Below are 57671 nucleotides of genomic sequence, written 5' to 3'. Positions count from 1 at the left end.
AGCGATTTTGACCATTCGTTATCCGAGATACTCAAACAACATTGCATAGAGCTCATTGTTTTAATTGGCTATATGCGTATATTATCTGCTGAGTTTGTCGCGAATTGGGAACATAAAATAATCAACGTTCATCCTTCTTTATTGCCTGCTTATGCAGGATTAATGAACCTGGATGTGCACCAAGCCGTTTTAGATGGGGCTGAAATTGAAACTGGCTGCACCGTGCACTTTGTCACGGAACAGGTCGATGCTGGCCCAATTATTGTACAAAAGAAATGCCCTGTTTTGGCAGGCGATACTCCCGAGTTGTTGAAAACCAGAGTACAGGAACTGGAAGGAGAGGCTTTGATTGAAGCGATATACACCATTGCAACTTCCGACAAGGCTCCATGTAAATAATAGAGGTGAATATGTCAAATATACTTGTATCAATACTGATGGGCTCGAAATCGGATTGGGCCATTATGGAAGAAGCCAGCTTAACTCTGGAACAATTTAATATTCCTCATGAGGTACGTGCTTTATCCGCACACCGCACCCCCGATGCGTTATTCGATTATCTCAAATCAGCAGAACAACGTGGCGTAGAACTCTTTATCGCTGCAGCAGGTGGCGCAGCGCATTTGCCCGGTGTTGTTGCTGCGAAAACCATAGTACCTGTTTTAGGTGTCCCCATGCCCTCATCGACCTTCACGAATGGTCTTGATGCACTGTTATCCATAGTCCAAATGCCCGCAGGAATCCCCGTAGGCACTCTTGCAGTGGGGAAAGCAGGCGCTATCAATGCGGCAATTTTGGCAGTAACGATCCTGGGCAATAAGTATCCCGAGTATCGCGAGGCGATTAAAAAATATCGTGCCGCTCAAGCAGAAAAAGTATTGGACAATGCGGAAATTAAGGGCTAACTAGAGAATGGATTATAGAAAATTCATCTCTCCATCCAGTTTGTAGTCCGGTTGCTTGCAACCAGACTACACTAATTCAAACCATTGATTGAGCAAAGCAATCAATTCCGCAACCCCTTCTTTCTTCAAGGAAGAAAAAGATTGCACGGTGATTAAATGCTCCGCCAAGTCATAATGCTTGCGTACTTTTAATAGGGTGTTCTTTACATCGCTGCGGCTTAATTTATCCGACTTAGTCAGTAAAATATGTACCGGAAGCTCTCGCTCCAAAGCCCAATCGATCATCATCACGTCCAAATCCTTTAACGGATGACGGATGTCCATTAATAAGATCAACCCTTTTAAGCTTTTTCTGACTTCAAGATAATGTGCTAAATTTTTTTGCCAATCCATTTTCACTTGTAAGGCGACTTTGGCATAGCCATAGCCGGGTAAATCAACAAGACGACGCTCTGTATCGATCTCAAATAAGTTAATTAATTGGGTGCGGCCGGGTGTTTTACTGGTTCGTGCCAAATTTTTGATGCCGGTTAAACAGTTTAAGGCACTTGACTTGCCGGCATTGGAGCGGCCGGCAAAAGCAACTTCATATCCTGAGTCCTCGGGCAGATGGGATACGCGTGCAGCACTTTTTAAGAATATTGCTTTAGAATAAGGATTTTCTGACATATGAATTATAATATTTCGGATTTCAACCAAGGCAGTGTACCATTACTTCAAGAATTTATTATGAGAAATCGATGAAAAAATTTGTACTCACTTTTCTTCTCGGTGTACCACTCACCCTTTTTGCCCAAGAAAATGCTAACTCCGTTGCAAATAAAGCAGCTGTTTGTACCGCATGTCATGGTCCACAAGGCAATAGTCCCAATCCTGATTGGCCTAATATCGCAGGACAACATCCCAAATATTTTATAAAACAGCTTAAAGACATCAAAGAGGGTACCCTTCGCAATGTTCCTACCATGCAGGCTATTGTTGCGATGCTGAACGAGCAGGACATGGATGACTTGGCAGCATATTATGCTAAAATGCCTCTTGCTCAAGGCAGCACCCCTGAAAAATTTCTCACCCGTGGTGAGCAGATTTACCGTGGTGGAGATTTTACAAAAAGGATTACAGCATGTATTGCCTGTCATGGTCCTAAAGGGACAGGTAACTCCCAAGCGGGCTTTCCGGTGCTTTCGGGGCAACATGCTGCTTATACCGTTTTGCAACTCAATGCATTTAAAGACGGTAAGAGAAAAAATGATTTAAACCATATCATGCAAGATATTAGTAGTAGAATGAGCCAAGATGATATGGAAGCAGTAGCACATTATATTGAAGGGTTACATTAGGAAATTAAATTATGTTAAAAAAATTAATCGCTGTATTCTTGCTCTTGCCCGCAATGGCTCTAGCCGCTTCATTTGTTGAAGGTAAGGATTATCAAGTTGTGAGTAATCCCCAAGCCACCAATAAAAATAAAACCCCCATTATTGAAGAGTTTTTTAGTTATGGCTGTCCTTGGTGTTATAAAATAGAAGCACCTTTAGATGAATGGGTGAGTAAAATGGGTAATAACATCCAATTCGAACGCGTCCCTGTCGTCTTCAAGCCTACTTGGGAGCTTTATGCCAAGGCCTACTACACTGCAAAAACACTGGCACTTTCGGATAAAATGGATCCATTACTCTTTAAAGCCATACAAGTAGAGAAAAAACCGTTAGAATCAAAACAAGCGATGATCAATTTCTTTATTACTCAAGGGGTTGATAAGGAAATTGCAAAAAGTGCCTTTGAAAATTCGCCAACAATCGATATGCGTGTGCAAAATGGAATGAGCCTCATGGGCACTTATCAAATTAATGCGGTCCCCGCTTTTGTAGTGAATAATAAATATAAAACTGATTTACAAATGGCAGGGAGTCCGGAACGTTTACTGGAAATACTGAATTACCTCTCTCGCAAAGGGTAATCTGCCTTATGCATGCTGGCCGTAAGGGTGGCGATGCGGTAAATACCCCCTAACCCTCTCCCCCAAGGTGGGGTGTAGGTGAAATAATATTTAGATAACATTAAAAATCCCCTCCCCCACTCGTGGGAGAGGGTTAGGGTGAGGGGATATTTTGACCTATTTTCTTCACCTGATAGACATAGACCAACTCAAGACATGCTTTTCGGTCAGCATAGGCTCATGCAAATGAATGTCCTGATGGGTTTCGTAGTTAAAGAACATTGGTCATCGTACTTTTCGGATAAATCAGTTCTTTTGCGCTAGCTAAACCCAACATCTCCCCTAACACATTGGTTAGCACATTTAATGTTTGTTTTAATATTTTTGTAAGCGGACTTGAAACAAAGCCACTCAAAACAGGATTGTCCCGCTTATAAAACTCACTCCCTCTTTCCATAAGCTCCGATGCTGTTCTACAAAACGCAACTAACTCCTTCACATTTTTGTAATCAAATAATTGTTTAAAATGAGTTTTGAATTCTTCTTGTAGCTTCTCATCACCTTTACTTAACAACACACCTTGGTCTATAAAAAAACCGGCATAGTTTCTGGGATTAGTTAATTTTAAATACTCATGGAAATACGCTTCTAAGCTAGGCTTTACCTTATTCAGCTGCGTAGAAATATATATTTGCTCAAGGATCTGGGTAAACGGTTGCTCAATATTTGCTTTTTTGAGGGCAGAAACTTCTAAATAAGCAAGTCCCAATTCATCGGCGAATTGCTGTGCCTGTTCGGTGGGTATTTCTCGACGATGGGTGATATCTGCTTTACAACCCACGAGTAGTATAGGTACATTTTTTTTAGCTGACCGTAAACGCTCAATATATTCTTTGGTATTCTGTAACGATCCCTTTTGTGAGAGATCAAAGCAAATCAAGGCGCCATCCACCGTACGAAAATAGGAGTCTACTACTTTTTGTAATCTAGGAGCCCCCGATGCATCCCAGATCCGTAATTGTATTTTTTTATTAAAGGCATTTATCCATTGTATTTTTTGATCAACACCCATGGTGCTCATATATTCATCAAAAGGATGAAGGGTGCCCCCACAATAGGTATGCATCAAACTGGACTTCCCTACAGCATTATCTCCAAGAAGAATTACTTTGAAGTGCTCATCATATTCTCTTTTGTGCTCCATGCTAAATAACCTTAGATCAGCTTGAACAAAAATCATAACGAATTATTGGTGTTAATTTAAGTGTTCTTTGAACTTATAGTTATTAATTGGTGCACAGTGAAATCCGCTTTGCAGCGACGAAGATTTTTATCAGGCGCCTTTACCAGGGTTTTCCAAACTTAAGATCCCCGTATTGAAATCATAGGCAAAAATCTCGGCATAACGCCCCCAATCAATCATGGTGCGTAATACCCGATCGGCTTCTTTTTCACTTAAATAATCTTCAAGCTTACTCAAAAACCGTTCTTCGGAAACTCGATGACCTACTTTTTCATCTAAAATCCGTCGTATATAACGTGCAAGGGGCACTTTCTCCAATAATCTTTGTGCAAATAGTTGCTTACGTTCTTGAAGATCCGCTTCCGCAAATTGCTTTCCTAAGTCGCTTAATTGGATATCCCCCGCAGAAACTTTAGCAAAACCTAATATCTCCAAAGTTTCGAGTATGGGGAACAGATCATCAATATTCATCATTAATTCATCAGCGAGTTCTGGCAAATCAATCCGCTCTTCAAAAGAAGTCATTGTCTCAATCAAACCCGTTAATTCTGAAGGTTCTACATCAGGCAAGCGATATCCCAAACCGATTTGTCGTTCTCTTTGCGCACGTTTTGCCTTCTCTTTGGGGCCGGTTGTCATTAACGTGTAAATTTTATCAACCAAAGCCCGAAACTCAGGAGACTCAGGTTCACGCGGCTGCGGTAAAGTTACAGGGAGTTCCGCACGAATGTAGCCGGGATCATTACCGAAAATTACAATTCTATCGGCTAATGTAGCGGCTTCTTCAATATTATGTGTTACTAATAAAATTCCATTGGTATTGGTTTTCTTTTCTTTCCACAATTCCAATAAGTCCGATTTTAGGTTTTCTGCGGTGAGTACATCAAGGGCAGAAAAAGGCTCATCCATAAGTAAGACATCAGGATTAATGACAAGGGCTCGCGCAAAACCGACCCGTTGGCGCATCCCCCCAGAAAGCTCTTTAGGGAAAGCGGATTCAAAACCGTCAAGACCAATAATATCAATTGCTTCAATCGCGCGATGTCTTCGCTCTTCACGGTTTACACCTTGTGCCTCAAGCCCCAGTTCCACATTTTCTAATACGGTAAGCCATGGCATCAACGCAAAAGACTGAAAAACCATCGCAATACCATCAACTGGGCGGGTAACCGGTTTGCCTCGATATGTTACCGTTCCACTGGTAGGCGCTATAAGCCCGGCAATAATACGTAGCAAAGTAGATTTTCCTGAACCGGATTTACCTAATAAAGCAACGATTTCACCTTCTTGCAGTTTAAAATTAACATCCTCAAGCACCAGCAAATCTTGTTCTGCGGCTTTTTTAAATGACTTGCGCAAGCTTTCTATAGCAATAATGGTTTCAGACATAGGTATCTTTTTAATTAAAGTTAAAACGTTCTTCCGCCAACCGATAGAGCGGACGCCAAATCAAATGGTTAAAAGTAAGCACATACAAACACATCATCGCGGTACCTAAAGCAATCTTTGGGAAATCACCAGTTGCCGTACTGGCTTGAATGTATTCGCCCAGGCCTGTGGCTCTAAGGGTAGTATTCCCCCAACTCACAAATTCCGCGACGATACTGGCATTCCATGCACCTCCTGCTGCTGTAATGGCACCAGTAATATAAAAAGGAAAAATTCCAGGCAGCGCCAATCTTTTCCACCAAATCCATCCTTTCAAACCAAAATTATCTGCAGCGAGATAAAGCTCACGCGGAATAGTAGATGCTCCTGCAATCACATTGAATAAAATATACCATTGTGTTCCAAGAATCATGAGTGGCGTCACCCATATTTCTACATTTAAATGAAACGCGACAATAGCAATCACAAATAAAGGATAGAATAAATTCGCTGGAAACGCCGCAACAAATTGGATAACAGGCTGTATTTTTTGTGCAATTCTTGGTCTCAAGCCAATCCACACCCCTATTGGAATCCAGACGAGGGAGCTCAAGAAAATCAAACAAAGAACTCGAGTGCCTGTAGCAGCGCCGAGTAGAAATACATGTAAAATATCACTGACTTTCAATTCTGCAAGGATAAAGCGTAATAGGAACCATGCTCCCGAGCAAACACTGATTAAGACTAAAATACTCCAAAGCCGATCCAGACGTTTCTGTCTTTTAAAATCAACTTCTTTAATGGCTTTAGCCTCATTAATCCTAAGCCAGCGCGCATTGACAAAATAATCAGTAAAAATACTAATGACTTCAGCAAATTGCTTCATTAACCGACTACCGCGTATCCAATCTATCAACCAAGATTGATATTCCACTTCATCATGAGACTGTTCTGTTTTAAATTTTTCGGACCAAGCAATTAAGGGGCGGAAGAATATTTGATCATATAAGAAAATAACGACCACCATTGCCAAAATAGCATAGCCCACTGCATGGATATCCCGTTGCTGGATTGCTAGAGCAATATACGAGCCTACCCCGGGTAATCTGATGTCTTGATGAGCTACAGAAATTGCTTCCGATAAAACCACAAAGAACCAACTTGCAGACATAGAAACCATCATGTTCCATAACAAGCTCGACATCGAAAAAGGAACCTCCAGTTTCCAAAAACGCTGCCATGCTGAAAGTCGAAACATAGAAGACACTTCTTGTAAATCATGAGGCAATGTTTTTAATGACTGATAAAAACCAAAAGTCATATTCCATACTTGGGCACAAAAAATTGCGAAAATGGAGGCACATTCAGGTCCCAACAAACTGTTTGGAAATAGGCGGATAAACCCAGTCACGGTAATGGATAAGAAACTAAGCACCGGTATGGATTGCAAAATATCAATGGCAGGGATAATGATTTGTTCCGCACGGCGATTTTTGGCCGCCCAAAGTCCTACAGTAAACGTAAAAATGATTGAAAAAAACAATGCAATAAACATACGAAGAACGGTACGTAATGCATAAAAAGGCAGATTGGCAGGATCTAAAGAAATAGGTATCTGCTGTCCCAACTGATAAGGAGTAGCCATTTGTGAACCGGCCCACCCCAAAAAAAACAAGATGGAAAAAATAAGAATAAGGAGCAACAAATCCCAACGATTGATATATCGGCCAAATCTATCAGGATTAGCAAAGTAGAATCGACTTTCTCGCACCATGCCCCCCTTAATAACCTTGTCGACACCCAAAACACACTCTGCAACGTATGAATCACGCAGTAAAGGTCTGTTTACAATGCGCTAGATTGGGCGCAAATGGCGTGATATGCGCTGGCATACTATCCCTTGTCATCCCTCGCTATGCTCGGGATGACGGAGATTGGGCACTGCATTTTAATATTCTAAATCACGTCATTTGGGCTCAATCTAGCGAAGTTGCAACAGGCCCTATTTTTATAGAAAAAGCAGTGAAGTTCAAAAATAACATCAAGATAAGCTTGTATCTCAAATTGTGATACAGGTTTAATTGTATTGATGCGAGTTTCAGCTGCTTGTTTAAGGGGAATAAAATACCATAAAGACAACATAATCGATAGATTTAAGCAGTTGAATATGTACTTTTCTGCTTAATTAGGATGTTTTATCTGACTCAAGTTCAAAAAACCCAACGTTGCTCGATATAAATTTGAGAATAAAATAACTGCTTTAATTATTAAAATGCCTTAATATTCAATAGCCTATTTATTCCATTTGATTATTTATTGATTTAAATGATAAAAATCTGATTAATAATTGAACTTTTTGATATTTTTTGTGTCTAACATAGTGAGCATTTCCCCCGAATGCTTAGCTCCGCTTTACCCCCTCTTAAGCGGGGCAATGTTTGGATTAATTATCTAAACATCCAATTTGCCCCGGCCGCAGCCGGGGATTTTTTTATGTGCATTGAATAATGCTACACTATGGTGTAGTAAACGAAGTCTAGCCCTCCTTATTGTAAAAGGACCATACATATGAATAAAAAATTTGCCTTTATTTTATTATCCATTTTTTTCCAATTAAGTTATGCACAACCTGAACAGGCTGAATTATCGGTTTGGGTCAATGAAGCAATTGTTGCTACATATACCTACAGCTATCAAAATTACCTCGAAGATCAAAAGAAAATAGCCAAATATTTCACAGCTGATGGCTGGATCGCCTTCAGTAATGCTTTAAATGCGTCCAAATTGCCAGAAGCGGTGCAAAAAAATCAATATAGAGTGAGCTCGGTAGCAACAGAACCTCCTGTAATCACTCAAATTGATCCCACGCATTGGAAAGCAAACATGAGGCTGTTGGTGATCTACCAAAATCCTCAGTATCAGCAACGACAACATTTGAAAGTAGCCATTAATTTTATGGTCGCACCTTCAGGTCAAGGTGTTCGCGGATACAGCATTACCAACTTACAGTCTGTAGAAACGAAACCCGCTTGTAAATGCATTGTCGAAGAAGACAGTGAAACACCGAATAGCACACCATCTCCGAGTACGACAAATACACCATCAACAGGTACTCCACCTACCCCCAATAACGCCAAGCCATAAGACCTAGGTGCACAACAATTAATATGCCAATCAAAATCAATATAATATTTAATTTGGTTGGCATGGATACGTCTAAAGCAGATTGCTCTGGACGATTCGGATTATAATAAATATCAATTGCCTCATTCTCTTGAAAGGCTACGGCTGCTTTATATGCTACTCCACGAGAATATTTACTGTTCGGATTATTATGAGCTGTATCCAAAAACAAATATTCCCCTGTCAAATTATGATCGTTAATCTGATACGTGTATTCAATTTTAGGCCAAACGCTATGGCCGACTGTAGTCCATTCGCATGCGGTAATATATCCCTTAACTTTTAGCCATGATTGAGCCTGCACCAAAATTTGTCTATCACGCCAAAAATGTCTAAAGAGTATTAAAAGAAAGAGCAACCAACCTAAATCCAGCATCCAACGCCAAACATTTAGCCCAATCATTAAAGTAGTCCTAAGAAATATGCTGTATGCAATATACAGTATATATCGCAATAGGTATAATCACCCACATTAAGGTGATTGAAAAAGGACGTACAATGATTGCTAAAACCCCTCTTCATGCCACTCATCAAGCATGTGGCGCTAAAATGGTTGATTTTCATGGCTGGGAAATGCCATTGCATTATGGATCGCAGATTAATGAACATCACTATGTTCGAAAAGATGCCGGCATGTTTGATGTCTCGCATATGACGATTGTTGACATACTTGGCGCCGGTGGCCGCCAATTTTTACGTAAGCTGTTAACGAATGATGTGGATCAACTCGAGCACAATGGCAAGGCGCTTTATAGTTGCATGTGCAACGAACACGGTGGAGTTATTGATGATCTCATCGTTTATCAACGTGCTTCCGATAATTACCGAGTTGTCCTGAATTCGGCAACACGACAAAATGATTTGGCCTGGATTCGCAAAAAAAGCGAAGGGTTTGCGGTAGGCCTACAAGAACGCAGAGAATTGGCGATGATTGCCATCCAAGGACCTCAGGCAATAGAAAAAACCTTGAAAACGCTTAATCCTGCCCAAATTGATGCAGTCTCTACACTGACACATTTTGAATGTGTGGATGTGGAACAATGGTTTTTTGCACGCACTGGATATACTGGAGAAGATGGATTTGAAATCATCGCGCCTGAAGAGAGCATCGTCCAATTATGGAATAACTTAATGCAGGTGGGCGTACATCCCTGTGGCTTAGGCGCTCGAGATACGCTGCGGCTGGAGGCGGGCATGCTTCTTTACGGCCAGGATATGGACACGACCACTAGCCCCTTAGAATCAGGGCTTGCTTGGACCATTAAATGGGAACCTGCAGATCGTGATTTTATCGGAATGGGGGCCTTATTTTCGCAAAAACAAATAGGAATCAAGCGTAAAATGGTTGGACTTACCTTGTTAGATAAAGGGATTATGCGTCATGGACAAAAGGTAATCATTCCAGGCTGCGCAGATGGGATTATTACTAGCGGCAGCTATTCACCCACCCTGGAAAAATCCATTGCTTTAGCAAGAGTCCCTGTTGAAACAGGTGATGAAGTCATGGTTGATATTCGTGGCAAATTAGTTCCAGCAAAAGTAGGTAAACCCCGTTTTGTTAAATCAGGAAAGGCGCTTTAGACACGGTATCGATTCATTATGATTTCAAAATCTAAGTGAAAGACAGAGTTGAGCGTAGGTTGAGCGAAAAGCGCGTTGAAAAAGTGTAGCATAGATGGTTATGTGAACATTTCTCAGCGTGCTTTTCGCCCAAGATGGGCAAAATATGGCTTTTCAGCTGAATCGTTACCAAACATTTTGAATTAAGTGGTTATATAATTAAATAAGGATAATACGAATGAATGAATTGAAATTCACAAATACCCATGAATGGCTCAAAGAAGAGCAAAATGAAGTAACCATAGGCATCACGGATCATGCGCAACAATTATTGGGTGACATGGTTTTTGTAGAATTGCCTGAAGTAGGTGATGAAGTGAGCGCAGGTGAAGAGTTAGGTGTTGTCGAGTCAGTAAAAGCTGCCTCTGACTTCTATGCCCCCGTAAGTGGCGTCGTTACCGCGGTCAATGAATTAGTCGTCGAAAATCCAGCGCTTGTTAATTCCGACCCTTATACTGCTGGCTGGCTGGTCAAGCTGAAACCTAGTCATCCTGGTGAAATTGACAGTTTATTATCTGCTGAACAATATCAAAATGAGATTGCTGAGGAACACTAATCATGCCTTATATCCCACACACGTCCGAAGACAGCAAAGCGATGCTTGACGCCATTGGCGCGCAAGATACCCAAACTTTGTTTGATGAAATTCCATTGTCTTTGCAATATGCAGGATTTCAAAATATACCTGCTGGCATCAATGAAATGGATATGTTAAAAGAAGCTCAAGAACTGGCGAATAAAAACCGTAACGGAATCTGCTTTATAGGTGCAGGATGCTATGAGCATCACATACCTGCAGCAGTGTGGGATATTGCTTCGCGTGGTGAATTCTTAACCGCATACACACCTTACCAAGCCGAAGCCAGTCAAGGCACGCTGCAATTGTTATACGAATACCAAACCATGATCTGTGAACTAACAGGCATGGAGGTATCCAATGCATCGATGTATGATGGTGCTACCGCGCTTGCTGAGGCCATTTTAATGGCAGTACGTGTCAATAAACACAGCAAAACAAACCGCGTATTAATCACCGGCACAACTCATCCACTCTATCGTGAAACCATTGAAACCATTCTGCGGAATCAGCACATTGAAGTGATTACATTGCCTTTTGATGAAAAACAGGGCATTACCTCTCTTGCGGCTTTGGAACAATATGCAGGAGAAGATATTACGGCATTGGTTATTGCTCAACCTAATTTTTTTGGTTGCCTGGAAAAAGTAGATGAGCTGAGTGATTGGGCTCATCAAAACAAAACAATCAGTGTTGCTTGCGTCAATCCTGTATCACTTGCCTTAGTAAAACCACCAGGTGCCTGGGGCAAACATGGCGTAGACATTGCCTGTGGCGAGGGTCAACCTTTAGGGGCACCAATGGCATCAGGAGGCCCTTATTTTGGATTTTTAAGCACACGTATGGCTCATGTACGCCAAATGCCTGGGCGAATTATCGGATGTACTTTGGATAAAGATGGAAAAAGAGGGTTTACCCTAACCTTACAAGCACGCGAGCAACATATACGTCGTGCCAAAGCAACCTCAAACATTTGTACCAATCAGGGCTTATTGGTTACGGCAGCCACCATTCATATGAGTCTTTTGGGCGCAGAAGGATTACGCCAAGTTGCAAGCCAATGCCACCATAATACTCATGAATTAGTGGACGCCTTAACCGAAATTGATGGTGTAGAACAGGTGTTTACTGCACCTTATTTTCATGAAGCCTTGCTTAAACTCAATCAACCTGTAGAACAGGTATTAAAAGAATTAGCGAATGCGGGTATCACTGGAGGTTATAACTTAGGAGTTCATTACCCTCAATTAGCGAATACCCTTTTAATTTGTGCTACGGAAATGCGAACGCCAGAGGACATCGCGTTTTATGCAAAAACGTTGAAATCCATCATGTCTCAACGAGGTGACTCATGTTTGTAATTCAGTTGACCTATTTAGTTCCTCTTAGTGAAGTAGATAAATACCTGCAAGCACATAGAGAATTCCTTGATTACTATTATAAACAAGGTTTATTGCTGGTCTCGGGTCCTATGAAGCCACGCACTGGTGGAATCATCATCGCAGCTTCAAATGATCGAGCTTATCTCGAATCCATATTCAAAAAGGATCCCTATTATCTGGCGGAGATCGCTGAGTATCAATTTATTGAATTTACTCCGGTCAACCATCGCGCTGAACTTAAAGAATTTATTCAAAAAATGGAAGGCAAATTATGTTGATTTTTGAATTATCTAAAAAAGACCGTCAAGCAGCTGCCCAAGCGCCCAAAATTTCAACCAGCAAATACGCCATTCCCGCTGAATTGGAGCGAAGAACGCCCCCCAAAATGCCCGCTTGCTCCGAATTACAAGTGGTAAGGCATTTTACCCGTTTATCCCATAAAAATTTCTCAATCGACAGCAATTTTTATCCTCTGGGTTCATGTACCATGAAGTACAATCCGCGAGGAGTCCACAAAGCAGCATCCATGGCTAATTTTCTTAATCGTCATCCTTTGGCAACGGAAGAAAACAGCCAGGGTTTCCTGGAAGTATTGTATCGCTTGCAAGAGCATATTGCTGAAATTACAGGCATGGCAGGTGTTTCTTTGACTCCCATGGCCGGATCCCAAGGTGAGTTTGCTGGGGTTGCGATGATTAAAGCCTATCATCAATCTCGAGGTGACACCGCTCGTGATGAAATGCTAATTCCTGATGCAGCCCATGGTACAAACCCCGCCTCTGCCGTCATGTGTGGCTTTAAAATTGTTGAAATATCGACTGCTGCAGATGGCGATATCGATCTTGAAGAATTAAAAAGCAAACTAGGGCCAAGAACAGCAGGCATTATGCTAACCAATCCTTCGACTTTGGGCTTGTTTATGCGTCAAATTAAAGAAATAGCAGCCCTTGTTCACCAAGCGGGAGGGTTATTGTATTACGATGGAGCCAACCTCAATGCTATTTTAGGAAAAGTTAGACCGGGGGACATGGGTTTTGATGTCATGCACTTAAACTTACATAAAACATTTGCTACACCTCACGGCGGGGGTGGCCCCGGTGCTGGTCCTGTGGCTGTAGGCAAACGCTTACTCCCTTTCATGCCATTACCGGTAGTGAAAAAAACGAATTCCGAATATCAATGGGCAACCCATCAAGATTATCCACAAAGTATTGGCCGCTTATCCTGTTTTATGGGAAATGCCGGTATTTTGCTGCGCGCTTATTTTTATATGCGTGTTCTTGGCAAAGATGGGTTACTCCGAGTTTCAGAATATGCAACGTTGAACGCGAATTATCTGCTTAAAGAACTCACTAAAGCAGGTTTTACTGCAGCCTATCCAAGCCGGCGAGCTTCTCATGAATTTATTCTTACTTTAAGTCCAGAAAAGAAAATGTATGGTGTTACTGCAATGGATTTTGCCAAACGATTATTGGATTATGGGGTCCATGCACCAACCACCTATTTTCCACTGCTCATCCCAGAATGTCTGCTGATTGAGCCAACAGAAACAGAAAGTAAAGAGGAATTGGATCACTTTGTACAGATAATGAAAACCATTAGAGAAGAAGCGGCCACAAATCCTAATTTAGTCAAAGAGGCACCTCATACGCTGCCTGTCAAACGCTTGGATGATGTAAAAGCAGCTCGAGAGTTGGATTTAAATTATTTTGCACATCAGGAATCCAAAGAGAAGTAGATCTATTGCTCTGCCAGAGGCCCTTCTCCCATTTGTGGGGGAGGGATTCTTTTTTTAAGGTTAGAAAGGTTTTCACTACAGAACTTTTGGTTACACTCCTTACTCAAACAGTTCAGAAAGCCAATAACCATTTATAAAGCACCTAGAATAGCTCTTGTACATCAATCTTATAAGGTCTATAACTATAAAATAGAATGAACCATTTCGGCTCCATCTGCGACCCCGGATTTGTGTGCTCAATGATGGTTTTAAATTACAGCTATTAGAACTCTTAGGAAACTCGCTGCGGGGGATAAAGTGCAAGCAGAGGCGGTGCATCGACCGAGCAATTCGCTCCCTTCAGTAAAATTTCCGAGATCTTTTTAAGGAACAATATAAAGTGCCCCAGAAGAACCTTACAGTTCTCCACTTTCTTTTGCAGAACATAAAAGTCTGTATGGACTTAAACTACATAGAACAAGTTCTACCCTTGCCTATGCTTGAAATTGTACCGTCTAGCCCTATCTATTTTGTAGGGCTAATGAATCTAAAAAATAAATGCATTCCGGTTATTGACCTGGCAATTTGTACTGGCTTGATTCGCAATGAAATATACCCTTTAAATATACCCGTCCTACTTTGTTCCGATGGAATGCATCAAGTTGGTCTGATTGTTGATGAAGTGCTTGGGTTGAGTGATATCGACAACCAGCAAATCGAAGTACATGAAGAATTAACAAATAATAACTCACCTTTCTTGGGCGCTGTCACTTTAGAAACCGGGGTTTCACTATTGCTCGACATCAATTGGGTTTTAGCTCTAAAGTTAACGCAAGAAATCAACCTGTCAGATACCAATCATGAGTAATATAACATGGGTAACAATACATTAAATGACATAAAAAAACTTGAATCTGCATTTATCGAGTTAATCCATAAGCGCTATGGATTGGTAATCCATGTGAATCAAGCACAAGAGTTAACAAAAACCATTGCTGTCGCATGCAATAAATTCAATTATCAACCTCAAGAATACTTAGAACAATTAAATAACTGTGCCAGCAATTCCTCTTTATTAGCTGATTTAGTTGCGGCAATTACCATAGGAGAAAGTTATTTTTTTCGTGATAAAAATCAAATGCAGTTACTTGAGAATAAACTGTTACCTGATTTAATTAATCAAAAGTCCCAAGACTTCTCTTTAAAAATTTGGAGTGCTGGTTGTTCTTCGGGTGAAGAAATCTATACCCTGGCCATCTTGTTGGCCGAGCTCATACCCAATATTGACATATGGGACCTCTATTTATTAGGTACCGATATCAATACCACCTCACTTGAAAAAGCATCTGCAGCTACTTTCGGGCAATGGTCCATGCGTTCTATTCCAGAAAAATACTTACAACGCTATTTCGTGAAAAATGACCGGACTTACATTCTTTCACCCGAGATTCGCGATTTAGTACAATTTAAATACCTTAACTTATGCGATAACAGCTACCCCTCGATAATCAATGGAATATTTGAGGTGGATTTGATCTTATGCCGCAATGTGCTTATTTATTTTGATAATGAACTTGCTGGAAAAATTATGAAAAAGCTGAGTGCATGTATGCATAAAAACGCTTATCTTATATTAGGTGCATCAGATCCTATTGTCACCAATGGGACAAATCTTGTTTTTCATCATGATGGTGCAATCTATTTCTCGCTGGATAGCAGCAGTGAATCAAAGAAGGATATTGAATGATGAATAAAGAACAGCCGCACGCTTCCGCTTTGATGCCCAAAACTGAATTAGCAATAAAAATCCTGAAATCAAGGGCCTTGCAACTTGCAAAACAGGAAATTGATACCAGCAAAAATCAAGGTATTTCTTTTGTTCATTTCAAGCTTGGCCAAAAAGAAAGTTATGGCGTTTCATATCAATATGTTCAAGAAATTTTACATAATACCCCTATAGAGCAACCTCCTTTTGTACCTCATTTTATCTCCGGGGTGATTAATTGGCGTGGTACGCTGATTACAGTGGTTGATCTCAACAAATTTTTTCATCCTCAACATTCGGAACACAATCCGAAGCAGGACAATAAATTTATTATCATTATCCGAGCAAATGATATCACTCTTGGCTTGCTGACTTATCATGTTGAAGGCAGTGAGACTTATCAACAAGACCAATTAGCGGCCCCATTATCCGCCGTCAACATTGCTAATCCAGAATATATCCTGGGATTACACCAGGCGGCCACTGCAATCCTGAATGTGGAAAAGATGATATCCAGCTTAAACCAAGAAATTAAAATGCGTTTATACAAGACAGGAGAGTCTCATGGAAACTAATAGTAATAAACGAGGTTTTATTATTACTGTACGTGCTCGATTACTTATTGGTTTTATGACCCTGAGTTTGCCCTTATTGATATTAATGATGTTTTTGATACCCAAAGTAGATACGGTGGTCTATCTAAGTCAAAAAATTCGTAGTGAAAACTTACCCCAAATTCTTGATAGTCAAATATTCCAAGCCCAAGATCTTGTTGAACGTTGGGCAATGACCGGCAACCAGGAGGCCAGGGAACATTTTGCACTACTGTGGGATGAAATCAATAAGATTCGCAGTCAATGGGATCAAGCAATGCACTCCCTGGGTAACAAAAACTTACGCGATGCATGGGATAAATTACAAGAGTTATATATCCCTCTTTATGATATTCAATCATCCATAATCAATGCCCCTAGAGATCCCAATAATCAAAATAATGTAGAAAATAGCAGATATATGACAAGAACTGTTGAAAATGCAATGATTGACATTATATTGGGCTCCTATTCTCCAGAATCAGGTAAAAGAAATGGGGGGTTATATGTGCTTTTAGGGCAGGAAATAGAAAAAAATACCCATAAAATCAATGACAGCTTAAACTCTTTAAAGATGAGCGCTTATTGGCTATTTAGCCTTACTATTATCCTCACGATTTTAGTTCCTTACATAACACAGCGAGCCATTGCCAATCCTGTAGACAAGGCAATTAATATAGCAGAACGAATTGCTGCGGGCGAACGTGATGTAGTTATCCAAATTCATTCAGCAGATAAATTAGGCAAATTGCTTTTATCCCTCAAAACCATGCAAGAAGCAATTAGGAAAAATGAGGAAATCCTCCGCACCAAAGAGGAGGAGTCACGGGAATTATTTGAGAAACTTGTTAATTCATCGAAAAAATTTAGGCTACATAGCAGTAAAGTTGCAGCGGGCGATCTCAGAGAACGTCTTGAAATCGATAAAGAAGATATACTGCAGGATCTCGGTAAAGATTTAAATTTGATGACGGATGGTTTGGCATCAATTACAGCAAAAATTACTAAAGTCAGTAACGACATTGTCACTATGGTGGGAACCGTGCTCACTTCTGCAAATGAACAAGCAGAAGGAATTACCTCTCAAGCGTCGGCTATCAATGAAATCAGTGCTTCATTAGAAGAAATTGATAAGAGCTCAAAACAAACCATGTTGAAAGCACAAACCCTGCGGGAAGTAGCGAAGAACACCTATGAACAAGGGAAACTCGGAACTGAATCCGTCGAACAAAGCATTCATGGCATTAAAGCCTCAGAAGAAAAAATGAAGCTTATAGCACAAACCATTCTTGATTTAAGTAACCACACCCAACAAATTGGCGATATTACCTCGGTCGTCAACACCCTAGCACAACAATCAAAAATGCTGGCATTAAATGCATCGATTGAGGCATCAAAAGCCGGTGAAGCTGGAAAAGGTTTTGCAGCGGTAGCCACAGAAGTAAGAAATCTTGCCGAACAGTCAGAACAGTCAACAGTACAAGTCCAAAAAATTCTTGAGGATATTCGACGGACCACTGAAAAAGCAGTCACTGTAACCGAGGAAGGAACGAAGTCTCTTGATTCAGGAACAAAACTGATTGAGAAAGCAGGCCAAGTGATTAAAACTCTAAGTAAAATGCTTAATGAAGCATCCGTTTCTAGCCAACACATTGAGGTGGCTATCCGTCAAGAAGCAGTTGGAATTGAGCAAATTGTTGAGAGTATGAATGAAATAAATCGCACTACTTCAACTTTCTCAAGCGGAATAAAAGAGATGATGGCGTTTATTCATAATTTGGATAATATTGCCAAACATCTTAAAGACGATGTGAATATTTATAAAGTTTAGGAGGCACCAATGACTCCAGACGATCACCTATCCAAAGAGTTGTTTGAAACGTTTGGCACAGAGCTTGAATCATTATTGACCGTCATCACGGATAATTTAGAAAAAATGGAACGTGGTGGATCAATGGATGATGTAAGTCATCTTATGGAAGACGTTTCGCGAGCAGGGCGTAATATTAAGGTTTCCGCACTTTCTCTGGGGATTAATGACTTAGGGACCATGGCGGGATACGTAGAAAAGCTGTTTGCCCCGTCGCAAAAGGTATCACCAGAAGTCATTAATTTAACGTTTCGCACCATAAATGGGATGCGTGAGCTCCTTCATGATTTTATAGAAAAAAAACCGCGTTCAACTGCGCTTGACGAATTGTTACATCAGTTACAATACATTCTGATTTATGAAGAAAAAGAAGAATCGCCAAGCACAGAAGAACAACCTCCATTACCTGAAGAGAACCCGGTCACCGAAGCCATAACCCTTTCTAAACCATTGGATAATGAATTCATCAAAAAAATTGTTGAAACATTTAAAACAGAACTTCAGGAAAATTTAATCACCATTACTGATGGTTTGCTACAGCTTGAGAAGGGAACAAAATCAGAAGAAGAATTCCAGGACGTGCTGAATGAAATGTTTCGAGTTGCCCATAACATTAAGGGTTCTGCACGGGGTATAGGAGCTCAAGATGTCGGTGAGATTGCCCATCCTCTAGAAACATTATTTACAGCAATTCAGAAGAAAAGTATTAAAGTTTCCCCTGAACTCATTAATCTTTGCCTGCAATCGATCGATTACATGAATGAAGCAATGCAATGCTACAGCGAGCAAAGACCGCTTTCCTTCGATTTAAAAAAACACTTACTGCAACTGCAACACTACATGGAATTACCTACTGAAGACATATCTTCTGCTCGAGAATTGTATGCAAAAGATATAGAAGAGCCTGAAAAAGACCAACATACTCCAACGATACAGGCTAAAACAAGTGAATTTGAATCAATACGCGTCTCTTTGCAAAATTTAGATAGTGTTTCAGTTTATACGGAAGAAATTCAAACCATAAAAATCGCTATTGAAGAGTATTATTCCAAATTAAGTAAAATGAATTTCAAAATCGATGATCTACTCCTTTCATGGAAAAAAAATAGAGCTTATTTTAAAACAAATACTGATGGTATAAGTGGACCAATAGATTACCTATTCGCCACAAATTTCGTTGAATTATCCGACATCAATAATTCGATGCACTTAATGCAAAGAGAGTTGTCAGTATCGATTAACGAACTATCCCTGTTGTTAAATGCCCTGCAAGATGAAATCCGCACCTTACGTCTTATTCCAGTATCCACACAATTACGTTACCTACCACGTATAGTCCGTGACTTAGCTCAAGAACTCAACAAACAAGTCAATCTTGAAATAAGCAGTAATGATGTAAAAATTGATAAAATTATACTGGATGGTTTAAAAGATCCAATTATGCATCTTTTGCGCAACGCAATTGATCATGGGATAGAAAATGCTGAGGTCCGTAAAGCAGCAGGCAAGCCACCGCAAGGAAATATCCACATCAAGGTCAATCAGGAAGATAATCAGATAGTTTTTAAAATTATTGATGATGGAGCCGGCATTAATACCAATGATGTGATGCGTATTGCCCTGCAAAAGAATTTAATTACCCAAGCCGAGCTTGGAAATATGAAAAAAGAAGATATTTATGAACTCATTTTTCGACCCGGTTTCTCTACCCGTGAAATTGCAACAGATATTTCAGGTCGAGGTATAGGGCTGGATGCGGTGCGCTCTAATTTGCTCCGTTTAAAAGGCCAGGCGAGTGTTGAAAGTCAACCCAATAAAGGGACAATATTTTATCTCAAAGTTCCGCTCACATTGGCTACTGAGCGTGGATTGATTATCTCCTGTTGCAATCAAATTTTTGTCCTTCTTACCAGCTCGGTAGAAAGTGTGATGTTGTTAAGGAAAAATGAGATTATCAACGTCGAAGGAATCCCTTCTGTTCTTGTCAAAGAACAGCCCGTTTTGTTATGCTCTTTGTCTAAAGCACTGCATCTTAATGAAAAAAAACAAAATTTTAAAGAACATATCTCTGTTGTGACAATCAAAAATAATGGAGACCGAATCGCCTTGCTTGTCGATGAAATTGTTGGTGAAAGAGAAATTGTACTTAAACCATTACAGGAACCATTAACCAATATACCTTGTATAATCGGAGCTACCTTAACAGGCAGCAATCAAATTAATTTCGTATTAAACTCTGCAGAGATAATTAAACGAATGTTGCTATAGTGAATTACGGCCTATGATAAAAATTTTAATTGTTGATGACTCGCCAACAGAAGCTGCATTAATTCAACACATCATAGAATCTGAAAAAGATATGCAAGTCATTGGTATTGCAAAAAATGGCCAAGAAGCAATCGATCTCGTTGCAAAATTAAAACCTGATCTCATTACGATGGACATTCAGATGCCCATCATGGATGGCCTTCAGGCAACACGCATCATTATGGCCAAAAATCCAACACCAATTGTCGTGATAAGCTCTCTGGTTAATGATGAATCAATTCATGCCACCTTCCATATTCTTGAAGCAGGTGCATTGACTGCTTTAGCAAAACCAGTGAATGTATTTTCTTCCTCTTTCGAAGAAAGTAGAAAACATATTGTTGATATTTTACGCAGTTTTTCTGATATTCGGGTTATAAAAATACCATTGAAAAAACATCTTGAGGAAAGCAAAAGACATCAGATAGCACATGCTAAAGCAACCCATTACGAAATTATAGCAATGGGCGCATCGATTGGCGGACCTATGGCATTGAAAACCATTCTCGGGCAATTAGCCCCTAATTTCCCTTTACCTATAATGGTTGTTCAACATATGGGTACCGGTTTTATCCAAGGATTTGCACAATGGCTTGGAGAAAATATAAGTCTTAAAGTGAAAAATGCTGAAGATAATGAACCCCTACAAAAAGGAACGGTGTACATAGCTGCTGAACCCAAACATATGGAGGTTGAACGTGTTCATGAACAACTGATCTGTAGGTTAGTTGATGGCGCCCCGGTTTCTGGTTTTTGTCCTTCAATTACACGATTACTGCAATCAATTGCGAAGGTTTCGGGGAAAAAGGCTATTGGAATCCTATTAACGGGAATGAGTAATGACGGCGCAGAGGGTTTATTGGAATTAAAACAGGCGCATGGGCATACCTTGGTTCAAGACCAAGAAAGTTCTATAGTTTTTGGAATGGGAGCTGTTGCTCAGTCATTGAATGCTGTAGATCAGCTCATTGGGTTAGAGCATATTGCAAGTTATTTAACAAAAATTTGTACCACTGAAAATGAGTAGCACCTTATGGAAAAAGAAAGTCCGGTGATTTTGGTTGTGGATGACAGCGCCACCATGCGTTTAATTACCTGTAATGCACTAAACCAAACGGGATTTACTGTCATTCAGGCTGAGAATGGTGAAGCAGCATTATCATTACTAAAAACTTCGAAACCCGATGCGATTTTGCTGGATGTAGAAATGCCTGGCTTGAATGGGTTTGAAGTATGTGCTGAGATTCGCAAATTACCCGATTGGCGTTATCTTCCGATTATGATGGTTACCGGCTTGGAGGATTATGAATCGATTAATAAAGCGTTCCAGGCCGGTGCCACAGATTTTACCACCAAGCCCATTAATCCCACGCTCTTAGGCTATCGGGTGCGCTATATGGTGCGCACTAATTCGTACTTTCAAGAACTGCAAGTTGCCGAACAAAAAGTCCGAGTACTCAATAATGAGCTTATCGATAAGCTAGTCGAGATCCAGCAAAATGCAATTGCCGTAGCACGCTTTGTGCCCCAAGATTTTCTGAAGGTGCTGAATCGTAAAAATATTGCCGACATAAAACTTGGCGACTGCGTTGAAAAAGACATGACCGTTCTTTTTTTAGATATAAAATCATTTAGCTCTATGGCAGAGCGATTATCTTCTGTTGAAATTTTCAACCTTTTTAATACGCTAATGAGTTATTTAGATCCAGCCATTCTTAAAAATTCTGGTCTTATTGATAAATATATTGGTGATGCCATTATGGCATTATTCAATAATGCGGATGAAGCTGTTGCTGCCGCATTAGATATGTTGGAAGCCTTGCATACGTTTAATACCACACGAGCGCGCGATAATCTTCCCCTCATCCACGTGGGAATTGGAATAAATACAGGCAACTTGATTGTAGGTACCGTTGGTTTTGAGGAGCGTATGGATTGCAGTGTAATTAGTGATGCGGTCAATATTGCCTCTCGGCTTGAGACCTTAACGCGAAGTTTTAATATCGAACTCATCATTGGTGAAGAAACTTATGAGCAGTTAAAACAAAAAGAAAAATATAATTTACGTTTCTTAGGCTTCTCGAAAGTGAAAGGCAAAAGCCTGCCGATCAAAGTTTTTGAGGTGTTTAATCATAACGCACCCACCGAGGTGCAATTGAAAAATGATTCTGCCTCTATTTTTGCTACAGCTTTGGATCATTATGCGGCGAAGCAATTTGATCAAGCGGCAAAGCTTTTTGAACAAATCGTGACAAGTAATCCCAATGACTCACCTGCAAAATATTTTTTGCAGCAGTGCAAGGAGCATCGTGCTTAATCTTTAATGTTTAAAACAGCAACTGACTTGAAATAAAATGCAAGGCAGTTGCTATCCGAATTTCTTAGCTTTAGCCCTCTTTAATTTTATCAACAATATTTTGGTTAAGGTGGGTTACGATAAGCCCTACTAATTTAACAGCTTGGTCATAATCACGCTTATCAAACACCCCAGCTTGTTGATGCGCATAACGAATAGGTACACCGATATTAATACTGGGAACGCCTGAACCAGAACCTTGTACTTTTGATCCATCTTGTCCATAACCTACTTCTGATTCCAACTGTACCTGAATGTTATTATTTTTGGCTAAATCTAAAATCCAATTAAGCAGTTCTTGATGAGGAATCATGGACCGATCGTATACAAATAAAGTAGGCCCTTTACCCAATGCGATACGACCTTTACGTTTTGCAACCAGAGCAGGGTAATCATCGGCAATACCGACCTCAACATTAATGGTAATATCGGGATGCGTGCTTTGATACACTGTGCTCGCGCCACGTAAACCAACCTCCTCTTGTACTGTTGCAGCAGCATACAGTTGATTTTGGCGGTCCTTATTTTTTATGGAATCAAGAACATCGCCAATGAGGGCCAATCCGAGTCGATCATCAAGGGCCTTTGCTAAAAAGCGATTTTCACTTAACGGACTAAATTGACTGGCAGGAGTAACTTGCAATCCTGGCCGTACATTAAATTTTGTTTCGGCTTGTTCTTTACTTTCTGCGCCAATATCAAGAAACACTGCATTAGCTGCAGGCAGATTATTTTTTTTCGCTTCTTCGAGAAGATGGGTGGAGTCCATTCCAGAATAGGCCAAAATAGGACCATTAGGAGTCGATACCATCCAACGTTGTGCAAAGATGACTGAAGCAGGGATACCGCCCAAGGGGATGATCTTTAAAAAACCATCTGGAGTAATGGATTCAACCATGTATCCTACTTCATCCATATGCGCCATCAATAAGACGTTAGGCCCTTTCTGATCCTCTTTATATTGACCAATTAAATTGCCCATACCATCCACAGTAAGATTACTCATGGATTGCTGCCATTGTTGCTTTACTACATCACGAACAGACTTCTCAAAACCGGATGCACCTGCCAAATCAGTTAACTTCACCAAAGAATATTCATCTGCAACAGCGCCGGTAGTCGCACTAATTAGCATCAACCCTATGGTTAACCCATTTAATTTGTTCATAACAACGTCCTTATTTTATATAAAATTCAAAACATCAAATACCTCAGCTTAGGAACTATATACCATTCACTCGAGAGAACCAAAATGGACGAGAGAGGTGAATTATAAATCGCCTAATCCGCAATTATTGTAACCTGATTCCACTATAGTAACCGTATAATATTTAGGCTATTATTGAGCCTTGTTATCATCGGAACAATTTGTGTCATGTATACGGCCATCGTCATCCCTGCTCGTTACGCATCAACTCGCCTACCCGGAAAACCTCTGGCAATGATTCATGGCCAGACCATGCTCCAACGCGTAGTGCAATTATCCCGTGCTGCTGTCGAGGGACTAAACAATGTTTCTGTGGTAGTTGCCACTGATGATGCCCGCATTGTCCAACATTGCGATGAATTAGGCGTTGCCTCCGTAATGACCTCAGTTGATGCGCCCAGCGGAACTGATCGAGTCGCCCAAGCCATCAGCACCATGACCAACAAACCGGATTTTATTTTAAACATGCAGGGCGATGCCCCACTAACGCCCCCTGATTTCTTGCGCGCACTGATTGATGCATTTGCTTCCTCTCCTTGCGACGCAGTAACTCCTGTGACGCAGTTAACCTGGAAACAGCTCGATAATCTGCGCAAAAATAAACAAGCCACCCCCTTTAGTGGCACTACAGCCGTTTTCAATGAAAAAACAGGCAATGCCTATTGGTTTAGTAAAAATATTATTCCCGCCATCCGCAAAGAAGAGGTATTACGCCAAAAAAGTGATTTAAGCCCAGTATTCCGTCATATTGGCTTGTACGGCTATTCGTTAGATATGTTGGAACAATATATTACTTTGCCAGAAAGTCCATTCGAAAAAATGGAAGGATTAGAACAATTGCGCCTCTTGGAAAATGGCTATACCCTTCGTTGCATTCCAGTTGATTATAAAGGTCGCGCCAACATGTCAGGCATTGATAGCCCAGAAGATGTCGCTCGCGCTGAGGCATTGATTGCCCAATACGGTGAATTATTAGAGAGTAGGTAACGATGACAACACGATTACTCATTGCACGCCATGGTAATACCTTTGGCCCAGGGGACATTGTTCGACGAGTGGGAGTCACTGATTTGCCCTTAGTGGATAGTGGTCTGAATCAGGGACGCCTATTGGGTAGCTACCTGAAAAATAATCATCTAATTCCTGATGTCATCTTCACTTCCAAACTCAAGAGAGCCATACAAACTGCAGAACAAGCACAAAATACGATGGGAACCAATTTACCGATTAACACCTTGGCTATTTTCAACGAGATCGATTATGGACCCGATGAAAATCAACCCGAAGAAAACGTTGTTGGCCGTCTTGGCAAAGAAGTACTCCATGCCTGGGAATCAGGTGCGGTGGTGCCTGAGGGTTGGAAGGTAGACCCTGCCGCACTGATTAAGAATTGGATGGATTTTGCTACCCGGATACGTCAAGAATACCCGGGAAAAACATGTCTTGTAGTGACTAGCAATGGGATCGCCCGGTTTTCACCCTATTTAACGGGTGACTTTGCAACATTCAGTGCACAATACGGAATCAAAATCGCTACCGGAGCCTTGTCTGTCTTTGAACATAGCGAACCCACTCAGACATGGTGTTGTCGTGCTTGGAATGTGAAACCACCGCCGGATACTTTGTAGCCTGGTGAAATAAAGCGAAGTTCCTCAATTCAGGAAGATGATTAATGAAATTATGGATGATGGTATTTTCTCTATTGATGCACTCCTTTTGCTATGGAGCTTCTGCATATTGTTTGCCTAATCAAGCATGTTGGCCAAGCCAAAAACAATGGGACGCATTAAATAGACAAGTAAACGGTCATTTGCTGCAAGGACATTCTCCCTTATCTCCTTGTATTAAAAGCGCGAATAACATCGCATGTAGCGATATTCTCAATAAACTTAAAAATCCTTATTTTATTGAGTCGCAACCTGGTGCAACTCAATCCAATGGCTGGATCGATGCATGGCAATCGGCAGTGAGTCCTTATGTTGTTGCGGTTGAAAATGCACAAGAAATTGCTTCGGCAGTTAATTTTGCCCGTCAACATCGAATAAAGCTTGTGGTGAAAGGTACCGGTCATGATTATCTTGGTCGCTCCAACGCAGCCAATTCACTCTTGATCTGGACCCATAACATGCGCAAGGTCACCCTCCACGATCATTTTATTCCCCAGGGGTGTCCTACAACACAGATACCTAAACCTGCAGTCACCATAGCCGCAGGTTCACGCTGGTTAGAAGCATATAAAGAAGTCACGACCAATAATGGCCGTTACGTGCAAGGAGGAGGATGCACTACCGTCGGTGCTGCCGGTGGATTCATTCAAGGCGGAGGCTTTGGAAGTTTTTCCAAAAAATTTGGTACCGGGGCTGCAGGAGTTCTCGAGGCAGAAATCATTACTGCCGATGGCATGATACGCACTGCGAACGCCTGCCAAAACCAGGATCTTTTCTGGGCTTTGAAAGGAGGCGGAGGAGGTACTTTCGGCATTGTCAGTAAAATCACCTTACTCACTCATGAGCTCCCGAGCTCATTTGGAAAAGTTAAAGGGACAATTACAGCGAAATCAGATACAGCCTACCAAGAACTGATTCGTTACTTTATCCATTTTTATCGAGACCATCTCCATAATCAACATTGGGGAGAACAAGTGAGCTTCACTCCCGGTAATAAAATGACTTTCTCTCTAGTTTTTGAAGGTTTAAGCAAGTCCGAAGTGGACACACTGTGGCAGCCATTTCTTGATTGGTTAAGCAAAAAGCCAGAACAATACCAGGTTCGATGGAATAGTGCGACACGTCCTGCAAAACACTACTGGGATTTTGATTTTCTGATTGCCAATGCCCCTGAGGCCATTGTGGTAAATAAAGATAACAATACATCCCCCAGTGAGTTTTGGTGGGCCTCAAATCAATCTGAAGTATCCATGTACATCAATTATTATTTATCCATGTATCTTCCTGTCAAATTATTTGCTCAAGAAAACGCAGATCATTTGGCCCAAACCCTTTTTAAGGCATCCCGTTTCACTGAAGTGGTCCTTCATTTTAATAAAGGTTTGTCGGGGGCTTCATCCGAGGCTACCGCACGGCAAAAAGATACCGCAATGAACCCAGAAGTACTTGATGCGGTAGCTTTAGTCATTATTTCTGGAGGCCAACAAAATACCTATGCCAACATTGCCGGTCATAAGCCTGATTTAATTAAAGCAAAAAAAGAGATCCATCAAGCGAATAAGGCGATGGAATTATTCCATGCGTTAAGTCCGAACTCAGGGACTTATCCGAACGAAGCAGATTATTTTATTAAGAATTGGCAATCTGCTTTATGGGGAAGTAATTATCCGAAACTACTTCAGATAAAACACAAATACGATCCGCACAATGTATTTAGCTGTCATCATTGTGTGGGAAGTGAGTAAAGTTTGGTGCGTTTAGAGGCGATATTTTAAGATTACAGTGCCTCCATGCCTCCAGCAGCGAAGATCCCTTCTCCACTCGGGGAGAAGGGAAACTCAGTGTGATAGAGCTGCCGACCCATCAATTACACATCATCAAAATAATTTTTTAATGTGTACTGTACCTCTAAATTGAGTTCACCTGAATTCGGGTCAATCGCACTCACCGTATCTCCCAGATAGCCAATTGCCCAAAAGAAAAGGTTGGAGGTTTCCATATTGGCTTGCAAATAAGGCATTAGCGAATCTGTAAAAAAGGCTTTTCCTTTTGCAGTCTTCCAAGAGGCCTCACCCAGCACAACAGGATATCCCGCTTGATATAAAAATCCCCATGACCAATCAAAACGTAATTGACTGGGCATCCCAGGTGCTGTTTCCCATCCTGCAACCTCAGCAGGATAAACATGGGGTGAGAAAACCAAATGACCATTCTGAGCCGAATCATCACCCAGCAGCCAGGATAATGCAGCGTCATTTATACCTTGCTTGCTTAACTCACTCTTGAATTTGTTCTTATCAAAAACAGCAATGCCGTTTTTAGCCTGCATTTCATCAAGCAACGGTTTAAAATCCTCACCCCAATTTCCTTTAAAAAACACACGCTCTAAATTGCCACATAAAGAAGGATCTGGAGAATGGCTGTATCCATTGTCATTCACTACTTGTGATTTAGGGATACAAATTACAGGATTGTTTGAATCATCATTTCCTGAATCAGGGCCTTCGACAAACAACAGTAAATCGGGGTTATTTTTCTGTACTGCATTGGCAGCTGTGGCGATGACTTTAGTCCATGGAACTTGAGAGTCATGGGATTTAAACCAATTTAATCGATAAGGCTCATTAAAAATGTCAATGCCTATGACATTGTCTAAGTTTCGGTTTTTAATTTCTGTTGCTAATAGAGCAATGTCTTGCTCATATTGCTTCATCTCATATACAGTTCCATCGCGCATCGCATCACCATAACCATGACGATGGTGGATATCAATCATTACTTTGATATTTTTCTTTTTTAATTCGTGCAGAACAATCCAAAAAGCTTGCTTCGGACTCACTGCTTTTTCACACGCCAGACCATTACTTTGCCATGTCTTACAAAATATACCGTTGCCTGCATTTGGAGAAGACTTGTCCGCAAGCCATTTATTCAAATCAACCTCATGTTGCTCATCATAAAGCACCTCAGGTTGTATGGGTAATCGTAAGGTCTTAAAATTCACCGCGGTATTTTTATCTACGCCCGAACTTGGAAAGTTCCCTGGGTTACTGATTAAATCCATCATGCCATAAGCTCTTGGGTTGGAACTAAGGGTTGGGATGGCGTAAAAAGGATTGCTTTGCAAACCCTGCAGAATATTTGAGTCCTGAAATCCTGACCATGAGAGGCCATTGATATGAATAAGCTGGCCTTTGTCATTGTAAATTTTACTGTTTTGAGTTTGGTAGGAGTGCGCATCCAATGCAAGCATTAATAAAAACCAACATCCTAATACGCTTATTTTTTTCATTCACTATTCCTCCAAATTAATACATGGATAATTTTTAAATGAGCATCATTTAACTACTCATCAATCATTTCAGGTGAAACGTTGAATGGAGTTTACAAAATTCAACAAATGGGGGTTGTATTTGATTGGTGCAAAAACAAACATCATGACAGCCTGAGTGAAGCAGGTGTAACCCATGGTGTACTCAATCCATGGTCACACGTGCTAAAGAAGAAAAGTAGTTAGCCTACATGTGAAAAGCGACGATCATTTTCATAAATGGATCTTTTAACCAATTCATCCATCTCTGCGCTTGGTTCACACGATTGAAAAACCATTTTTAGCGGAGACACGTCTACCGTTGATTTACTCACATCATTTTGCAAATAACCATCAAGATTTCTATAAGTAAGATATTTATCTGTAGCAAACTCTTGGCATTGAGCCATCGTTTCATCTTGGCATATTGAAAATTTAATCAAATGTTCTGCATGGAATGGTTCTTGGCTTTTTGAAAACACATACTGTATATCATATAGAACACTATCAGCACCAGCACAAAAATAAGTACCTGATTGAAATTTATTATTTTCGAATACATCACTACGGATATAACGACCTTCTCCTGGTTGCAAACCAGCAAGGGATACTTTATGAGTTGCTATTTCTTTAGGATTGTCTGCAACAACGTAACCAGTTAAAACCAAACCCAATACTACAGAGGCTATTTTAATCATTCTGTTTTAACTCCTAATATGAAATAAATATTCCTTGAAATGGCTTATTTCCCCTAAGCCATTACAGAGAATTATAAAAATATGAAGTTGTCTAAAAAAAGAGGGAACTTTCATTAATTTCAGCCCAGCATTATACCCTATTTCATACGAATAGTGCAAAAATTTATAAATTAATTCTCATTTTGATCGAAAACCACTTAATAAATCGTCTAGAAACAAATAAGAACTACCGTCATCCCGCAATGGCTTTTAAACCCAATTCTTCTATTTTTTGATCTCTTTGCTTTTTTTATTTACCAATTTAAAGTTATTGATTACACTCTGCAACACTTAAAATAAAAATACATTTTTTAATGTCTAAAAATTTAAGCAAAAAATTCAGAGCGTCATTAATCAGTTATTTTAAGGATCCTGATGAGCAAAATAAAAAAGATCTAGCTGCATCTGCTTTTCTGCTCTTTGATCATGCCGCAAAGACCTGCAATAGCATCGAACCCGATAAATTTATGGGCTTGATCGATGACATGGTAAGAGTTGCGGTGCATGGAATTAAAATACATCCATACCTTGGAATCATGCTGGATTCATTTTCTCGTGAATTAAGCGATTCTGAATGTCGTAATGAACTACTCGCATTTCATGTTCTTACTCTGGCTTATAATCAATATTTGAAAAATAATTTAATTAACTCAGAACAAGAAGCTAGGGATAAATTAAAAATAGTTGAAGAAACAATTCAACAATTAAAAATGAATAATAATCCTTATGCCGCAGAATTAGAAAGTGCCCTAATCAAACTAACTGTTTTAACGGATAAGTTTTTTAAATTACGCCCCATCCAACAATTTCAAAAACATGCAAAATTTGAGCAAAACCTAAAGCTTGTTTGCTCTGGCCATCAAAAGGCCATAGAAAGCGATTTGCGAGTTAAATCGGCTTTTTATGGTTTCCTTGCAGTAATTTTGAGTTTCTTTAATTTTTTTGGACTTTCGCTTGCTGACGAATGCCAAAGGAAAAATAGATTTTTTCAAGAGATTTCTTTGGCTCCAAGGAATACCTTATCGGATTTCAAAATATCTTTTGATGAAATTGAAGAGATTCAGGAAGTCTCCGAAGCCAGATTATAGACAGCTTATAACGTGAATGAAGATCCCTCATCATCGATGTCTGGAAGCTGTTCCACTCCCTCAACTAGCGTCGAACTTGGGGCTGCGTGAAGATGGTGTTTTCCCTCAGGATTTTTAAAAATTTGAGCTTTAGGCTCAGTCTTAGAATTAGGTTGAATCGCTGCAAGTTCTTCAAAATTAGATTTGTTGACCAAACCATCGTTTTCAGAATAATGGACTTCTATCGGAATGAGCTTATCAACATCCTCTCTTTTGAAAAATCGTTCCAGGTTTTTAAACGCATTGGCTACAAAGCTGATAAAATCCCCAAGCGATGAAAGAGCAGACGCTCCTCCCTCCCGTCTTATTCCTCGTTGTCCTACCAGTTGAGCGTGTTCATCTTTATCGTTTGGATTTCGATAAATCGTGGGTAGATTGCCGATAATTTGTAATAGTGGGTTTTTCATGACTGCTGGAGCGACTAACTGAATCTTTTTGATTTTATTTTTAGCGATACCTTCTGGGGGATTTTCATTCAGTTCATGTATCATATTTAAAGCATTGCTAATAACCGCCCCACCTAAACTGTGACCGAGTAAAACGATTTCATCAACATTTGGATCGCGATAGGCTTTTTCTAACATGCTATAAAAATCAAATTGCATTTGTTTAATATTTAAGTCCTCCTTTCCGCGAGACTCATCAAACGCAGCACCCGACTGGTCATAACTGATGACTTTATAGCCTTTTCTGGCATATTGATTGGCGACTACATTAAATGTATTGACGCTGTCTTGTAATCCGTGCACGGCGAGTACTAATTTGCGTGGTTCTGTTTCTAAAGTAGAGTCAGACCATGTTTTTGTTTGTAAGGTTCTTATATCATTACCCGTGTTGTGCTGTTTTACGGCGTAATCTTTGATGGCTTTCTTAATTAAATCTTCAAATCGACTTGAAAAGCCCCTACTAAACTTATCTGATAAAAAATGTTTTGCTATCTCTTTAACCACATCATCAGGAGATGATTTAGTATCCTGATGATTTTTTATTATACCTCTTATTGCCACAAGATCGGCTTTCCGCTTCTTATTTGGGTTGGGGTTTAAATCTTCATACTGTTTACACGCGTATTCTATCACTTTGGCAATATTATAGTCTATTGTTTCTGTTCCATAACGTGCATAAGGCTCTAATGCAGTCAAAGCTTTTTGCATGGTTCTATTTATTTCGTTTTGTGCTTTCGCCCGTTCGTTTTTAGAAACTCCTTGAGCAACAATCTGATCGGCTAAGACAGCATGCCAATTGTTATTCGTTGCATAATTTTCTGCTCCAATCTCCTTTGCCTTGTCCACTAGAGAGGTAATTACAGCGTCCATTGTCTTTTCATCAATTTTTATAATTTTCTTTGAAATTAAGCTTGTTAATGCAAGCTTAAATGCCTCTTTTAACGCATCATCGGTTCTGGATTCTACTGCCACCGCATCTAATTTTTCGTGATACAAGAGAAGAGCAGCTTTATAGTATAGTAATGAGTAAAATCTGGGTTTTGCTGAGCCAATTCTTTATAAGCTTCTAGAGTTTGTGGTTTTTGAACCTCTGTCTGACTCTTTTTAGACTCGAGATAAACAGCAAATGCTTCATTAAGATATTCTAATTTAAGTTTTTTTCGATCAGATAAATCATCCTGCTGATGAAGGTGTTGCACATGTTCCCTAGATCCTAATTTCGTATAAATACTTTCATAGCTACTGCCCATTTTTACACCTCATTCAAAAATACGGCTGTATTTTTTTCTGATATCATTGCAAGAATCAATATTTATCATATTGTATAAATATTATACTATTAATTTATCAAATGAACAACATCCTGTACTCGGTGCACTTCCTTCATTTCACGAGGTAACCTCGCATTCTGCTGGGAATTATCACTGATTTTAAACCGCTACTGGTCAACTAGTTATCATAATGGCAAGTTAAATAATAACTATTTGATTTCATACTAAAAAACTCTTTGCTATTAAAAAAAAATGAGTTATAACTCTCTTACCTGAATCATGGATTGACAGGTATCTGGGATAGGTCAGCATGATGCTGAATATTTTTTTCATGGAGGAGAAAATGAACAGTAAAGTATTTTCGCAACGCTTCAATCGCGAGTTAGCTTCATTGGGCTTTCCTGAAGATTTAGCGGAGAAAATCAAAGCGGTAGCTAAAGTTTTTGGTGTTTCACGACATTTAGCAAATTCTTTAATTTTCGGCCATATACTTCCAGGGAACGAACAGCTCAACAAGATTGCAGAAATTTTAGAAGTTTGCCCACAATGGTTAGGTGGCGCAACTGACAGAAAAAAAACTTATCCAAGCCGCGAAGTTGCAGATAGTGTATAATAGTTAAAGTTGAGATAATTATTATATATTGTAAAATGCTGTATCTGATCCTGATATCGGGTATTGGGTACAGCAGTTTGTATCTCTATTTTTTACCTTAAAAGCTTTATTTCGCGGGTTATTACCATCATGGAATGCTTGAGTTTTTGTATTGCCAAAACAATTGATTTAGCACGAGTCGACAATCATTTTAAAAGTGCTTCAACTGAATTTACTTCGTTGAAGACCCGTGATGTCCTAAAATTAAGTGCAAACCACAACAAAGACCATACGATTTTTATTTTTAAAAATGGCACGGTTGTTTCCTGGGGGATCAAACGTTATCAAATTAATGATTATTTGAATACGATCAAACTCCTGGTTGATAAACCCGTAACTCTTTTAGTGCATGATGAATTTCATTATCAGTTCAGTGATAAAACCACCATAGAACCACATGATTTTTTCGATGTGGATTGTTTAACCATTGAAGATGACAGTGATGAGCTCAAACTCAGCCTTTCTTATGGGTTTTCTCAATCAGTAAAATTACAATATTTTGAAACCATAATTGATGCACTCATTGAAAAATATAATCCGATGATCCAAAGTCTTTCAATCACGGGTGAGATGGAAATTAGCCGCACCCAAATACAACAGATTATTGGAGAAATACTTGGTGCTAAAAGTGAAATGAATTTAATTAGTAATTTCCTTTATCATCCAAAATATTTTTGGCAACATCCAACTTTAGAAGAGCACTTTTCCATGTTGGAACGGTACCTGCACATCCAAAGACGAGTCAATGCAATTAATCATCGCTTGGACACTCTCAATGAAATCTTTGATATGTTTAATGGTTACTTGGACAATCGACATGGTCATAATTTAGAGATTATCATTATTGTATTGATCATTTTGGAAATTGTAGTTGCCGTTTTAAACTTACATTTTTAATAAATTTTCAATTTTAATGAGAGCAAATTAAGACAAAACAAGCTATTCTTTAGAAAAACAAGTTCTATTTATTAAATTATGCTTAGTAATACAAATCAACTCAATGAAGATCAACTCAATGATCTGGAACAATTAAAAACCGTCTGTAAAAAAAAGGATGGCAGCGTTCCTAATTTATATACTCATTTGCTCACTCAAAAACGCAATTTGCCTACGATTTTACTGCATTATGACAAACACCATTTAGTTGGATTTTTAAGTGTTTTTTTCTTTTATGAAGATGCAGTTGAAATCTCGCTGCTTGTTCATCCAGATTATCGACGTAAAGGCATTGCTAAAAAAATGCTTCACACCATTTTGCCTTTAGTGAAAGAACAAGGCTTTTCTAAACTGGTTTTTTCTAGTCCTTCCCATTTGAATCAACAATGGATTGCGGATCTCGGATTCATTTATATGCATAGCGAATATTACATGGAGCGACATGATTTAAATCCCTTACTGGATTATAAGAAAAATCTGACGTATCGCACTGCAACAGAGCAGGACATTCCTTTACTCTGTGTTCTGGATGAGGCATGTTTTTTTAAAACTCAGTCCGAATTAATTCCTCGTTTTGAACACATATTAAGTGATAGAACCTATCAAATAATATTGGCCTTTGAAGACAACCATCTTATAGGTAAAGCACATATACGCTGGCAAAAGCATGGGGCTACTCTTTCTGATATTGCAGTTTTGCCCGTTCGCCAAGGAAAGGGGTTAGGAACAGCATTGATTTCCCACTGCATTAATTATGCTTTAAGCGAAGGTAAGCCGGAGCTCAATCTCGATGTAGAAACACATAACCAAAAAGCCTTAAATCTCTATACCCGACTCGGTTTTCTCACACAAAACTCATGTGAATACTGGGAAGTCGATCTCTACACATTGCAAAAATTAGTTAAGCCAAAACACCCCCATTAATTTACATCATGTTTCCCCAGAAGCTTTTATCTGTCTGGGCAAACATTTTTCTGTAAAATAAAACCTCATCGTAGAGCTTGACAGAATTTAAACCCCACCTTTAGTATTGTCCGATCAGCTATTCTCATAGAAGTCGCTGTTTCAACGTACATAAAAAGCGTCATCCATTAAAATTAAAAGGATCATTGATGAAAAAAAGGGTTGTCATAACCGGTATGGAAATAACCTCTTCCATAGGAACAGGCTTAAGTAAATTTTGGGAGGCTGCAAAACAGGGACAATGCGGAATAAAACGCATCCAAGGTTATGATCCTTCTTCATATCCCACTCAAATAGCTGGTGAAATTACTGATTTTTCCCTAGAGCACCTTCCCGAACTGAATAAAAACAAACGTTATCCACGAGTTGCCCAATTCGCTCTTTATTGCACACATAATGCCATAGAACAGTCTGGACTTACCGCCCATGAGCTCAGTAAAGCAGGAACTTTCATGGGTACGGGCATGGGGGGCTATCCCGAATCAGAATCAAGTTATCAATTTTTCTTCGCTGATAATTGGAAAAAAATGCAACCCCTGACGGTGATCCGAGGAATGGCCAACTCTATTGCCAATTTTGTTGCCATCGCCTTTGGTCTTGGAGGTCCTAATTCAACCATTTCCAATGCCTGTATTTCATCAGCTGATGCTATAGGCGCCGCCTACCATCAAATTGCTCATGGGCGGATTTCCACGGCGATTTGTGGCGGTACTGAAGCACCAATTTGGGAATCAATGATGTCTGCCTGGTGCAAATTAAAGGTATTGTCTACGAACAATGAAAATCCAACAAAAGCCTGCCGCCCTTTTGATTTGCATCGAGAAGGGATGGTGATGGCTGAAGGAGCTGGAGTTTTAATTCTTGAAGAATTAAATCAAGCCAGAGCACGTGGAGCTACCATTTTGGCAGAAATAATTGGTTTTGGCTCCAGCTGTGATGCCTTTCATATTACCGCACCCTCTTCGGAAGGGCAGCAACGTGCGATTCAAGGGGCATTAGATGATGCAAAATTATCACCGCGCGATATTCAATATCTGAAAGCTCATGGGACTGGGACGCCATTAAATGATCGAGTTGAAACGCAAACGATTAAATCACTATTTGGTGAACAAGCCTATGAGATCCCAATCACCGCCCAAAAATCAATGATTGGACATGCGATTGGAGCTTCTGGAGTAATGGAAGTCATTTCCACATCACTTAGTCTGCAACATGATTTGTTGCTGCCTACGATTAACTTAGAAACTCCTGACCCTGATTGTGATTTGGATTATGTAGCTAATGAAGCACGTAAAAAGGCTATTGATATCGTCCTATCCAATCATTTCGCCTTTGGAGGGGCTAATATGGCTTTGATTCTTCGAAGATACATCAATTGAAGAGCAAATCTGGCTGCTTTTGGACACGGTATTTAACCTAACTTTTACTCATTGATGCATTGTAGTGTTGTAGGTTGGGCCAAGGCCCATCCTACATCTTTGGATAATTTCTGGTGCAAAAGCAATGGGCTAATTAATACATATAGCCTATGCTGAACATTAAGGCAGTAGTATATAAATGAGGCATACCTGGACCTTGGCTCAAAGTTGCTCCATCGCCCCCCAAATAATTTTTACCCCAATCGGCAAATTCAACTCCTGCACCTACTTGCCAATTTTGAGTTAACATTTTTTGGACACCCGCGCCAAGCGTGTAAGAAAAAGCGACTATACTGGAAGTAGTAAACCAATACGTCGGATAAAGAATAGGATCGATTGTTGTAGGCTGCCAGTCATGAGCATGGTTCCACCCCACACCAAAACTGCCACTAAGATAAGGCTGTAGCGTTTGAAAACCGTTACCAATAAGCTTGCCTTTAAACTCTGCTCGGAAATGACTTACTTTATACTGATAGGTATAAACATCGGGAACTCCATTCACCGTAACTGTACCCGAAAGAGAAGCATCACTGGCTGCTGCAACTCCAAGACCAAATTGAGCGATGACATTGCTTGCACCGATAAAATGCTGCAACCCAAAAAAGAGTCCGCCAGTGCCTAACCAATCCGATTTCGAATCGGCAAGATAACGGTTGTATTGGGGGGGCGGAAAAGGATAAAGATATTGATCTTTCCCCGGATTAGACCAAGCTGGTCCTCCGCTTGCAATAATAATAGACGACCACACCTGCGGTAAAACAGGGGCATAGAGGTCTTCAGTAGCAAAGACATTGATTGAAAGGAATGCAAAAAATCCTGAAACTATTATTTTTTTAAACATTACATATCCTTTTGATTTTTCATCATGAAATCCTGGGCATTCAGGGTAATTTTATACAGTATTTGGATCTACTTTTCTATACCTCGGTTGCGAGAATTGTAGCGTGAACAGAGGGACGGCGGCTATTGAGTTAGAAGAGTTAGACTATTATTAACTCTTTAAACCCTTTAGGCAGTCATTCATATTTCATTTGTTAATGGCTTGATTGTATGTGAAATTTTTATCAGTATGATTACATAAATTCCCAGGGAGCTATAAATATGAAAACCAAATTTGGCTTTTTTGGCACAAATATTGAGCTGCAAGAACTAAAGGGACCAGAGATAATCCCATCGTTTAAGGTGATTTTTGTTGGGGACGCTTGCGGCAAAACCTCGCTATTACAAACACTTACTTCAGGAAAATACCCCAGTTATGTTAGAGCTTCAATGGGCGCAAATTTTTATCATAAATTGTTTGAAGTCAGTAGAAGCAAAATAAATCTTCACATATGGGATATATCCGGCGCAGCACGTTATGGCAATTTATGCAGGGTTTATTTTAAAGAAGCAGACATAGCGATTATAGGTTTTGATCTAAGCCAAAAAGTAACCTTTGATGGTGCTATAAAATGGCTGGAAGAAATTGATCGGCATTTAGACAGGGATATGTTGGGAAAAATTATTCTAGTTGGGTTAAGAAGTGATGCAGTACCTGATCAAGAATTAGACATTAAAATACTGAACGGATTTATTAAGGCTAATAATTTATGTTACATGACGGCAAGCGCAAAAACAGGTCAAAATATAGAAGAGTTATTCTTGCAAGCGGTCACTTTAAAAATGGAGTCATTACGTCTCGAAGAAGAAGCATTAACATTCTCCAGTTAACGTTTATCATTAGACCAAAGGCTGAATTTTTTAGAATTATACCTTGTTGGGAATCATGGGCGACTCAATCAAAAACAGCTAACTAGAGGGTTAACTATCTATCAGCTAAATGGTTTTCATTCTTTCTTTTATGCAGATGTTGATCTACAAAAATGAAGCGGCCTAAAACATAGCAATGGAAGTTTCTTGAGTATATAATCAGCTATTTTATAAAAAAAGGCCAACAGATGAGTTATTCACTACGTGATATAGCAAACAAGGTACAAGGGGTAGTCATTGGTGATGACTCAATAAAAGTTTCTGTCTTATCACCTATTGATGAAATTAGCCCCGGAAGCATTGTGTTTGCTGATAGTAATGAAAATGTGAAGTTAGCAGAAGCCTCACCAGCAGCTGCCATATTAGTCAACGAACAGATTTCTGTTTCAAAAAAACCATTAATACAAGTAAAGCATCCATTTAAAGCCTTCATTTCTTTGATGCATCATTTTAATCCGCCTCAAAAAACGATCCCTAGCATTCATCCCACGGCAGTCATTGGTGAAGGAGTGCAATTGGGAAAGGATGTCTTTATAGGCCCTTATGTAGTGATTGAAGCAGGTAGTATTATCGGGGATCATAGTATTTTAAAAAGTCACATTCATATTGGCCGTGAAGTGACTGTAGGAAATAATACCACCATACACTCCCATGTCACCGTATACGATAAATGTCAAATTGGCTCCCGAGTCATTATTCATGCCTCTACGGTTATAGGCTCTGATGGGTTTGGTTATACCTTTGTTGATGGCAAACATCTCAAAGTTCCCCATGTTGGACGGGTCATTATTGAGGATGATGTAGAGATAGGTGCGAATACCGCAATTGATCGAGCCACAATGGGAGCAACGGTTATTGGTGAAGGGACTAAAATTGATAATCTGGTCCAAGTGGCACATTCTGTTAAATTAGGTAAACACAATATCCTTTGTGGTTTTACCGGTATCGCCGGAAGCACTACTTCAGGGAATCATGTAATTTTTGCTGCCAATGTTGGTGTGAGCGATCATGTACGCATTGATGATGGGGTAATTCTAGGGGCTCGTACAGGAGTACCTCCGAACAAACATCTGAAAGAAGGGAATATTTATTTAGGAAATCCTGCTCGTCCCAAAGATCTTGCCATTCAACATGAGTTGGGGGTTAATCGCATTCCCTTGATGCGCAAAAATATTAAAGCGCTTTCGGAACAAGTTGAATTATTGAAGAAACAACTTGCCAAAGAAGAGGCAGAGTAACTATGACATCACCCTTGATCCTCATTGATGGCTCATCCTATTTTTTTCGTGCATTTCATGCACTACCGCCTTTGACTAACTCAAAAGGGCAACCCACAGGAGCGATCTATGGGGTAGCCAATATGATTAAAAGGCTCATTAAAGATTATCAGCCGGAAGAATTAGCCGTAGTCTTTGATGCCAAGGGGAAAACATTCAGGGATGAATGGTATCCAGAATATAAGGCTCATAGGCCGCCCATGCCTCATGATTTAAGCATCCAATTTGAGCCCTTAATCCAGTTATTAGAAGCCATGGGTCTTCCCATACTGATTATTGATGGCGTTGAAGCAGATGATGTGATAGGAACCTTAGCAAAACAAGCCACAGAACAAGGAATCCCGGTTGTCATTTCTACTGGGGATAAAGATATGGCTCAACTGGTTAATGAACATATTACGCTCATCAATACGATGAGCAACACCACCATGGATATTGAAGGAGTCCAAACGAAATTTGGTATTAAACCAGAACAAGTAATTGATTATCTTACGCTAATAGGCGATACCGTCGATAATGTTCCTGGGGTAACCAAATGTGGGCCCAAGACAGCAGTCAAATGGCTTACTGAATATCAAAATCTAGATAACCTGATTCAAAACGCAGACGCAATTGGCGGTAAAATTGGCGAGAATTTACGCGCAAGTATTCCACAACTCCCCTTATCCAAAAAGTTAGTAACGATCAAAACTGATGTTGAGCTACCTCTAAATTGGGGTGAATTAAAACCTAATCCAGTGAATAAAGAGCAGCTTATTGAATTAACGCGCCTATTTGAATTCAAAAACTGGCTAAAAGAACTCTTAGGAGAAGAGGGAAGCTCCTCCTCGAACAAACCAGGTATCTCCAGTATACCCTATGAAATAATCACAACGAACCAACAACTCGATCATTTGCTCAATCAACTGGAACAATGCCAAGCATTTTGTATCGATACCGAAACAACCAGCATTGACATTATGTTGGCCGAGATCGTTGGCATTTCTTTAGCGATTGAAGAGGGAAAAGCGGTTTATATCCCGTTTACTCATACAGATGGAACAGCTCAATTAATTCGTGAAGAAGTATTAACCGCTTTAAAACCTGTTTTAGAAAATCCTCAAATAAAAAAAATTGGTCAGAACCTCAAATACGATTATGCGGTATTGAAAAATCATGGCATTACTTTACAAGGCATACGTTACGACACGATGTTAGAGTCTTACGTACTCAACAGTGGCGCCGGTCGTCATGATATGGATACATTAGCTTTAAAATATCTGGGACACAAAGCGATTAGTTATGAAGAAGTTGCTGGCAAAGGGGCAAAGCAGTTACGTTTTGATCAAGTTCCAGTGGATAAAGCAGCAGCCTACGCAGCGGAAGATGCAGACATTACCTTGCAGCTGCACAATAAACTGTTTCCTTCGATCCCGGAATCGGTGCAAAGTGTATTCAATGAAATAGAAATGCCCTTAGTCACGGTCCTTGCCGATATGGAACGATTGGGAGTGCTCATAGATTCAGCGACCTTGGAACAACATGGAACCCGTTTGAAAGAGCGGATCTATGCCTTAGAGCAAGAAGCATTGCAACTGGCAGGCAAACCTTTTAATTTGAACTCACCCAAACAATTACAAGAAATTCTCTTTGATTCCCATAAACTGCCTGTAATCGCAAAAACACCAACTGGACAACCTTCCACAGCAGAGTCTGTATTACAAGAGCTGGCTTATGATTATCGTCTTGCCGCGGTGATCCTGGAATACCGCAGCCTGACTAAGCTGGTTTCTACATACATTGACGCTTTGCCTAAAAAAATTAATCCGCAAACACATAGAGTACACACATCCTATAACCAGGCGGTTACTGCAACAGGTAGACTTTCCTCAAGTGAGCCTAACTTGCAAAACATTCCAATACGCAGTGAAGAAGGTCGTCTGATTCGTACCGCATTTATCGCTCCCGATAATTGCATTATCCTCGCAGCAGATTATTCTCAAATCGAATTGCGGATCATGGCTCATCTATCACAGGATGAGAATTTACTAAAAGCCTTTGCTCAAGGTTGGGATATCCATGCAGCAACAGCCAGCGAAATTTTTCAAACGCCACTCGAAGAAGTTAGCAGCGAACAACGTCGCAGAGCAAAAGCCGTCAATTTTGGCTTGATTTATGGAATGTCTGCTTTTGGCCTGGCAAAACAAATTGGGGTGGAACGGCAGGATGCCCAATATTACATTGATACTTATTTCCAGCGTTATCCTAAAGTTTTAGAATACATGAACCGAACCCGCCAACAGGCTCATCAGCTCGGTTATGTAGAGACCTTATTCGGCAGGCGTTTGTATCTACCTGAAATTAATACTCGCAATATGGTACGACAAAAAGCAGCTGAACGAACTGCAATTAATGCGCCGATGCAAGGTACTGCAGCAGACATTATTAAAAAAGCCATGATATCCATCGCTAAATGGCAAAATGAGCAAAAAAATCCATCTGCGAAAATGATTATGCAAGTCCATGATGAATTGGTTTTTGAAGTAAATAAAGAGGCAGTAGAGCCCTGCAAAAAAAGAGTTCGCGAATTGATGGAACATGCGGTGATACTGTCTGTGCCGCTTGTAGTCTCTATTGGTACAGGGACTAATTGGGATGCCGCCCATTAAAAATTTTGGCGGAATACAATTAAATTAGAATTGTATTCCGCGTGCGCTTCTATTATTCTTTTTGAAACACTTAAAAGGACTAAGAAGATGTTTCATAAGATACTAAAAGCCACTTTTTCTATTCTTTGTTTTTCTCTTGGATGGAACGCTCAAGCAGCTCAAGATCTAATGATTATTAACTCGAGTGACCAAATAGCAGAAGCACACGTTTTTAACTACGATTGCCTAGACACCGGGAGTTGTTCTATTGCTCCAGGCACATCAATAACTATTTCTCAAGCCACAATGAATTCTCTTTGTCTAGAATCCCCAGAAAAATGTGAAATTAAACTGGGTGTTGCACCAATTATTGCAGCAATTGGAATCGGAGTTTATCATACTGAACAAGGTTTGCTGTATGTAGCAGGATCCCGCTGGACTGGTTACTCTGCCCGTCAATTAGCAAGTAATGTAATTGAAATTTATAAAAAAAATAAAATTGAAGAAACGCATTGATAGTAACTTATAGAGATTAAGTGACTTTTTTATGTATGGTGCGTTGCCCAATAAATATTCAATGCATCACCATATTCTAAAGGTTTAATAATTTGCCCTCTCACATTTAAATCTTTAATTGCTAGCTTATCTTCTTTTGTATAAGCATTGGTCAAAATAAAAACTTCTGTAAATGCTAATGAGGGATCCTTTCGAATAATTTTTAACAAATCGATGCCGTTTACCTTGGGTACATTAATATCGAGAAGGATCACCTTGGGATGTATTTTTTCTTGTCCGTAACGTCCCAATAATTTGTTCAGTGCTTCTTCACCATTGGAAGCGACTTCAATCGCACAAGATTCTTTAACTTTTTTAAATATGCGCTTTACACCCTCGACATCTACAACATCATCCTCGATATACAGAATATCAACGGCGTTCTTGTGTGTTTCCATAACAATTCTCCACCAGCGCATTCCTGTACTTTAAATGATATTTAAAAGTGTGCGGAAATCAGGAAATATTTTGGCTAAAAAACTTAGCCCCAGCGCCTCTATAAGGCTTACATTAATTATAGTACTAAAAATATATCAATTTTGAAAAAAAATTAAATTTATTGCCTATAATTTATATACATATAGAGAAGGATAAAATTATGTATCAATTGGATAAATCAATTCATTTCATGATCATTGACGATGATGTAATTGATATCAAAGACATGCAAAGAACCTTTAAGAAAAATAATATTGATAATCCTCTTCATATTGCAACCAACGGATTAGAAGCATTAAACAAATTATTGGGGCTAAATGGCGAGAAAAAGATTATGCCAACCCCGCAAATTATTATCCTCGACATCAATATGCCTAAAATGAATGGCATAGAATTTATGAAAAATATCCGTGCCAATAATCAATTGAAATCACTGCTGATTTTTATTTTTACTACATCAAATAGTGAGAAAGATAAAATAGAGGCATACAACTTAAATGTGGCTGGCTATATTGTAAAACCTTTTCAGGTGTCACAATTTATGGAAATAATTTCATCATTACATCGTTATTGGAATCTACTCGAATTTCCTAATAAAGATAAGAGCAAGGACTAATCACTATTTTGTTTTCTGATTTGCTTAGGCCAAGTAAATGACATTGCTGTACCCTGGCCTACTTGAGATTGCACCATCACTTTGCCTCCCTGAGATTCAACAATTTTTTTCACAATACTCAAGCCAACACCGGTGGACTCCAATTCATCTCTTGATTTAAGGGTTTGAAAAACGATAAAAATTTTATCAAAAAATTCAGGCTCAATGCCTGGGCCATCATCTCTGATCGTAAACAGATAAAATGACCCCAATGAATCAACCTCGATTTTGATTGTGCCCTTTTTTCGATGGTGATGTTTGATGCTATTATTTATCAAATTGGACAACACCTGAATCAATGGAATCTTCGCTGTTTGAAAAACGGGTAATTGTTTAGGGTATATAAACTCAAATTGGCCCTCAGGATTAAGGCCTTCAATAATATCTTTCAAAATTGTTTTAGTATCCACAAGTTCAACATTCAAATCGACCCGACCAGCACGCGAATATTGTAATATGCCATCAATTAAATTCGACAAACGCAAAGTACGTTGGCGTAACAATGCCAAGTGTTCTTTTGATTTCTCATCAATCTTGTCGGCATTATCCTCTTCAATCCAAGTGGCTAATCGTTCGATTGCCCGCAAAGGTGCCTTTAAATCATGTGAGGTAATATAAGCAAATTGTTCCAATTCTTCATTGGTTTTAATCAGTTGATTTTCAACTCGCTTCGCCTCGGTAACGTCTTTGGAAATTAAAAGAAAACCAATGGGCTTACCTGAATCGTCTCGACGTAAGCTTAAGGTAACGGAAGCAAGAAAATGTGATCCATCTTTGCGAACCCGTTCAAACACTCCTTCAGCTTTCCCTTCCTGCAAAGCTTTTTGCATAAATTGTTGAACTGCTCCCGATTCAATGTCCTCGGGGATATGTAAGGAAAGTAGATTTTTTTTATTCACCATTTCAGAAGCATGGTAGCCATAATTGCGGTAAGCTCCTTCATTCCATACAATTATTTTTCCATTTAAATCGGTAGCGACAATCGAATAATCTATGGAGCTTTCCAGTATATTTTGCAAAATACTTTTTGCATAAAAGGTGTCTTCGTCTGTTTTAATGGTTTGTGCCTCCAAATTGAGAATGCTTTTTTCTGTGCGCATACTCTCTTTGCTCTTGTGTTTTTCAGTCTGATTTAATTGTTGACCAAAGGCTCCAAAAGTCTCTTTCCCACCCTTTTTTCTTTCCGCGAGTATTTTTTTTGCTTTCTTATCATTGGAGTTTTGCATCCATTCATATTCCATTGTACCTTCCTCAAGACATGGATCTTATTTATATGTCCATAGAATAGATAACTCTAATTATAGCGTGTGTTTTATGCACTTGCTGATTGATCATCAGCTTCAATGCTGGGAAAGGAGTCAACATCGGAGAAAATTGAGCACACGGGTGGACGACTGAGATAAATCACCATCCGGATAAAGAGTACACCCATCGTTTTACGCGGCTCTAAAACGAGCTGAGTATTGGATTAGATGCAATCAAGATGATAATTGGCTTGTCTTTTAGTACGAGTATGATGAGAGTATGTGGGTTGCTTTTCATTGACTGCATCATCAAAATAAAAAGACCAGGTTTTTTGAATGCACTCTGGGTTGACTGTTTTTGTCCAAGTATTGTATTCGTTAACTAAACGATTCGCTTGAATAAAAACCTTGGCGAAAGCACTACGCATAAACTCCGAATCTGACCATGCAATTATGGGAAGATGGGGATATTTTTGCAAAATAACGGCTGCAAGTTGCGGACCATGAGTCGATAATTCATCAATCAAATTCAACTCACCGTCAATGATAACGAGATCGGGCACATGGGTATCTATACAAGACAATGCGTCTTGACTATTACTCACAACATCTATTGATACCGATGCAATTACTGACTCTAAGAGTCGAGACAAACAAAATGCATTAAAGGCATTGTCTTCAATAATTAATACACGCATCGCATCCGGGCTCCCTGTTAGTTCAAGATTAAGTATAAAGATCAAACCTTAAGGAACAATTAAGAAATTATTTTTATAAATAATTATTTTTAATATTGGATTATGAGTCGTTGGTTACGAGAGAAGAGGTGATGATTTAAAAAACAGGTCACCTCTCAGAGGAAAATATTTTGCTTCAAACCATTGGGCTATGATCGTTGAAAAAGTAATGCAACACGTGCCTGTATTTGCAAATAAAGAGATAGAGAGCTATCGCGCACCACCGCCAACGCCACCTATTCCACCATGTCCACTACCACCTTCTCCGGAGCCTTCTCCGCCATAACCTTTTTCATTGTTAGTTGAAAAAGGGGGATGATTGGTATTACAGGAGCAAACAAATAAGGTAGTTCCAAACAGACACAACGCAAAAATAGCTTTTTTCCATTGCTGCATAGTTAACATGTTTTTTCCTTATGAATTATTTATTCCCTTATAGGGTGTCTTACCCATTTATTCATAAACATAATGGAGTAGCAAATCATTACGTTAACTCTAAATATAATATAAGTTAGTTCAAAATTCATTTCGAATAGAATCTTACTCACATTATTGTAAATTATAATCCGCAATTAATTCGTCAATTATTTTCCATGACTTTTCAATATCCTCTGGATTAGTCCCAGGTAATCTTGCACAGACAATGAGTGCTTTCCATAGCGCCCATCCTCGAGCACGCGCCCATGTTGCTTTATCAAGTTGCAGCGTTTTACGAAAAACCTCACGACTCTCCGTTTTGAAAAAAGTCCAAGCAATCACCAAGTCACATGCAGGATCACCGACTGCTAATTGACCAAAATCAATGACCGCACACAGACGTCCTTCTTTGACTAATAAATTGCCTGGGGCAATATCGCCATGAACCCAAACAGGATCAGAAAGCCAGGCATCACTCAGTGCCTCAGACCAGATTGCAGAAAGAGTCCCAGTATCTATTTGTTGCCGCAAAATTTTAATAGCCTCTTGTGTCTCGGCATCATAAGTTAACAGTGCTCCTCCGCGGTAAAAGCTGTGTTCGCCAGCTACTGGACCACCAATCGCCTTAATCCCTTGTAATTGCAGCAAAAATTGAGCTAAATCAGCAGCAAATCGATTCATTTCATCAATACGCGCAATGGACGCGGTTTGTCCCTCGATCCAGCGGTAAATCGACCAATGCCACGGATAGTCCTCTGTGGGCTCACCCTTTGCTAACGGGATTGGTATTGGCAAAGACAAATGTGATGCAAGATAGGGTAACCAACGCTGCTCTTTTTCTACTTGGAGTGCATAAAATGCATCACTTGGAAGGCGAACCGTCATTTCGCTACCAAGATGAAAGGTTCTATTGTCCCAGCCACTGAATTCTACAGGCTGAATGGGTAAAGCAGACCATTGTGGAAATTGTGACTGAATCAGTCTGTGTACAAGTGAAACATCGATATGTACGGTCATTGTTATCCCCACAAATGTGGTTTCTTGGTCAATTTTTACTTAACAATAGGTCAACGCTTTTGCGGAGAGCAAAAGCCTATACCTCAACATCATGCGCCAATAAACGTCGATTCGCACGAAAATAAGTTGCAGGAGAATGCTCCAACAAATCCGATAGTTTTTCCATATAAATACAAGCAAAGCGATCGACTTGGTAGGCAAAATAACTTTCTTCTGCTCCCGCGCGAAAAATACGTTCCCATTTTGGATTAAAATAGGTTTGTTGTTCCTTTAATAATTTTGTAAGTTGTGCATCAATTTTACTGATTTGCGCTTGCAGTTCTTGAATTTCATGGCTGTATTGTTTTGAACTTTCATCAATCATTTTGGTGTAGAGATTGACATATTGCTTTTCCAGTTCTTTTTTTACATTCATGGCTTCGCTAATTTTTTTCTCTACCGGCATTGCCCGTGCTTGCGCCGCTATTTCTTCTCCAAGCTCTTCAACAACTAAAGCAGTACGCCAATTGCAGTCTTTCTTTAATCGTAAAATATCACCGTAGATATGATCCCCAATATAGAGAATTTCATCGCCACGGACACGCAAATCTTCAGTAAATTTTTTGGCATTACCCCCTTGATACACCCCTGGAACGATAGACCCGATCATATTAGTCATGGTCCCATTCACAGGATTAATCGACAAAAAACGGAGATTATCATAAAAAAAACGGGGTTTATTCGCTAATGTAATGACAAATTCAAATAAATTGATCCAACTCTCACCCTTTTTTAAAAAAGGATTAATCGCATATTCTAGTAAGAGTTTGGTATAGGAATAGTCGGAATTGGTAAGAATAAAAATTTTTTTCCCGTGATGGATAAAATGCTTCAATCCCTCGACCAATGCACGCTCTTTAATCACGTAAGTAGGCAAATTTTTACTAATGATTGTTTTTAAACTGCCATCCGAATGTACTTTATCCACACAAAATTGTACGTCTTGAGCTATGGTTTGATAACTGGGAATTTGCTCAGGATACAAACTATCTTTCAAATCAACTAATTGACCATATAAAACACAGAAAGCAATCGAAAAAGCGGTGTCGATTGCCATATAATTTGGATCACCTAAATCAACATAGATACTGCGATAAATGTTCTGTTGCTCGACAAAATCAATCTGTTTGGTGCCGTGATAACTTTGTCGAATAGCACCATAACGACTCAATTTCAAGATGTTGCCGTTCTTGCTATCAATGACTAAACCACGAATTGCATCATGGTAATTAAAATTTAATTTTTTAATTTGCTCAGGATAATGTTTTACCTCGACCAATTGTTCTTTGACGAGCTGATAAACCAAAGACTCAAAATTCTCCGAATTATAACGAATCAAGGTATGGTCCATATCCAGACCAATTAACTTGATTTTTTTCATATTTAGAATTCGATTTACATAAACTTTATGTTCATTCATTAGCCTAAAACCTATTTATTATAAGTAGTCTGGACCGTGCAGCAAGAACTTTCGTCAGCCTCGCATGCTCAGAAAGCTGGGGCCTCTGCTATTTAATGCACTTCACACCGTCCTGAGAAGCCAATAAAACAACATCCGCCGTACGATGGGCAAATATACCATTTTCTACAACGCCAGTGATGCGGTTAATACGATCTTCCATATCTAATGGTTCATTGATTGTTAAATTAAATACATCAAGAATAATATTACCATTATCCGTGATAAATCCTTCTCTATACTCGGGATCGCCACCTAATTTTACTAATTGCCGAGCAACCATACTCCGTGCTAAAGGAATTACTTCAACAGCGACAGGAAAACGTCCTAAATGTTTTACTAGCTTTGAGTCATCCACAATACAAATAAATTGTTCTGCCAACTGGGCTACAATTTTCTCACGCGTATGAGCGCCGCCGCCGCCCTTTATCATTTCGCCATGCTCAGTTACTTCATCAGCACCATCGATATAAATAGGTAGTTCCTGTACTGAGTTCAAATCAATAACGGGGATACCTTCCTTTCTTAAAAGCGCTTCTGTCGCTTTAGAGCTTGATACACACGCATCAATTTTATGCTTTATGGTCGCCAATTCTTTAATAAAGAAATTCACTGTGGAGCCGGTACCTACACCGACCACCATGTCCTCTTCGATAAATTGCAATGCAGCTTTTGCCGCTTTCATTTTTAATTCGCTCATTAAGAACCGCTCCCTTTTCTTTGCCTTACAATTTCATATAAAGAAACACCAGTGGCTACAGAAACATTCAAACTGGATACACTGCCTAACATCGGCAAAGAGAACAAACCGTCACAGTGCTCACGCGTCAGCCTACGTAGCCCTTCACCTTCAGCCCCCATAACCATTGCGATATTGCCAGTGCAGTCTGTTTGATAAAGCGAACTGGTTGCCTCACCCGCAGCACCATAAATCCAAACCCCATGTTCCTTTAAAAGGTTCATGCTACGGGCCAAATTAGTCACTCTGACTACAGGGATTGACTCTGCTGCACCACAGGCAACCTTACTAACTACAGGAGTAATATTGGCGCTTTTGTCTTTTGGTATCACTACAAAATCAACTCCGGTTGCATCTGCGGTACGCAAACATGCTCCCAAATTATGTGGATCAGTGACCCCATCCAAAATAAGAATCAAAACAGGCTGTTTACTGGACTCCAATAATGCAAGCAAATGAGATTCATTATAATCGGGTAACGCCGAAGCTGTTGCCACAATACCTTGGTGAGTAAAGTCTGCAAAGCGCTGATTCATTTTTTGTATACTCAATTTTTCAATGTGGACACCCATTTGCATGGCTTTATTAATGAGGTCCTGCAAGCGCAGGTCCGCACGTTCTTCACTGATATAGAGTTTTTTAGTCACTCGATGTGGATTGGTTAACAAAGCAGAAACCGCGTGCACCCCATATACATACTGCTCACTCATGACTCTGTGGTTCCTCTACTAGCTCAAAATCAATTTTACGCTCATCCAAATCCACACGGGCGACTAATACCGTCATCCTGTCTCCCAAACGATATACCTGTCCACCACGTGTTCCGATTAGACGATGCTTTACAGAATCAAATGTATAATAATCATTTTTTAAAGAAGTCACATGGACCAGACCTTCAACATAAATTTCATCAAGTTCTACGAAAATTCCAAAACCTGTTACTGCAGAAATTCGCCCGTTGAATACTTGCCCCAATTTATCTTGCATGTACTCACATTTTAACCAAGCAACTACTTCGCGGGTCGCGTCATCAGCGCGGCGTTCGGTCATCGAAGCATGTTTACCTAAGCGATTCATATCCTCATGGGTATAATCAAACTCACAAATTGGCTTCTTATCTAACAAATGACCAATGGCGCGATGAATTAACAAATCCGGATAACGTCTGATGGGTGAAGTAAAATGAGTATAGGCAGAATAAGCCAGACCAAAATGTCCCTCATTCGCCTCAACATAGTGTGCTTGTTTCAGAGAACGAAGCATTACCGTTTCAATCAGATGTTTGTCCGGTCGACCCTCAATGGCATTCATAGTTCGCTGAAAATCTTTAGGCCCAGGTTTTTTTCCACCACTCAATTGCAATCCCAACTCACCTAAAAACTGTCTTAAGGCGGTAATTTTGTCTTCTTCTGGCGCGGCATGCACTCGATAAAGTGTAGGAATTTCAGCTTTTTCTAAAAATCGTGCGGTGGCAACATTCGCAGCCAACATACATTCTTCAATTAATTTATGGGCATCATTGCGAATCACTGGAACGATACATTGAATTTTTTTATTTTCATCAAATTCGATGCGTGTTTCAGTGGTTTCGAAATCCATAGCGCCTCGAAGTTTACGAGTAACTAATAAAACATGATACAAATCATGAAGCGCTTGCAATGTAGGCCATAAAGAGACATGTTGTTCATCCGCAGCGTCCTGCTCAAGCCAAGAGCCCACTTGGGTATAAGTTAATCGAGCATGTGAATGAATGACTGCGCGATAAAAACGAGAGCGCGATATTTTACCCTCATTACTGATCGCCATTTCAGCAACCATACACAGCCGATCGACATGAGGATTTAGCGAACATAAACCATTAGATAAAGCTTCCGGTAACATGGGAATTACTTTGCCGGGGAAATAAACCGAGTTACCGCGGCGCGCTGCTTCTTTATCCAATGCCGAATCGTGCATTACATAATTGCTGACATCAGCGATTGCAACATATAATTGAAAACCGCCTTTGGGCTTTTTATAACAATAAACTGCATCATCAAAATCTTTAGCATCTTCACCATCAATCGTCACAAAAGGCAGCCCACGCAGATCAGTACGGCCCTTAATTTGTTCTTCGGTGACATGCTGTGGGATTTTCGCTACTTCAGTGCTTACATCCTCCGGCCATTCAAAAGGAATTCCGTGAGCATAAAGTGCAACTTGAATTTCCATACCGGGAGCCATATGCTCGCCTAAGACATGAATTACTTTGCCTATAGCTTGGGTCCGTTTACTTGGAAAGGCAATTAATTCGACCAAAACAATTTGACCATTTTTTGCCCCATTCACCAGTTCTTGCGGAATGGAAATATCCTGAGTTAAATGTTTGCTATCCGGCAAGACAAAACTAACACCATGATCTGTAAAAAACCTACCCACAATAGTCGCATTAGCATGCTCAATCACTTCGTGGATTTTCGCCTCAGGCCTGCCTTTACGATCCACGCCAACCTGATAGGCAAGGACCACGTCTCCATGCATGACCGCCCGCATTTCTTTAGCAGACAAGAACATATCTTCCGATCTGTCATCAGGGATAAAAAAGCCAAAACCATCTGGATGTCCCTGGACGGTACCGCGCGATAGGTTAATTCGTTGCATTAAACAAAATCGCCCGCGCCGGTCTTGCATAATTTGACCATCGCGCAACATTGCTTTGAGTCTAAATCCCATGGACTCTTGTTTGCGTTCATCTTTTATTTGTAATTTATCGAATAATTGATTGCGCGACATAGGCTTACCGTATTCATTAAGAACGTCCATAATGAATTCGCGGCTAGGAACAGGATCGGAGTATTTTTCACTTTCCCGTTTATAAAAGGGATCTTTCGATTTTTTGCTCACCGTATATCCTGTTTGTATTTTGTTTTCATCGTATTGAATCACTCATCATGTGCTCATGTTCTACCACTTATCTATGAAAGTAGCAAGCTAAGTGGCTCTACGCTTTACTGGGGTTTGGCTACAGGAATTACAAATCCACGTGTACCTACTGCCGCAGTTAATCCAGATAAGGACATGTTTTCTGCTGCCCAAAACGTACTGCCTTTGTCATTAGCAGGAGTCTTTACACCTTTCCATTTGCACACAGCAATGAGGCCTTCACAAGGTACTTGTTGCTCATGACCTGGCTTGGATTCAATGCAATTTAATGCAAATGGACCTTTATTTAAGGCTAATGCAGACCAATTTCCACCTTGTAACCGCGTTGTCCAACCGGCACTGGCACTGGGATTTGCTACCGGATGAGTAATCCATATATCTGTAGAAGCAAGATTATGAATAAAGACCAAACTGCTTTTTTTAGCTTGTAGTGTCACTGTTTCACCTTGAACTGCAACTGCCTGACATCCAGTAGGGAAAGTCGATTCAGCGGTGACAGAAAATGACCATAGCGAACAACACAAAAAAGCGAAGATTCTCATTACGTTCTCCCAAAATAAAAAATTGAACCTGTTTGTCCAATATTGTGGAACAGTTTAACAAGAATAAAATTATATTTATACAATTAGCCTATGTCTCTAGTCAGCCTTACTTGCTAAAATCATTCTACTTTTCTTTTGCCAATGTAACGAATATGCATATCTGGGTAGATGCCGATGCGTGCCCCAAAGTAATTAAGGAAATTTTATTTCGTGCCGCAGTCCGTACACAAACATCACTGACTTTAGTGGCCAATTCCTTTCTTACCTATCCTAACTCTCCGTTCATCCGCGCAGTGCAAGTCACTAAGGGGTTTGATAGTGCCGATCAGTATATTACAGAACATTTAAAACCGTTTGACCTAGTGATTACCGCCGACATCCCTCTAGCTGCAGAAGTTATTGCCAAAAAAGGATTAGCGATTAATCCGCGTGGCGAGGAATATACTGAAAACTCCATCAAGCAACGGTTAAATTTAAGAGATATGCACGAACAATTACGTGCAACAGGAAATTATTCCGGTGGCCCTGCTGCATTAAGCATCAAAGAAAGAACTGCTTTTGCTAATGCATTGGATAGATGTTTGGCAAAGAAAGCACCAAAATAATTAATTTCCTTCTCCCTGTCCTTGTCATTCCGAGCATTGGAGGAATCTCCATGCCGTAACCCAAAATCATGGTGAGGAGGAGTATTTATTGCTGGAATGGAACCTCAACCCCTACCTCTCTCTAATGGATAACAATTCCATACTTCAAGCACGCTCACCAAAGAGCGGGGCATTAAAATTTGACAAATAATTTTCAGCAACCTAGATTTTAAATAGGCACAAGAAGGATGATAAACTGCATGAAGCTGCTTCGGCATATCCTGTTTTTTATTACATTAGTGAGCAATACACTTGCTTATAGCGATACCATTATTGTTGGTGTTTCTAAATCAGCCCCCCCATTTTCTGCAATAGCTGGTGGCGGTCATTATTTTGGCTTTTGTATCGATATTATGAATGAAATATGCAAACGTCTTAATGAAACCTGTGAATATAAACCTATAACCATAAGAAACCAGATAGAGATGTTGAATTCAGGTGACATAGACATTACTTTTCCACCCGCCCCGATACCGCAAACACCATCGCATGATTACATTTACAGTTTGCCTTATATGACCAGCAATGGCCAATTTTTAACCATGTCTCCAGACATAAAAACAATTGCCGACATTAAAAACAAAAAAATAGGCACTGTACAAGAAAGCCACCTTCGCGACCTGATCTATCCCCACGAATTATGAGTTGAAATAAAGAGCGTCTCATGATCAAATGAGCGTCATTAAGACTCATGGAAATTAAAATGTTAGCTGTAGAAACCTATCTTTATAATTCGCTTACAGAATCATGTCCTGAAATTCATATATCACGATTGAATGCAGTAATGGATGTAGCATCAGGCTTAAGACATAGCCAAAACCTTTCATTAAGTGAATTAGGGAGGAACTTGCCTGGAGATGCAAAATTAAAAAATAAGATAAAGAAAGTTGATAGGCTGGAAGGCAATAAGGCACTGCATAATGAACTTTTTTCCATTTATCAAGGGTTATCAAGCTTTGTTTTTACTTACATCTCGCAAGATACAACCTTACCTTTGATTGTAGATATTTGCTGCTTAAAAGACGACCGAGAAATTCAAATGCTCAGTGCAGAAATAGCGTTAAAAGGTAGAAGTCTTCCTCTTTATCGAGAAGTGTATAGAGATACCGAAACAAAAGGACGAGCTAAGGACTTTTTAAAAGAGTTGAGTCTTTGTTTGCCCAAAAATCGTCGAGTAATCGTAATCATGGATGCCGGTTTTTATGAAGAATGGTTTAAAGAAATAGAAGCGCTGGGCTGGTATTGGCTAAGTCGTGTAAGAGGAGTTAAATCGGTACAATTATCCGAAGAACTGGGATGGAAACTCATTAAAGAACTAATCCCTGATATTAAATCTAAAACGACACATTATGAGCATGCTCTATTAACCAAAGAGCATACAAGACCTTGTAGGGTGGTTACAACCTATCGTAAGCCTAAGGGAAGAAAGGTAAAGACATCACGAGGAAAAACCACCTCGACACTGTCTAATGGAAGTTATAGTCAAGCTAATAAAGAGCCATGGATTTTGGCTACTAATTTACCATTGGATGTAGGGCCTACTGATATTATCAATCTCTATTTTAAAAGAATGCAAATAGAAGAATCGTTTAGAGATGTTAAAAGTCATCAATTCGGACTAGCAGGACGTTATGTGCGTACTCATTCAGTAGATAGATGGGGAGTAAAAATGCTTCTTGCTGCTATTGTGCAAATTACTTATTGGGTTATTGGAGTAATTGCACATAGTCAAAATAAACAACAATACTTCCAAGCCAATACGGTCAAAGATAAGAAAATATTCTCTTATTTTACCCTGGGTAAGCTTATGATTGAGCATAATCAGCTCTGTTCCTTAGCCCCTGACCCTAGAACCTTACAAGAGATTATAGAACAGGAGCTTAACCGTGTTTGGTAATTTCGTGGGGATCTTTCAGTTCGCGACACGCTTTTACTTTATACGAGTCAAGATAACATCAAAGAATATCCCAAAATTTCGCTCATGATTATGGCATTACTCAATCAGGAAGTGGATGCAATTATCATGAATGTAAATATCTTCAAGTATCTTACCATTAATAAAGTTATTAATTTTCAAACAGTAGGCTCTCCTATTGTTCTAGGAAATGGATATGGACTCATCACACTCCCCAAAAATGCCAATCTAATTGACAGAATCAATAAGGTACTATTGGAAATGGAAAATGATGGGACCTATGAAACCATCTATAATAAATATTTCGGCTCTAATTTGTAGCTCTATTGAGTATGAGTTAAACTGGCACCCTTATAAAAAGTACAGGATAAAACATGCCAGATAGTATTAATGTCGCAGAAATTACTAACCTTCACAAAAATTCCATCATCACATGGAAAGCTTCAGGAATAGTCCATCAACACCAAGAATTCTATCGGCTGGTTGAAGAGAATCACGCGTTTAACTATCAACTTTGGCATGCGGAAGATAGGGCTCGTCGTGATGATCAGGGCCCTGAGTTTGTATATCAAGCGAAACGGGAGATTGACCGATTTAATCAATTGCGTAATAACCGAATGGAAGCGATGGATGAATGGCTTTTCAACCAACTGCAACCGGAACACTTTAGTAGATGTCCAGTGAACTCTGAATCACCAGGAATGATCATTGATCGCCTTTCTATTTTGTCCTTGAAATCATACCATATGGACCTACAAACTAAGCGCGAAGATGCCACGGAAGAACATCGCAAAAATTGCGCGCACAAGTCAATAATCATCAATCAACAATTGGAGCAATTAGCCCAGTGTTTCAAGGAGTTGCTTGAGGAAGTAAAAGCAAAAAAACGTACGTTTCGAATCTATCATCAATTTAAAATGTATAACGATCCTAATCTAAACCCACAATTGTACTGCCGGAATTAGATATCACGTGATGCGTCAAATCTGAATCACTTTTTGAATGGGGCATTGTTCGATCTGGAGGGGGATTTTGAGGGGGGGTATCTTTATGAAAGAAGAAATTCCAAAGAGAAGAAGATGAGCCTTTCCTCGACAGGGAATCAGAGGCGCTCCTTTTGACAGAGTCACTTGATCCCCTGTGGGACTCGGTCTTGCTTTTATCCATCGACACATCGTCCTGGCCAGCCTCTTTCGTCTTAACCTGACCTAAAGGTGGACGCCCTAAGCCACGTGCCAAAGCTCTTAGGCCTAGAATTGATGAAAATAAGACTGCATTAGCTATCGCTAATACACCCATTGCCGGTGTATCTTGATAATGTCCTTCTGAATCCATTTCCTGGAAAGGGGTCGTGACAAAATTAGAAAAATTAAATCCCTTAGAAATACCGGAAGCGAGAGAACGACCTACCTCACACCGTTCTTGAAAGAAGCTTTGTGGTGAAGAGCTTATACAAAGACCATCTTTTAATGAGGTTTTAAAATGATCTGCCGTTAAAAGTTGAGCATCTTTTTGTTCCTCTAAATCTTTTTTCATCGCTTTTACTTGTGCATAAGGATGTTCTTTTTCAAGCTCTTCTTTTTGTTTCTGCATATGCTGATAATGAGCATGCAACATATAAGCGGTCATTCCGACCATTAACACCAGACCAGAAACAATAAATGCAGCAAGCAGCGCAGGAGGAAAGGCACTTGCAGTAATTAAAAATACCGTGGAGACAGTAAATAAAATACTAGTTAATACTCCATAAGCAAACAAACCATATTTCATTCCCAATAACCCAGCCGTAATGTAACTGTGATTTGTTTGGTTTTGTAATAATTGACGTTCTTCTTCAAATTCTTGAATTAATTTACAAACTTTCCGTTTCAACCGGCTCAATTCCAAGGGATCTACTGCTTTTCTATTAGCATTTTCTTTTAGGTCAATCAATTGGGCATAAGTAAGTTCTAATTCTTTGGTTGTTAACGCCAATTTACAGCGGGTTTGCGTAATTTCCAATCGCAATTGGAAATCATATTCCTCATATATTCGTGTAACAACACAAGCTAGTGTGTAAAGAGCACTAATGACTGCCATGGCGAGAAAAAGGGGCGGAGAAAGAACTGAGAGACTCACCACACCTATATAAAGATA

Annotated in this window: 58 protein-coding genes (2 of these 58 running past the window's edge); 36 read left to right on the top strand and 22 right to left on the bottom strand. The window is 39.7% G+C overall.

Annotated features, from left to right (window positions below):
* Positions 1–399 carry the 3' portion of a phosphoribosylglycinamide formyltransferase gene (gene purN / locus OQJ26_RS10590; RefSeq protein WP_265703801.1) on the top strand. The gene continues 192 nt to the left of window position 1, outside the view, so the window shows 399 of its 591 coding nt (coding positions 193–591); the start codon falls outside the window, past its left edge; it ends in the stop codon at positions 397–399.
* Between the two features lie 11 nt (positions 400–410).
* Positions 411–905 carry a 5-(carboxyamino)imidazole ribonucleotide mutase gene (purE, locus tag OQJ26_RS10585; protein ID WP_265703800.1) on the top strand — a complete coding sequence of 165 codons (495 nt, stop codon included), beginning with the start codon at positions 411–413 and terminating at the stop codon, positions 903–905.
* Between the two features lie 66 nt (positions 906–971).
* Here the strand turns inward: purE and yihA are convergent, their stop codons facing one another.
* Positions 972–1574: a ribosome biogenesis GTP-binding protein YihA/YsxC gene (gene yihA / locus OQJ26_RS10580; RefSeq protein ID WP_265703799.1), complete on the bottom strand. Its 603-nt coding sequence runs from the start codon at positions 1572–1574 to the stop codon at positions 972–974.
* A 71-nt stretch (positions 1575–1645) separates the two neighbouring features.
* Between yihA and OQJ26_RS10575 the strand changes: the two genes are divergently transcribed.
* Together OQJ26_RS10575 and OQJ26_RS10570 are read left to right on the top strand one after the other, a co-directional pair.
* Complete coding sequence (locus tag OQJ26_RS10575) at positions 1646–2245, top strand: c-type cytochrome (RefSeq protein WP_265703798.1); 600 nt, start codon at positions 1646–1648, stop codon at positions 2243–2245.
* A gap of 11 nt (positions 2246–2256) precedes the next feature.
* Positions 2257–2865, top strand: a complete 609-nt coding sequence (locus tag OQJ26_RS10570; RefSeq protein ID WP_265703797.1) for a thiol:disulfide interchange protein DsbA/DsbL — start codon at positions 2257–2259, stop codon at positions 2863–2865.
* A gap of 250 nt (positions 2866–3115) precedes the next feature.
* On the opposite strand, the gene OQJ26_RS10565 is transcribed toward OQJ26_RS10570, so the two are convergent.
* The 3 genes from OQJ26_RS10565 to OQJ26_RS10555 all read right to left on the bottom strand — a co-directional run bounded on the left by OQJ26_RS10565 (position 3116) and on the right by OQJ26_RS10555 (position 7226).
* On the bottom strand, positions 3116–4048 hold the full coding sequence (locus OQJ26_RS10565) for a Rab family GTPase (protein WP_265703796.1): 933 nt from the start codon (positions 4046–4048) through the stop codon (positions 3116–3118).
* Between the two features lie 129 nt (positions 4049–4177).
* On the bottom strand, positions 4178–5476 hold the full coding sequence (locus OQJ26_RS10560; RefSeq protein ID WP_265703795.1) for an ABC transporter ATP-binding protein: 1299 nt from the start codon (positions 5474–5476) through the stop codon (positions 4178–4180).
* Positions 5477–5486: 10 nt separating this feature from the next.
* The gene (locus OQJ26_RS10555) at positions 5487–7226 is read right to left on the bottom strand and encodes an ABC transporter permease (protein ID WP_265703855.1); all 1740 of its coding nucleotides are present in this window, start codon (positions 7224–7226) and stop codon (positions 5487–5489) included.
* A gap of 797 nt (positions 7227–8023) precedes the next feature.
* Between OQJ26_RS10555 and OQJ26_RS10550 the strand changes: the two genes are divergently transcribed.
* The gene (locus OQJ26_RS10550) at positions 8024–8599 is read left to right on the top strand and encodes a DotI/IcmL family type IV secretion protein (protein ID WP_265703794.1); all 576 of its coding nucleotides are present in this window, start codon (positions 8024–8026) and stop codon (positions 8597–8599) included.
* Here the strand turns inward: OQJ26_RS10550 and OQJ26_RS10545 are convergent.
* Positions 8574–9041 carry a DUF3592 domain-containing protein gene (locus OQJ26_RS10545; protein WP_265703792.1) on the bottom strand — a complete coding sequence of 156 codons (468 nt, stop codon included), beginning with the start codon at positions 9039–9041 and terminating at the stop codon, positions 8574–8576. The two genes, OQJ26_RS10550 and OQJ26_RS10545, sit on opposite strands and share 26 nt — an antisense overlap.
* 95 nt (positions 9042–9136) lie before the next feature.
* Here OQJ26_RS10545 and gcvT point away from each other — a divergent pair, with 95 nt between their 5' ends.
* From gcvT to OQJ26_RS10485, 12 genes are all read left to right on the top strand, one after another.
* Positions 9137–10219, top strand: coding sequence for a glycine cleavage system aminomethyltransferase GcvT (gene gcvT, locus OQJ26_RS10540; protein WP_265703854.1), 1083 nt, complete (start codon positions 9137–9139; stop codon positions 10217–10219).
* Positions 10220–10436: 217 nt separating this feature from the next.
* Entirely contained in the window at positions 10437–10814 is a 378-nt protein-coding gene (gcvH, locus tag OQJ26_RS10535) for a glycine cleavage system protein GcvH (RefSeq protein ID WP_265703791.1), read from the top strand.
* Positions 10815–10816: 2 nt separating this feature from the next.
* Positions 10817–12196, top strand: coding sequence for an aminomethyl-transferring glycine dehydrogenase subunit GcvPA (gene gcvPA, locus OQJ26_RS10530; RefSeq protein WP_265703790.1), 1380 nt, complete (start codon positions 10817–10819; stop codon positions 12194–12196).
* Positions 12187–12495 carry a YciI family protein gene (locus OQJ26_RS10525; protein ID WP_028381567.1) on the top strand — a complete coding sequence of 103 codons (309 nt, stop codon included), beginning with the start codon at positions 12187–12189 and terminating at the stop codon, positions 12493–12495. Before gcvPA ends, OQJ26_RS10525 begins: the two co-directional genes overlap by 10 nt.
* The gene (gcvPB, locus tag OQJ26_RS10520) at positions 12489–13955 is read left to right on the top strand and encodes an aminomethyl-transferring glycine dehydrogenase subunit GcvPB (RefSeq protein WP_265703789.1); all 1467 of its coding nucleotides are present in this window, start codon (positions 12489–12491) and stop codon (positions 13953–13955) included. The genes OQJ26_RS10525 and gcvPB overlap by 7 nt, the downstream gene beginning before the upstream one ends.
* Positions 13956–14334: 379 nt before the next feature.
* A complete protein-coding gene (locus tag OQJ26_RS10515) occupies positions 14335–14802 on the top strand; it encodes a chemotaxis protein CheW (protein WP_265703788.1) in 468 nt (155 codons plus the stop codon).
* Positions 14803–14808: 6 nt separating this feature from the next.
* Entirely contained in the window at positions 14809–15681 is an 873-nt protein-coding gene (locus OQJ26_RS10510; protein WP_265703787.1) for a CheR family methyltransferase, read from the top strand.
* Positions 15678–16274 carry a chemotaxis protein CheW gene (locus OQJ26_RS10505; RefSeq protein ID WP_265703786.1) on the top strand — a complete coding sequence of 199 codons (597 nt, stop codon included), beginning with the start codon at positions 15678–15680 and terminating at the stop codon, positions 16272–16274. The genes OQJ26_RS10510 and OQJ26_RS10505 overlap by 4 nt, the downstream gene beginning before the upstream one ends.
* Positions 16264–18123 (top strand): methyl-accepting chemotaxis protein, encoded by a 1860-nt coding sequence (locus OQJ26_RS10500; protein ID WP_265703785.1) that lies wholly within the window; start codon positions 16264–16266, stop codon positions 18121–18123. The genes OQJ26_RS10505 and OQJ26_RS10500 overlap by 11 nt, the downstream gene beginning before the upstream one ends.
* 9 nt (positions 18124–18132) lie before the next feature.
* Positions 18133–20430, top strand: a complete 2298-nt coding sequence (locus OQJ26_RS10495) for a chemotaxis protein CheA (protein WP_265703784.1) — start codon at positions 18133–18135, stop codon at positions 20428–20430.
* A gap of 13 nt (positions 20431–20443) precedes the next feature.
* Positions 20444–21496, top strand: coding sequence for a chemotaxis-specific protein-glutamate methyltransferase CheB (gene cheB, locus OQJ26_RS10490; RefSeq protein ID WP_265703783.1), 1053 nt, complete (start codon positions 20444–20446; stop codon positions 21494–21496).
* A gap of 6 nt (positions 21497–21502) precedes the next feature.
* The gene (locus tag OQJ26_RS10485; protein ID WP_265703782.1) at positions 21503–22786 is read left to right on the top strand and encodes a response regulator; all 1284 of its coding nucleotides are present in this window, start codon (positions 21503–21505) and stop codon (positions 22784–22786) included.
* Between the two features lie 70 nt (positions 22787–22856).
* Here the strand turns inward: OQJ26_RS10485 and OQJ26_RS10480 are convergent, their stop codons facing one another.
* The gene (locus tag OQJ26_RS10480; RefSeq protein WP_265703853.1) at positions 22857–23960 is read right to left on the bottom strand and encodes a M42 family metallopeptidase; all 1104 of its coding nucleotides are present in this window, start codon (positions 23958–23960) and stop codon (positions 22857–22859) included.
* Positions 23961–24200: 240 nt separating this feature from the next.
* On the opposite strand from OQJ26_RS10480, the gene kdsB reads away from it, so the two are divergent.
* The 3 genes from kdsB to OQJ26_RS10465 are packed head-to-tail and all read left to right on the top strand — an operon-like array spanning position 24201 to position 27444.
* Positions 24201–25019: a 3-deoxy-manno-octulosonate cytidylyltransferase gene (gene kdsB / locus OQJ26_RS10475; RefSeq protein ID WP_265703781.1), complete on the top strand. Its 819-nt coding sequence runs from the start codon at positions 24201–24203 to the stop codon at positions 25017–25019.
* Between the two features lie 2 nt (positions 25020–25021).
* Positions 25022–25660: a histidine phosphatase family protein gene (locus tag OQJ26_RS10470; protein WP_265703780.1), complete on the top strand. Its 639-nt coding sequence runs from the start codon at positions 25022–25024 to the stop codon at positions 25658–25660.
* Between the two features lie 44 nt (positions 25661–25704).
* On the top strand, positions 25705–27444 hold the full coding sequence (locus OQJ26_RS10465) for an FAD-binding protein (protein WP_265703779.1): 1740 nt from the start codon (positions 25705–25707) through the stop codon (positions 27442–27444).
* A 122-nt stretch (positions 27445–27566) separates the two neighbouring features.
* On the opposite strand, the gene OQJ26_RS10460 is transcribed toward OQJ26_RS10465, so the two are convergent.
* Entirely contained in the window at positions 27567–28991 is a 1425-nt protein-coding gene (locus tag OQJ26_RS10460; protein WP_265703778.1) for a cellulase family glycosylhydrolase, read from the bottom strand.
* An 81-nt stretch (positions 28992–29072) separates the two neighbouring features.
* Between OQJ26_RS10460 and OQJ26_RS10455 the strand changes: the two genes are divergently transcribed.
* Complete coding sequence (locus OQJ26_RS10455; protein ID WP_265703777.1) at positions 29073–29216, top strand: hypothetical protein; 144 nt, start codon at positions 29073–29075, stop codon at positions 29214–29216.
* Here OQJ26_RS10455 and OQJ26_RS10450 read toward each other — a convergent pair.
* Positions 29213–29707, bottom strand: coding sequence for a hypothetical protein (locus OQJ26_RS10450; RefSeq protein WP_265703776.1), 495 nt, complete (start codon positions 29705–29707; stop codon positions 29213–29215). The genes OQJ26_RS10455 and OQJ26_RS10450 overlap by 4 nt on opposite strands.
* A gap of 353 nt (positions 29708–30060) precedes the next feature.
* On the opposite strand from OQJ26_RS10450, the gene OQJ26_RS10445 reads away from it, so the two are divergent.
* Positions 30061–30834, top strand: coding sequence for a hypothetical protein (locus tag OQJ26_RS10445; RefSeq protein WP_265703775.1), 774 nt, complete (start codon positions 30061–30063; stop codon positions 30832–30834).
* 5 nt (positions 30835–30839) lie between these two features.
* Here the strand turns inward: OQJ26_RS10445 and OQJ26_RS10440 are convergent, their stop codons facing one another.
* Positions 30840–32315 (bottom strand): alpha/beta hydrolase, encoded by a 1476-nt coding sequence (locus OQJ26_RS10440; protein ID WP_265703774.1) that lies wholly within the window; start codon positions 32313–32315, stop codon positions 30840–30842.
* Entirely contained in the window at positions 32297–32569 is a 273-nt protein-coding gene (locus OQJ26_RS10435; RefSeq protein ID WP_265703773.1) for a hypothetical protein, read from the bottom strand. Before OQJ26_RS10435 ends, OQJ26_RS10440 begins: the two co-directional genes overlap by 19 nt.
* A 364-nt stretch (positions 32570–32933) precedes the next feature.
* Between OQJ26_RS10435 and OQJ26_RS10430 the strand changes: the two genes are divergently transcribed.
* The 4 genes from OQJ26_RS10430 to OQJ26_RS10415 all read left to right on the top strand — a co-directional run bounded on the left by OQJ26_RS10430 (position 32934) and on the right by OQJ26_RS10415 (position 36520).
* Positions 32934–33203, top strand: a complete 270-nt coding sequence (locus tag OQJ26_RS10430; protein ID WP_028381550.1) for a hypothetical protein — start codon at positions 32934–32936, stop codon at positions 33201–33203.
* 129 nt (positions 33204–33332) lie between these two features.
* The gene (locus OQJ26_RS10425) at positions 33333–34139 is read left to right on the top strand and encodes an RMD1 family protein (RefSeq protein ID WP_265703772.1); all 807 of its coding nucleotides are present in this window, start codon (positions 33333–33335) and stop codon (positions 34137–34139) included.
* A gap of 78 nt (positions 34140–34217) precedes the next feature.
* Positions 34218–35102, top strand: a complete 885-nt coding sequence (locus tag OQJ26_RS10420; RefSeq protein ID WP_265703771.1) for a GNAT family N-acetyltransferase — start codon at positions 34218–34220, stop codon at positions 35100–35102.
* Between the two features lie 188 nt (positions 35103–35290).
* Complete coding sequence (locus tag OQJ26_RS10415; RefSeq protein WP_265703770.1) at positions 35291–36520, top strand: beta-ketoacyl-[acyl-carrier-protein] synthase family protein; 1230 nt, start codon at positions 35291–35293, stop codon at positions 36518–36520.
* 133 nt (positions 36521–36653) lie between these two features.
* Here the strand turns inward: OQJ26_RS10415 and OQJ26_RS10410 are convergent, their stop codons facing one another.
* On the bottom strand, positions 36654–37400 hold the full coding sequence (locus OQJ26_RS10410) for a hypothetical protein (protein WP_265703769.1): 747 nt from the start codon (positions 37398–37400) through the stop codon (positions 36654–36656).
* A gap of 260 nt (positions 37401–37660) precedes the next feature.
* Here OQJ26_RS10410 and OQJ26_RS10405 point away from each other — a divergent pair, with 260 nt between their 5' ends.
* From OQJ26_RS10405 to OQJ26_RS10390, 4 genes are all read left to right on the top strand, one after another.
* On the top strand, positions 37661–38269 hold the full coding sequence (locus tag OQJ26_RS10405) for a Rab family GTPase (protein ID WP_265703768.1): 609 nt from the start codon (positions 37661–37663) through the stop codon (positions 38267–38269).
* A gap of 227 nt (positions 38270–38496) precedes the next feature.
* The gene (gene lpxD / locus OQJ26_RS10400) at positions 38497–39546 is read left to right on the top strand and encodes a UDP-3-O-(3-hydroxymyristoyl)glucosamine N-acyltransferase (protein WP_265703767.1); all 1050 of its coding nucleotides are present in this window, start codon (positions 38497–38499) and stop codon (positions 39544–39546) included.
* A 2-nt stretch (positions 39547–39548) separates the two neighbouring features.
* Entirely contained in the window at positions 39549–42233 is a 2685-nt protein-coding gene (polA, locus tag OQJ26_RS10395) for a DNA polymerase I (protein WP_265703766.1), read from the top strand.
* Between the two features lie 87 nt (positions 42234–42320).
* The gene (locus OQJ26_RS10390; RefSeq protein WP_265703765.1) at positions 42321–42728 is read left to right on the top strand and encodes a hypothetical protein; all 408 of its coding nucleotides are present in this window, start codon (positions 42321–42323) and stop codon (positions 42726–42728) included.
* 29 nt (positions 42729–42757) lie between these two features.
* Here OQJ26_RS10390 and OQJ26_RS10385 read toward each other — a convergent pair whose 3' ends face one another.
* Complete coding sequence (locus OQJ26_RS10385; protein WP_265703764.1) at positions 42758–43165, bottom strand: response regulator; 408 nt, start codon at positions 43163–43165, stop codon at positions 42758–42760.
* A gap of 200 nt (positions 43166–43365) precedes the next feature.
* Between OQJ26_RS10385 and OQJ26_RS10380 the strand changes: the two genes are divergently transcribed.
* Positions 43366–43821 (top strand): response regulator, encoded by a 456-nt coding sequence (locus tag OQJ26_RS10380; RefSeq protein WP_265703763.1) that lies wholly within the window; start codon positions 43366–43368, stop codon positions 43819–43821.
* Here the strand turns inward: OQJ26_RS10380 and OQJ26_RS10375 are convergent.
* From OQJ26_RS10375 to OQJ26_RS10335, 9 genes are all read right to left on the bottom strand, one after another.
* Entirely contained in the window at positions 43818–45101 is a 1284-nt protein-coding gene (locus OQJ26_RS10375; RefSeq protein ID WP_265703762.1) for a sensor histidine kinase, read from the bottom strand. The two genes, OQJ26_RS10380 and OQJ26_RS10375, sit on opposite strands and share 4 nt — an antisense overlap.
* 227 nt (positions 45102–45328) lie before the next feature.
* Positions 45329–45802, bottom strand: a complete 474-nt coding sequence (locus OQJ26_RS10370; RefSeq protein ID WP_265703761.1) for a response regulator — start codon at positions 45800–45802, stop codon at positions 45329–45331.
* A 249-nt stretch (positions 45803–46051) separates the two neighbouring features.
* Complete coding sequence (locus OQJ26_RS10365; RefSeq protein WP_265703760.1) at positions 46052–46246, bottom strand: hypothetical protein; 195 nt, start codon at positions 46244–46246, stop codon at positions 46052–46054.
* Between the two features lie 144 nt (positions 46247–46390).
* On the bottom strand, positions 46391–47275 hold the full coding sequence (locus OQJ26_RS10360; protein WP_265703759.1) for an aminoglycoside phosphotransferase family protein: 885 nt from the start codon (positions 47273–47275) through the stop codon (positions 46391–46393).
* A gap of 76 nt (positions 47276–47351) precedes the next feature.
* A complete protein-coding gene (locus OQJ26_RS10355) occupies positions 47352–48734 on the bottom strand; it encodes an HAD-IG family 5'-nucleotidase (protein ID WP_265703757.1) in 1383 nt (460 codons plus the stop codon).
* An 88-nt stretch (positions 48735–48822) separates the two neighbouring features.
* Positions 48823–49473 (bottom strand): ribose-5-phosphate isomerase RpiA, encoded by a 651-nt coding sequence (rpiA, locus tag OQJ26_RS10350; RefSeq protein ID WP_265703756.1) that lies wholly within the window; start codon positions 49471–49473, stop codon positions 48823–48825.
* Positions 49473–50222, bottom strand: coding sequence for a 23S rRNA (guanosine(2251)-2'-O)-methyltransferase RlmB (gene rlmB, locus OQJ26_RS10345; protein ID WP_265703755.1), 750 nt, complete (start codon positions 50220–50222; stop codon positions 49473–49475). Before rlmB ends, rpiA begins: the two co-directional genes overlap by 1 nt.
* A complete protein-coding gene (gene rnr, locus OQJ26_RS10340; protein WP_265703754.1) occupies positions 50215–52395 on the bottom strand; it encodes a ribonuclease R in 2181 nt (726 codons plus the stop codon). Before rnr ends, rlmB begins: the two co-directional genes overlap by 8 nt.
* Before the next feature lie 104 nt (positions 52396–52499).
* Positions 52500–52976: a hypothetical protein gene (locus tag OQJ26_RS10335; protein ID WP_265703753.1), complete on the bottom strand. Its 477-nt coding sequence runs from the start codon at positions 52974–52976 to the stop codon at positions 52500–52502.
* A gap of 152 nt (positions 52977–53128) precedes the next feature.
* Here OQJ26_RS10335 and OQJ26_RS10330 point away from each other — a divergent pair, with 152 nt between their 5' ends.
* The 5 genes from OQJ26_RS10330 to OQJ26_RS10310 all read left to right on the top strand — a co-directional run bounded on the left by OQJ26_RS10330 (position 53129) and on the right by OQJ26_RS10310 (position 56500).
* Positions 53129–53581 carry a YaiI/YqxD family protein gene (locus OQJ26_RS10330; protein WP_265703752.1) on the top strand — a complete coding sequence of 151 codons (453 nt, stop codon included), beginning with the start codon at positions 53129–53131 and terminating at the stop codon, positions 53579–53581.
* A 239-nt stretch (positions 53582–53820) separates the two neighbouring features.
* On the top strand, positions 53821–54264 hold the full coding sequence (locus OQJ26_RS10325; RefSeq protein WP_265703751.1) for a transporter substrate-binding domain-containing protein: 444 nt from the start codon (positions 53821–53823) through the stop codon (positions 54262–54264).
* A 47-nt stretch (positions 54265–54311) separates the two neighbouring features.
* Positions 54312–55517: an IS4 family transposase gene (locus tag OQJ26_RS10320; RefSeq protein WP_265702028.1), complete on the top strand. Its 1206-nt coding sequence runs from the start codon at positions 54312–54314 to the stop codon at positions 55515–55517.
* Positions 55518–55601: 84 nt separating this feature from the next.
* Entirely contained in the window at positions 55602–55856 is a 255-nt protein-coding gene (locus tag OQJ26_RS10315) for a transporter substrate-binding domain-containing protein (protein ID WP_416209957.1), read from the top strand.
* A gap of 53 nt (positions 55857–55909) precedes the next feature.
* The gene (locus tag OQJ26_RS10310; protein ID WP_265703750.1) at positions 55910–56500 is read left to right on the top strand and encodes a DUF4254 domain-containing protein; all 591 of its coding nucleotides are present in this window, start codon (positions 55910–55912) and stop codon (positions 56498–56500) included.
* On the opposite strand, the gene OQJ26_RS10305 is transcribed toward OQJ26_RS10310, so the two are convergent.
* A protein-coding gene (locus tag OQJ26_RS10305) for a hypothetical protein (protein WP_265703749.1) crosses the window boundary here: on the bottom strand, positions 56466–57671 show its 3' portion. 717 nt of this gene lie beyond the right edge of the window; 1206 of the gene's 1923 nt are visible here — the last part of the coding sequence; its start codon lies off the right edge, out of view; it ends in the stop codon at positions 56466–56468. The two genes, OQJ26_RS10310 and OQJ26_RS10305, sit on opposite strands and share 35 nt — an antisense overlap.

It is taken from the genome of Legionella sheltonii (assembly GCF_026191355.1).
Taxonomy (GTDB): Bacteria; Pseudomonadota; Gammaproteobacteria; order Legionellales; family Legionellaceae; genus Legionella; species Legionella sheltonii.
Note: the sequence above shows the minus strand (reverse complement) of the source record. Positions and strands in the feature narration are given on the sequence as shown.

Bases quoted from the DNA above. Each gene is read 5' to 3' on its own strand.
- OQJ26_RS10465 (WP_265703779.1), top strand. From the start codon at position 25,705: ATGAAATTATGGATGATGGTATTTTCTCTATTGATGCACTCCTTTTGC.
- OQJ26_RS10485 (WP_265703782.1), top strand. From the start codon at position 21,503: ATGGAAAAAGAAAGTCCGGTGATTTTGGTTGTGGATGACAGCGCCACC.
- purE (WP_265703800.1), top strand. From the start codon at position 411: ATGTCAAATATACTTGTATCAATACTGATGGGCTCGAAATCGGATTGG.
- gcvH (WP_265703791.1), top strand. From the start codon at position 10,437: ATGAATGAATTGAAATTCACAAATACCCATGAATGGCTCAAAGAAGAG.
- OQJ26_RS10565 (WP_265703796.1), bottom strand. From the start codon at position 4,048: ATGGAGCACAAAAGAGAATATGATGAGCACTTCAAAGTAATTCTTCTT.
- OQJ26_RS10380 (WP_265703763.1), top strand. From the start codon at position 43,366: ATGTATCAATTGGATAAATCAATTCATTTCATGATCATTGACGATGAT.
- polA (WP_265703766.1), top strand. From the start codon at position 39,549: ATGACATCACCCTTGATCCTCATTGATGGCTCATCCTATTTTTTTCGT.
- OQJ26_RS10370 (WP_265703761.1), bottom strand. From the start codon at position 45,802: ATGCGTGTATTAATTATTGAAGACAATGCCTTTAATGCATTTTGTTTG.
- gcvT (WP_265703854.1), top strand. From the start codon at position 9,137: ATGATTGCTAAAACCCCTCTTCATGCCACTCATCAAGCATGTGGCGCT.
- OQJ26_RS10420 (WP_265703771.1), top strand. From the start codon at position 34,218: ATGCTTAGTAATACAAATCAACTCAATGAAGATCAACTCAATGATCTG.
- OQJ26_RS10430 (WP_028381550.1), top strand. From the start codon at position 32,934: ATGAACAGTAAAGTATTTTCGCAACGCTTCAATCGCGAGTTAGCTTCA.
- OQJ26_RS10545 (WP_265703792.1), bottom strand. From the start codon at position 9,041: ATGATTGGGCTAAATGTTTGGCGTTGGATGCTGGATTTAGGTTGGTTG.
- lpxD (WP_265703767.1), top strand. From the start codon at position 38,497: ATGAGTTATTCACTACGTGATATAGCAAACAAGGTACAAGGGGTAGTC.
- OQJ26_RS10450 (WP_265703776.1), bottom strand. From the start codon at position 29,707: ATGATTAAAATAGCCTCTGTAGTATTGGGTTTGGTTTTAACTGGTTAC.
- gcvPB (WP_265703789.1), top strand. From the start codon at position 12,489: ATGTTGATTTTTGAATTATCTAAAAAAGACCGTCAAGCAGCTGCCCAA.
- OQJ26_RS10310 (WP_265703750.1), top strand. From the start codon at position 55,910: ATGCCAGATAGTATTAATGTCGCAGAAATTACTAACCTTCACAAAAAT.
- OQJ26_RS10570 (WP_265703797.1), top strand. From the start codon at position 2,257: ATGTTAAAAAAATTAATCGCTGTATTCTTGCTCTTGCCCGCAATGGCT.
- OQJ26_RS10375 (WP_265703762.1), bottom strand. From the start codon at position 45,101: ATGGAATATGAATGGATGCAAAACTCCAATGATAAGAAAGCAAAAAAA.
- OQJ26_RS10460 (WP_265703778.1), bottom strand. From the start codon at position 28,991: ATGAAAAAAATAAGCGTATTAGGATGTTGGTTTTTATTAATGCTTGCA.
- OQJ26_RS10325 (WP_265703751.1), top strand. From the start codon at position 53,821: ATGAAGCTGCTTCGGCATATCCTGTTTTTTATTACATTAGTGAGCAAT.
- OQJ26_RS10390 (WP_265703765.1), top strand. From the start codon at position 42,321: ATGTTTCATAAGATACTAAAAGCCACTTTTTCTATTCTTTGTTTTTCT.
- OQJ26_RS10415 (WP_265703770.1), top strand. From the start codon at position 35,291: ATGAAAAAAAGGGTTGTCATAACCGGTATGGAAATAACCTCTTCCATA.
- kdsB (WP_265703781.1), top strand. From the start codon at position 24,201: ATGTATACGGCCATCGTCATCCCTGCTCGTTACGCATCAACTCGCCTA.
- OQJ26_RS10425 (WP_265703772.1), top strand. From the start codon at position 33,333: ATGGAATGCTTGAGTTTTTGTATTGCCAAAACAATTGATTTAGCACGA.
- OQJ26_RS10505 (WP_265703786.1), top strand. From the start codon at position 15,678: ATGATGAATAAAGAACAGCCGCACGCTTCCGCTTTGATGCCCAAAACT.
- OQJ26_RS10410 (WP_265703769.1), bottom strand. From the start codon at position 37,400: ATGTTTAAAAAAATAATAGTTTCAGGATTTTTTGCATTCCTTTCAATC.
- OQJ26_RS10525 (WP_028381567.1), top strand. From the start codon at position 12,187: ATGTTTGTAATTCAGTTGACCTATTTAGTTCCTCTTAGTGAAGTAGAT.
- gcvPA (WP_265703790.1), top strand. From the start codon at position 10,817: ATGCCTTATATCCCACACACGTCCGAAGACAGCAAAGCGATGCTTGAC.
- rlmB (WP_265703755.1), bottom strand. From the start codon at position 50,222: ATGAGTGAGCAGTATGTATATGGGGTGCACGCGGTTTCTGCTTTGTTA.
- OQJ26_RS10335 (WP_265703753.1), bottom strand. From the start codon at position 52,976: ATGAGAATCTTCGCTTTTTTGTGTTGTTCGCTATGGTCATTTTCTGTC.
- OQJ26_RS10320 (WP_265702028.1), top strand. From the start codon at position 54,312: ATGGAAATTAAAATGTTAGCTGTAGAAACCTATCTTTATAATTCGCTT.
- yihA (WP_265703799.1), bottom strand. From the start codon at position 1,574: ATGTCAGAAAATCCTTATTCTAAAGCAATATTCTTAAAAAGTGCTGCA.
- OQJ26_RS10330 (WP_265703752.1), top strand. From the start codon at position 53,129: ATGCATATCTGGGTAGATGCCGATGCGTGCCCCAAAGTAATTAAGGAA.
- OQJ26_RS10480 (WP_265703853.1), bottom strand. From the start codon at position 23,960: ATGCTAATTAGTGCGACTACCGGCGCTGTTGCAGATGAATATTCTTTG.
- OQJ26_RS10360 (WP_265703759.1), bottom strand. From the start codon at position 47,275: ATGACCGTACATATCGATGTTTCACTTGTACACAGACTGATTCAGTCA.
- OQJ26_RS10495 (WP_265703784.1), top strand. From the start codon at position 18,133: ATGACTCCAGACGATCACCTATCCAAAGAGTTGTTTGAAACGTTTGGC.
- OQJ26_RS10500 (WP_265703785.1), top strand. From the start codon at position 16,264: ATGGAAACTAATAGTAATAAACGAGGTTTTATTATTACTGTACGTGCT.
- OQJ26_RS10470 (WP_265703780.1), top strand. From the start codon at position 25,022: ATGACAACACGATTACTCATTGCACGCCATGGTAATACCTTTGGCCCA.
- OQJ26_RS10315 (WP_416209957.1), top strand. From the start codon at position 55,602: ATGATTATGGCATTACTCAATCAGGAAGTGGATGCAATTATCATGAAT.
- OQJ26_RS10435 (WP_265703773.1), bottom strand. From the start codon at position 32,569: ATGGGCAGTAGCTATGAAAGTATTTATACGAAATTAGGATCTAGGGAA.
- rpiA (WP_265703756.1), bottom strand. From the start codon at position 49,473: ATGAGCGAATTAAAAATGAAAGCGGCAAAAGCTGCATTGCAATTTATC.
- OQJ26_RS10385 (WP_265703764.1), bottom strand. From the start codon at position 43,165: ATGGAAACACACAAGAACGCCGTTGATATTCTGTATATCGAGGATGAT.
- OQJ26_RS10355 (WP_265703757.1), bottom strand. From the start codon at position 48,734: ATGAATGAACATAAAGTTTATGTAAATCGAATTCTAAATATGAAAAAA.
- cheB (WP_265703783.1), top strand. From the start codon at position 20,444: ATGATAAAAATTTTAATTGTTGATGACTCGCCAACAGAAGCTGCATTA.
- OQJ26_RS10575 (WP_265703798.1), top strand. From the start codon at position 1,646: ATGAAAAAATTTGTACTCACTTTTCTTCTCGGTGTACCACTCACCCTT.
- OQJ26_RS10445 (WP_265703775.1), top strand. From the start codon at position 30,061: ATGTCTAAAAATTTAAGCAAAAAATTCAGAGCGTCATTAATCAGTTAT.
- OQJ26_RS10510 (WP_265703787.1), top strand. From the start codon at position 14,809: ATGGGTAACAATACATTAAATGACATAAAAAAACTTGAATCTGCATTT.
- OQJ26_RS10560 (WP_265703795.1), bottom strand. From the start codon at position 5,476: ATGTCTGAAACCATTATTGCTATAGAAAGCTTGCGCAAGTCATTTAAA.
- OQJ26_RS10405 (WP_265703768.1), top strand. From the start codon at position 37,661: ATGAAAACCAAATTTGGCTTTTTTGGCACAAATATTGAGCTGCAAGAA.
- OQJ26_RS10365 (WP_265703760.1), bottom strand. From the start codon at position 46,246: ATGTTAACTATGCAGCAATGGAAAAAAGCTATTTTTGCGTTGTGTCTG.
- OQJ26_RS10550 (WP_265703794.1), top strand. From the start codon at position 8,024: ATGAATAAAAAATTTGCCTTTATTTTATTATCCATTTTTTTCCAATTA.